General features: G+C 39.6%; 50 protein-coding genes, 4 pseudogenes and 2 riboswitches (1 of these 56 running past the window's edge). Of the genes and pseudogenes, 32 read left to right on the forward strand and 22 right to left on the reverse strand.

Annotated elements, in window-relative coordinates; genetic code table 11:
• On the forward strand, window positions 1-1,335 hold a 1,335-nt coding region (locus EV693_RS00005; RefSeq protein WP_132500355.1), incomplete at its 5' end, for a YadA family autotransporter adhesin.
• Window positions 1,336-1,421: 86 nt separating this feature from the next.
• On the opposite strand, the gene pflB is transcribed toward EV693_RS00005, so the two are convergent.
• Both pflB and focA read right to left on the reverse strand, forming a co-directional pair.
• Complete coding sequence (gene pflB / locus EV693_RS00010) at window positions 1,422-3,746, reverse strand: formate C-acetyltransferase (RefSeq protein WP_132500356.1); 2,325 nt, start codon at window positions 3,744-3,746, stop codon at window positions 1,422-1,424.
• Window positions 3,747-3,912: 166 nt separating this feature from the next.
• On the reverse strand, window positions 3,913-4,737 hold the full coding sequence (gene focA, locus EV693_RS00015; protein WP_132500357.1) for a formate transporter FocA: 825 nt from the start codon (window positions 4,735-4,737) through the stop codon (window positions 3,913-3,915).
• Between the two features lie 208 nt (window positions 4,738-4,945).
• Here focA and EV693_RS00020 point away from each other — a divergent pair, with 208 nt between their 5' ends.
• The 9 genes and pseudogenes from EV693_RS00020 (at window position 4,946) to EV693_RS00060 (ending at window position 12,215) form a co-directional block, all read left to right on the forward strand.
• The gene (locus EV693_RS00020) at window positions 4,946-5,434 is read left to right on the forward strand and encodes a YqaA family protein (protein WP_132500358.1); all 489 of its coding nucleotides are present in this window, start codon (window positions 4,946-4,948) and stop codon (window positions 5,432-5,434) included.
• A 48-nt stretch (window positions 5,435-5,482) separates the two neighbouring features.
• On the forward strand, window positions 5,483-6,127 hold the full coding sequence (gene nudE, locus EV693_RS00025; RefSeq protein WP_132500359.1) for an ADP compounds hydrolase NudE: 645 nt from the start codon (window positions 5,483-5,485) through the stop codon (window positions 6,125-6,127).
• The gene (gene cysQ / locus EV693_RS00030; protein WP_132500360.1) at window positions 6,115-6,927 is read left to right on the forward strand and encodes a 3'(2'),5'-bisphosphate nucleotidase CysQ; all 813 of its coding nucleotides are present in this window, start codon (window positions 6,115-6,117) and stop codon (window positions 6,925-6,927) included. Before nudE ends, cysQ begins: the two co-directional genes overlap by 13 nt.
• A 128-nt stretch (window positions 6,928-7,055) precedes the next feature.
• The gene (gene zwf / locus EV693_RS00035; RefSeq protein ID WP_132500361.1) at window positions 7,056-8,543 is read left to right on the forward strand and encodes a glucose-6-phosphate dehydrogenase; all 1,488 of its coding nucleotides are present in this window, start codon (window positions 7,056-7,058) and stop codon (window positions 8,541-8,543) included.
• 66 nt (window positions 8,544-8,609) lie between these two features.
• Complete coding sequence (gene pgl, locus EV693_RS00040) at window positions 8,610-9,311, forward strand: 6-phosphogluconolactonase (protein WP_132500362.1); 702 nt, start codon at window positions 8,610-8,612, stop codon at window positions 9,309-9,311.
• A gap of 79 nt (window positions 9,312-9,390) precedes the next feature.
• Window positions 9,391-9,651, forward strand: coding sequence for a hypothetical protein (locus tag EV693_RS00045; protein WP_132500363.1), 261 nt, complete (start codon window positions 9,391-9,393; stop codon window positions 9,649-9,651).
• Between the two features lie 3 nt (window positions 9,652-9,654).
• Window positions 9,655-10,103 (forward strand): annotated as a pseudogene (locus tag EV693_RS09700) (virulence factor).
• A gap of 61 nt (window positions 10,104-10,164) precedes the next feature.
• The gene (gene gnd, locus EV693_RS00055) at window positions 10,165-11,619 is read left to right on the forward strand and encodes a decarboxylating NADP(+)-dependent phosphogluconate dehydrogenase (protein WP_132500364.1); all 1,455 of its coding nucleotides are present in this window, start codon (window positions 10,165-10,167) and stop codon (window positions 11,617-11,619) included.
• Between the two features lie 86 nt (window positions 11,620-11,705).
• A complete protein-coding gene (locus tag EV693_RS00060) occupies window positions 11,706-12,215 on the forward strand; it encodes a peptidylprolyl isomerase (RefSeq protein ID WP_132500365.1) in 510 nt (169 codons plus the stop codon).
• Here the strand turns inward: EV693_RS00060 and EV693_RS09430 are convergent.
• Entirely contained in the window at window positions 12,202-12,345 is a 144-nt protein-coding gene (locus EV693_RS09430) for a hypothetical protein (protein ID WP_165904853.1), read from the reverse strand. The genes EV693_RS00060 and EV693_RS09430 overlap by 14 nt on opposite strands.
• A gap of 54 nt (window positions 12,346-12,399) precedes the next feature.
• Between EV693_RS09430 and EV693_RS09575 the strand changes: the two are divergent.
• Together EV693_RS09575 and rep are read left to right on the forward strand one after the other, a co-directional pair.
• Window positions 12,400-12,639, forward strand: a pseudogene (locus tag EV693_RS09575) (2',3'-cyclic-nucleotide 2'-phosphodiesterase); the annotation flags it as partial.
• A 139-nt stretch (window positions 12,640-12,778) separates the two neighbouring features.
• The gene (gene rep / locus EV693_RS00065; RefSeq protein WP_132500366.1) at window positions 12,779-14,800 is read left to right on the forward strand and encodes a DNA helicase Rep; all 2,022 of its coding nucleotides are present in this window, start codon (window positions 12,779-12,781) and stop codon (window positions 14,798-14,800) included.
• A 173-nt stretch (window positions 14,801-14,973) separates the two neighbouring features.
• Here rep and trxA read toward each other — a convergent pair whose 3' ends face one another.
• Window positions 14,974-15,288: a thioredoxin gene (gene trxA, locus EV693_RS00070; protein WP_132500367.1), complete on the reverse strand. Its 315-nt coding sequence runs from the start codon at window positions 15,286-15,288 to the stop codon at window positions 14,974-14,976.
• A gap of 214 nt (window positions 15,289-15,502) precedes the next feature.
• Here trxA and hflK point away from each other — a divergent pair, with 214 nt between their 5' ends.
• The 3 genes from hflK (at window position 15,503) to EV693_RS00085 (ending at window position 19,032) form a co-directional block, all read left to right on the forward strand.
• Window positions 15,503-16,720 (forward strand): FtsH protease activity modulator HflK, encoded by a 1,218-nt coding sequence (gene hflK / locus EV693_RS00075; protein WP_132500368.1) that lies wholly within the window; start codon window positions 15,503-15,505, stop codon window positions 16,718-16,720.
• 2 nt (window positions 16,721-16,722) lie between these two features.
• The gene (hflC, locus tag EV693_RS00080; protein ID WP_132500369.1) at window positions 16,723-17,607 is read left to right on the forward strand and encodes a protease modulator HflC; all 885 of its coding nucleotides are present in this window, start codon (window positions 16,723-16,725) and stop codon (window positions 17,605-17,607) included.
• A gap of 126 nt (window positions 17,608-17,733) precedes the next feature.
• The gene (locus EV693_RS00085; RefSeq protein ID WP_132500370.1) at window positions 17,734-19,032 is read left to right on the forward strand and encodes an adenylosuccinate synthase; all 1,299 of its coding nucleotides are present in this window, start codon (window positions 17,734-17,736) and stop codon (window positions 19,030-19,032) included.
• An 83-nt stretch (window positions 19,033-19,115) separates the two neighbouring features.
• On the opposite strand, the gene EV693_RS00090 is transcribed toward EV693_RS00085, so the two are convergent.
• Window positions 19,116-19,490: a cytochrome b562 gene (locus EV693_RS00090; protein WP_132500371.1), complete on the reverse strand. Its 375-nt coding sequence runs from the start codon at window positions 19,488-19,490 to the stop codon at window positions 19,116-19,118.
• A gap of 211 nt (window positions 19,491-19,701) precedes the next feature.
• Between EV693_RS00090 and trhP the strand changes: the two genes are divergently transcribed.
• Entirely contained in the window at window positions 19,702-21,102 is a 1,401-nt protein-coding gene (gene trhP, locus EV693_RS00095) for a prephenate-dependent tRNA uridine(34) hydroxylase TrhP (protein WP_132500372.1), read from the forward strand.
• Window positions 21,103-21,184: 82 nt separating this feature from the next.
• On the opposite strand, the gene paeA is transcribed toward trhP, so the two are convergent.
• From paeA to ptsH, 5 genes are all read right to left on the reverse strand, one after another.
• Window positions 21,185-22,471 carry a polyamine export protein PaeA gene (paeA, locus tag EV693_RS00100; RefSeq protein ID WP_132500373.1) on the reverse strand — a complete coding sequence of 429 codons (1,287 nt, stop codon included), beginning with the start codon at window positions 22,469-22,471 and terminating at the stop codon, window positions 21,185-21,187.
• Between the two features lie 76 nt (window positions 22,472-22,547).
• The gene (gene miaB, locus EV693_RS00105) at window positions 22,548-23,981 is read right to left on the reverse strand and encodes a tRNA (N6-isopentenyl adenosine(37)-C2)-methylthiotransferase MiaB (RefSeq protein WP_132500374.1); all 1,434 of its coding nucleotides are present in this window, start codon (window positions 23,979-23,981) and stop codon (window positions 22,548-22,550) included.
• Window positions 23,982-24,193: 212 nt separating this feature from the next.
• Window positions 24,194-24,697, reverse strand: coding sequence for a PTS glucose transporter subunit IIA (gene crr / locus EV693_RS00110; RefSeq protein WP_132500375.1), 504 nt, complete (start codon window positions 24,695-24,697; stop codon window positions 24,194-24,196).
• 104 nt (window positions 24,698-24,801) lie between these two features.
• Window positions 24,802-26,523 (reverse strand): phosphoenolpyruvate-protein phosphotransferase PtsI, encoded by a 1,722-nt coding sequence (gene ptsI, locus EV693_RS00115; protein WP_132500376.1) that lies wholly within the window; start codon window positions 26,521-26,523, stop codon window positions 24,802-24,804.
• Window positions 26,524-26,632: 109 nt separating this feature from the next.
• On the reverse strand, window positions 26,633-26,890 hold the full coding sequence (gene ptsH, locus EV693_RS00120; RefSeq protein ID WP_132500377.1) for a phosphocarrier protein Hpr: 258 nt from the start codon (window positions 26,888-26,890) through the stop codon (window positions 26,633-26,635).
• Between the two features lie 253 nt (window positions 26,891-27,143).
• On the opposite strand from ptsH, the gene thiP reads away from it, so the two are divergent.
• A complete protein-coding gene (gene thiP / locus EV693_RS00125; RefSeq protein WP_132500378.1) occupies window positions 27,144-28,724 on the forward strand; it encodes a thiamine/thiamine pyrophosphate ABC transporter permease ThiP in 1,581 nt (526 codons plus the stop codon).
• The gene (gene thiQ / locus EV693_RS00130; RefSeq protein ID WP_132500589.1) at window positions 28,724-29,353 is read left to right on the forward strand and encodes a thiamine ABC transporter ATP-binding protein; all 630 of its coding nucleotides are present in this window, start codon (window positions 28,724-28,726) and stop codon (window positions 29,351-29,353) included. The genes thiP and thiQ overlap by 1 nt, the downstream gene beginning before the upstream one ends.
• A gap of 59 nt (window positions 29,354-29,412) precedes the next feature.
• Here the strand turns inward: thiQ and trpD are convergent, their stop codons facing one another.
• The gene (gene trpD / locus EV693_RS00135; protein ID WP_132500379.1) at window positions 29,413-30,480 is read right to left on the reverse strand and encodes an anthranilate phosphoribosyltransferase; all 1,068 of its coding nucleotides are present in this window, start codon (window positions 30,478-30,480) and stop codon (window positions 29,413-29,415) included.
• A 108-nt stretch (window positions 30,481-30,588) separates the two neighbouring features.
• Between trpD and EV693_RS09435 the strand changes: the two genes are divergently transcribed.
• Window positions 30,589-30,747 (forward strand): hypothetical protein, encoded by a 159-nt coding sequence (locus EV693_RS09435; RefSeq protein WP_165904854.1) that lies wholly within the window; start codon window positions 30,589-30,591, stop codon window positions 30,745-30,747.
• A 55-nt stretch (window positions 30,748-30,802) separates the two neighbouring features.
• Here EV693_RS09435 and EV693_RS00140 read toward each other — a convergent pair whose 3' ends face one another.
• On the reverse strand, window positions 30,803-31,654 hold the full coding sequence (locus EV693_RS00140; protein ID WP_132500380.1) for a thymidylate synthase: 852 nt from the start codon (window positions 31,652-31,654) through the stop codon (window positions 30,803-30,805).
• A gap of 110 nt (window positions 31,655-31,764) precedes the next feature.
• Here EV693_RS00140 and EV693_RS00145 point away from each other — a divergent pair, with 110 nt between their 5' ends.
• The gene (locus EV693_RS00145; protein ID WP_132500381.1) at window positions 31,765-32,286 is read left to right on the forward strand and encodes a hypothetical protein; all 522 of its coding nucleotides are present in this window, start codon (window positions 31,765-31,767) and stop codon (window positions 32,284-32,286) included.
• Between the two features lie 135 nt (window positions 32,287-32,421).
• Entirely contained in the window at window positions 32,422-32,970 is a 549-nt protein-coding gene (pgsA, locus tag EV693_RS00150; RefSeq protein ID WP_132500382.1) for a CDP-diacylglycerol--glycerol-3-phosphate 3-phosphatidyltransferase, read from the forward strand.
• Between the two features lie 215 nt (window positions 32,971-33,185).
• On the opposite strand, the gene EV693_RS00155 is transcribed toward pgsA, so the two are convergent.
• Window positions 33,186-34,544: an alanine/glycine:cation symporter family protein gene (locus EV693_RS00155; protein WP_132500383.1), complete on the reverse strand. Its 1,359-nt coding sequence runs from the start codon at window positions 34,542-34,544 to the stop codon at window positions 33,186-33,188.
• 122 nt (window positions 34,545-34,666) lie between these two features.
• Window positions 34,667-34,832, reverse strand: a riboswitch (glycine riboswitch).
• Between the two features lie 2 nt (window positions 34,833-34,834).
• A riboswitch (glycine riboswitch) is annotated at window positions 34,835-34,915 on the reverse strand.
• Window positions 34,916-35,114: 199 nt separating this feature from the next.
• Entirely contained in the window at window positions 35,115-37,115 is a 2,001-nt protein-coding gene (gene tkt, locus EV693_RS00160) for a transketolase (protein ID WP_132500384.1), read from the reverse strand.
• Between the two features lie 190 nt (window positions 37,116-37,305).
• Here tkt and EV693_RS00165 point away from each other — a divergent pair, with 190 nt between their 5' ends.
• From EV693_RS00165 to EV693_RS00175, 3 genes are all read left to right on the forward strand, one after another.
• Window positions 37,306-38,481: a phosphoglycerate kinase gene (locus EV693_RS00165; protein WP_132500385.1), complete on the forward strand. Its 1,176-nt coding sequence runs from the start codon at window positions 37,306-37,308 to the stop codon at window positions 38,479-38,481.
• Window positions 38,482-38,619: 138 nt separating this feature from the next.
• Window positions 38,620-39,696: a class II fructose-bisphosphate aldolase gene (gene fbaA / locus EV693_RS00170; protein WP_132500386.1), complete on the forward strand. Its 1,077-nt coding sequence runs from the start codon at window positions 38,620-38,622 to the stop codon at window positions 39,694-39,696.
• Between the two features lie 122 nt (window positions 39,697-39,818).
• The gene (locus EV693_RS00175) at window positions 39,819-40,616 is read left to right on the forward strand and encodes a peptide ABC transporter ATP-binding protein (RefSeq protein ID WP_132500387.1); all 798 of its coding nucleotides are present in this window, start codon (window positions 39,819-39,821) and stop codon (window positions 40,614-40,616) included.
• Window positions 40,617-40,922: 306 nt separating this feature from the next.
• Here EV693_RS00175 and frr read toward each other — a convergent pair whose 3' ends face one another.
• Complete coding sequence (frr, locus tag EV693_RS00180; protein ID WP_132500388.1) at window positions 40,923-41,480, reverse strand: ribosome recycling factor; 558 nt, start codon at window positions 41,478-41,480, stop codon at window positions 40,923-40,925.
• A gap of 146 nt (window positions 41,481-41,626) precedes the next feature.
• Between frr and lpcA the strand changes: the two genes are divergently transcribed.
• Entirely contained in the window at window positions 41,627-42,208 is a 582-nt protein-coding gene (gene lpcA, locus EV693_RS00185; RefSeq protein ID WP_132500389.1) for a D-sedoheptulose 7-phosphate isomerase, read from the forward strand.
• 70 nt (window positions 42,209-42,278) lie between these two features.
• On the opposite strand, the gene EV693_RS00190 is transcribed toward lpcA, so the two are convergent.
• Together EV693_RS00190 and purR are read right to left on the reverse strand one after the other, a co-directional pair.
• Window positions 42,279-42,878, reverse strand: coding sequence for a DedA family protein (locus EV693_RS00190; RefSeq protein WP_132500390.1), 600 nt, complete (start codon window positions 42,876-42,878; stop codon window positions 42,279-42,281).
• A complete protein-coding gene (purR, locus tag EV693_RS00195) occupies window positions 42,878-43,906 on the reverse strand; it encodes an HTH-type transcriptional repressor PurR (protein ID WP_132500391.1) in 1,029 nt (342 codons plus the stop codon). The genes EV693_RS00190 and purR overlap by 1 nt, the downstream gene beginning before the upstream one ends.
• Window positions 43,907-44,226: 320 nt before the next feature.
• Between purR and mnmC the strand changes: the two genes are divergently transcribed.
• Window positions 44,227-46,248 (forward strand): bifunctional tRNA (5-methylaminomethyl-2-thiouridine)(34)-methyltransferase MnmC2/FAD-dependent 5-carboxymethylaminomethyl-2-thiouridine(34) oxidoreductase MnmC1, encoded by a 2,022-nt coding sequence (gene mnmC / locus EV693_RS00200; RefSeq protein WP_132500392.1) that lies wholly within the window; start codon window positions 44,227-44,229, stop codon window positions 46,246-46,248.
• Window positions 46,245-47,066 carry a PHP domain-containing protein gene (locus EV693_RS00205; protein WP_132500393.1) on the forward strand — a complete coding sequence of 274 codons (822 nt, stop codon included), beginning with the start codon at window positions 46,245-46,247 and terminating at the stop codon, window positions 47,064-47,066. Before mnmC ends, EV693_RS00205 begins: the two co-directional genes overlap by 4 nt.
• Window positions 47,067-47,132: 66 nt before the next feature.
• On the opposite strand, the pseudogene aspA reads toward EV693_RS00205, so the two are convergent.
• The 3 genes and pseudogenes from aspA to purM all read right to left on the reverse strand — a co-directional run.
• A pseudogene (gene aspA, locus EV693_RS00210) lies at window positions 47,133-47,293 on the reverse strand (aspartate ammonia-lyase); the annotation flags it as partial.
• Window positions 47,294-47,408: 115 nt separating this feature from the next.
• Window positions 47,409-48,050, reverse strand: a complete 642-nt coding sequence (gene purN / locus EV693_RS00215) for a phosphoribosylglycinamide formyltransferase (RefSeq protein WP_132500590.1) — start codon at window positions 48,048-48,050, stop codon at window positions 47,409-47,411.
• Between the two features lie 186 nt (window positions 48,051-48,236).
• The gene (gene purM, locus EV693_RS00220; protein ID WP_132500394.1) at window positions 48,237-49,271 is read right to left on the reverse strand and encodes a phosphoribosylformylglycinamidine cyclo-ligase; all 1,035 of its coding nucleotides are present in this window, start codon (window positions 49,269-49,271) and stop codon (window positions 48,237-48,239) included.
• Window positions 49,272-49,492: 221 nt separating this feature from the next.
• On the opposite strand from purM, the gene dksA reads away from it, so the two are divergent.
• From dksA to folK, 3 genes are all read left to right on the forward strand, one after another.
• A complete protein-coding gene (gene dksA / locus EV693_RS00225) occupies window positions 49,493-49,942 on the forward strand; it encodes an RNA polymerase-binding protein DksA (protein WP_132500395.1) in 450 nt (149 codons plus the stop codon).
• 189 nt (window positions 49,943-50,131) lie between these two features.
• Window positions 50,132-51,640, forward strand: a complete 1,509-nt coding sequence (gene pcnB / locus EV693_RS00230) for a polynucleotide adenylyltransferase PcnB (protein WP_132500396.1) — start codon at window positions 50,132-50,134, stop codon at window positions 51,638-51,640.
• A gap of 3 nt (window positions 51,641-51,643) precedes the next feature.
• Entirely contained in the window at window positions 51,644-52,159 is a 516-nt protein-coding gene (folK, locus tag EV693_RS00235) for a 2-amino-4-hydroxy-6-hydroxymethyldihydropteridine diphosphokinase (RefSeq protein WP_132500397.1), read from the forward strand.
• 85 nt (window positions 52,160-52,244) lie between these two features.
• On the opposite strand, the gene EV693_RS00240 is transcribed toward folK, so the two are convergent.
• On the reverse strand, window positions 52,245-53,699 hold the full coding sequence (locus EV693_RS00240; protein WP_132500398.1) for a catalase: 1,455 nt from the start codon (window positions 53,697-53,699) through the stop codon (window positions 52,245-52,247).
• 265 nt (window positions 53,700-53,964) lie between these two features.
• Here EV693_RS00240 and htpG point away from each other — a divergent pair, with 265 nt between their 5' ends.
• Entirely contained in the window at window positions 53,965-55,854 is a 1,890-nt protein-coding gene (gene htpG, locus EV693_RS00245) for a molecular chaperone HtpG (protein ID WP_132500399.1), read from the forward strand.
• A 211-nt stretch (window positions 55,855-56,065) separates the two neighbouring features.
• On the opposite strand, the pseudogene EV693_RS00250 reads toward htpG, so the two are convergent.
• Window positions 56,066-56,995: pseudogene (locus EV693_RS00250) on the reverse strand (bile acid:sodium symporter family protein); the annotation flags it as partial.
• 189 nt (window positions 56,996-57,184) lie between these two features.
• Here EV693_RS00250 and cysK point away from each other — a divergent pair.
• On the forward strand, window positions 57,185-57,671 hold the 5' portion of the coding sequence (gene cysK / locus EV693_RS00255; protein WP_132500401.1) for a cysteine synthase A. 464 nt of this gene lie beyond the right edge of the window; 487 of the gene's 951 nt are visible here — the first part of the coding sequence; the start codon lies at window positions 57,185-57,187; its stop codon lies beyond the right edge, outside the window.

Below are 57,671 nucleotides of genomic sequence, written 5' to 3' on the forward strand. Positions count from 1 at the left end.
GTTGCTAATAATGCCAACACCACCGCCACAGGACAAAATGCCCAAGCCACAGGCAATAATGCCACGGCAAGCGGTGCTGGTGCTAAAGCGACAGGCAAAGACAGCACAGCGACAGGGACCAATGCTCAAGCGACAGGCACACAATCTACCGCCAGTGGTCAAGGTGCAGTTGCTAATAATGCCAACACCACCGCCACAGGACAAAATGCCCAAGCCACAGGCAATAATGCCACGGCAAGCGGTGCTGGTGCTAAAGCGACAGGCAAAGACAGCACAGCGACAGGGACCAATGCTCAAGCAACAGGCACACAATCTACCGCCAGTGGTCAAGGTGCAGTTGCTAATAATGCTAATACCACCGCCACAGGACAAAATGCCCAAGCCACAGGCAATAATGCCACGGCAAGCGGTGCTGGTGCTAAAGCGACAGGCAAAGACAGCACAGCGACAGGGACCAATGCCCAAGCGACAGGTACACAATCTACCGCCAGTGGTCAAGGTGCAGTTGCTAATAATGCCAACACCACCGCCACAGGACAAAATGCCCAAGCCACAGGCAATAATGCCACGGCAAGCGGTGCTGGTGCTAAAGCGACAGGCAAAGACAGCACAGCGACAGGAACCAATGCCCAAGCGACAGGTACACAATCTACCGCTAGTGGTCAAGGTGCAGTTGCTTCAGGCAATGACAGTACTGCCACAGGACAAAATGCTCAAGCAACAGCTGACGGAGCAACGGCAAGTGGTGCTGATTCTCAAGCCACCGCTCAAAATGCTTCAGCATTTGGTCAAAGCACAAGAGCAGTTGGTGACAACGCTACTACAATGGGGTATCGAGCATATGTTGCTGGTAAAGACAGTACTGCTCTTGGTGCAAACACCGAAGTCACTCACAACAGCTCAGTGGCATTAGGTAGTCGTTCTATTACAACACGTGATAACGAAGTCTCCATCGGTTCACTCAATGCTCCACGTCTGCTTGCTAATGTCAAAGACGGTGTATTAGACACAGATGCAGTCAATGTGCGTCAGCTCAACAAAGTCAGTGGACAGCTAGGTCAGCGTATAAACGCACTCACTCAAATAATGGAGCGTAATAGCCTTGAGCATCGTGCTGCGATTGCAGGGGCAAATGCTGCTATTGGCTTGCCACAGGTTTATCTGCCTGGTAAGTCAATGATGGCGGTTGCATTTGGTACTCATAAAGGACAAAATGCTATCGCTGTGGGTTATTCTGCGAGTAGCGACAATGGTAAGCTTGTGTTTAAATTGCAAGGTAATGCTAACACTCAGAAAGATCTTTCAGGTTCAGTCGGTTTAGGCTACCAATGGTAATTTAGGCTATTCGTCAATAACAATAAAACCACCCTAAGGGGTGGTTTTTATTTGGTGTCTTGTCTGTGATCGTTTTTTATCTCTAGCTACATACTTTCAGTAAAGGTACGAGTGATCACATCTTGTTGCTGTTCTTTGGTTAGTGAGTTAAAACGCACGGCATAGCCTGAAACACGAATGGTAAGCTGTGGGTATTTCTCTGGATTTTCCATCGCATCAAGCAACATTTCACGATTTAGTACATTTACGTTAAGATGTTGTCCGCCTTCGACGCTGGATTCGTGATGAAAATAACCGTCCATTAAGCCTGCTAAGTTACGTTTTTGTGTATCAAGATCTTTACCTAAAGCGTTCGGTACAATTGAGAATGTGTAAGAAATCCCATCTTTTGCATAGGCAAATGGTAATTTCGCTACGGAAGTAAGAGAAGCTACCGCACCTTTTTGATCACGACCGTGCATTGGGTTTGCCCCAGGGCCAAATGGTGCACCACTGCGACGACCATCTGGAGTGTTCCCTGTTTTCTTACCATACACGACGTTTGAAGTGATAGTCAGTACGGATTGAGTAGGAACCGCATTGCGGTATGTTCCCAATTTTTGGATTTTCTTCATAAAGCGTTCAACTAAATCACACGCAATATCATCAACACGATTATCGTTGTTACCAAATTGTGGGTATTCACCTTCAATTTCAAAATCCAATGCCACATTTTTCGCAACCCCAACAACTTCGCCTGCTTTATTTTTGATTTCAATATCGCCACGAATAGGTTTAACTTTGGCATATTTGATTGCAGACAGTGAGTCCGCCGCCACTGAAAGCCCTGCAATACCACACGCCATCGTACGGAAGACATCACGATCGTGCAATGCCATTAATGCAGATTCATAAGCATACTTGTCATGCATAAAATGAATGATATTTAATGCGGTAACATATTGTTTGGCTAACCAATCCATAAAGCTATCAAGTCGAGCCATTACATCATCGTAATTTAGATATTCGTCAGTAATCGGTTCAGATTTTGGTCCAACTTGGTCGCCTGATTTCTCATCTATGCCACCATTGATTGCATATAATAAGGTTTTCGCCAAGTTTGCTCTTGCCCCAAAGAATTGCATCATTTTGCCAACAATCATCGGACTTACGCAACAGGCAATCGCATAGTCATCACTTTGGAAATCTGGACGCATTAGGTCGTCATTTTCATATTGTACAGACGAGGTTTCAATGGAGACTTTTGCCGCATAGCGTTTAAAACCATCAGGCAGTTGTTCAGACCAAAGAATCGTCAAGTTTGGCTCTGGTGAAGGTCCCATTGTGTAAAGCGTATGTAATAAGCGGAAACTGTTTTTGGTCACTAAAGTGCGTCCGTCTAACCCCATACCTGCAAAAGTTTCCGTTGCCCACATTGGGTCGCCTGAGAATAGTTGATCATATTCAGGTGTACGCAAGAAACGTACCATACGCAATTTCATTACCAAATGATCCATCAATTCTTGGGCTTGCGTTTCGGTAATCAATCCTTTTTTTAAATCACGTTCAATATACACATCAAGGAAAGTAGAGACACGACCAAACGACATCGCTGCCCCATTTTGTGATTTCACGGCGGCTAAATAAGCAAAATAGGTCCATTGTACCGCTTCTTGAGCATTGGTTGCAGGGTGAGAAATATCATAACCATAACTTGCTGCCATCTCTTTCATTTTGCCTAAGGCACGGTGTTGCTCTGCAATTTCTTCACGCAATTGAATAGTCGCTTGAATATCTTCGCCACGCTCTAGTTTTTCTTGTAATGAAGTAAATTGTTTAATTTTATCCTTCATCAAGAAATCTGCACCGTAAAGTGCCATACGGCGATAATCGCCAATAATACGACCACGACCATAAGCATCAGGCAACCCCGTAATCACACCTGATTTACGACAACGTAAAATATCAGGGGTATACACATCAAACACACCTTGGTTGTGCGTTTTACGGTATTCGGTAAAAATATGCTCCACTTCGGGTTTTAATTCTCGCCCATATACTTTGCACGAACCTTTCACCATATTGATGCCACCAAATGGCATAATCGCACGCTTAAGTGGTGCATCAGTTTGAAGCCCAACGATTTTCTCAAGTGATTTATCAATATACCCTGGTGCGTGAGAGGTGATGGTAGACGGTGTATCACAATCAATGTCATAAGGTTCGTGGGTTTTATTTTCCACTTTAATTTTTTCCATCACCTCTGCCCACAGCTTTGTGGTTGCTGGTGTAGCGTCTGCTAAGAAAGACTCATCGCCCTCATACGGCGTGTAGTTCTTTTGGATAAAATCACGCACGTTTACGTCGGTCTGCCATTCACCTGCGGCAAATCCTTCCCACGCTTTTTGTTGTGCTGGTGTTAATTGAGTCATTTTTTTATATCCTCTTGAAGTTGATAAATTCAGTAACAGCGGTGAGATTTTCGCAAAAATCTGCAAGGTCCTCACAAAAACATATTTCGATTATACTCCTGTAGGGACACAGCACCTGCGTCCATAGGCGGACAGGTTCAGCGTGTCTACCATAACCTTTAAATTATTAATGTTTTCTTAAATGCAATACCCACTGCATCATTCCGATAAATAATGCTCCGCCTACAATATTGCCTAAGGTCGCAGGGAGTAGATTTTTACTCAAAAAATTTGCCATCGTTAAATCTGCAAATTGAGAAGCATCAATGCCAATGGCTACCCAAAATTCTGGACTAGCAAAAGAGTGGATTAATACCCCCATCGGGATCATAAACATATTTGCCACGCAATGTTCAAAACCTGAGGCAACAAACATTGCAATTGGTAATACCGTTACAAATGCCTTGTCAGTTAAACTTTTTCCTGCGTATGTTAGCCAAACTGCAATACAAACCATTATGTTGCAAAAAATCCCCAAGGTGAAAGTTTCTATCCAAGTGTGATGGATTTTATGTTGTGCTGTTTTTAAAATCGTCAATCCCCACTGCCCATTTGCTGCCATTATCTCGCCGCTAAACCAAACTAATCCTACGATAACAAATGCACCAATAAAATTACCACCATACACGACAAGCCAATTCTTAGCTAATTGTGTCCAGCTAATCCGCTTGCTAGCTTTAGCAATCACCGTCAGCGTTGAGGAAGTAAATAGTTCCGCCCCAAAAATAACGCACATCGTAATGCCCAACGAAAAAACAATACCGCCAATTAATTTTGCCACTCCCCAAGGGAGTTCAGATGCCCCAACCTGCGAGGTTGCATAAAAAACAAAAGCAATGGAAATATACGCTCCTGCGGTAATCGCAGAAAGGAAGGAGTAAAATTGATTTTTAGTGGCTTTATAGACTGCACTATCTTCGGCAATTTTTGCCATTTCAGCAGGAGAAAACATCAACGATCCTTAAATTAAAATTTGAATCTTTATGAAATTTTTTGAAGATTATAGACCGCTTGTGCTATTCATCAATCATTTTTAGCGATAAAATAGACAAATGGAACTTGTTTTTTGACTTATATCAATATTTAATAAAAACGTTAAATGAATACACGACAAAATAAAACACTTTGTTCACATTACGATTACAACCGTTACAATTTTTATGCTTGATTGCCTGAGTTCCACGATTAATTTGTTTTTTACAATAGAGCAACAACTACTTTTTATGTTCTTGAGTGCTTTTATCAGTGCCACAATTTTCCCTGCAAATTCTGAAATTATCTTTACTTCATTCGCCTCAGCGAATTTATTAAACCCATTATCCCATTTTTCTGATCTGTTCTTCCTAGTTATCATCGCCACATTAGGTAATACTCTCGGTAGCTTAACCGTTTATTGGCTTGGAAAATTTATTCCTTCGGTTAAATTTAAACAAAATTCCTCTTATCCAATACACCTCGCATTAGGTTATAGCCAAAAATATGGGATATGGTGTTTATTGTTCAGTTGGCTGCCAATTATTGGTGATTTATTTTGTGGGATTGCAGGCTGGCTGGGTTTTCATTTTTGGAAAAGTGCATTATTTATCGCAATGGGTAAAGCCGCTCGATATAGCCTTTTGCTTTGGGGAATTTACGCCGTGGTTGGCTAATTCGTACAAAAATGGTATGGTAGTACCGTTAGAATAAGGATATCTTCTATGACTCAACAATGCACAGAAAAACCATTCCCTGAAAAACCATATTCTCAAAAAACACGCCCTGAAATTTTATCGGTGAGTACTATTGCTAAAACGCATATTTTTGAAGTGCAATCTGTGGATTTACGTTTTTCCAATGGCGAAAAACGTACCTATGAACGCCTAACACCAGCACGGAAGTCTTCTGTGATGGTGATCCCAATACAAGGTGAAAATATGATTTTGGTTAAAGAGTATGCTGTCGGTCCAGAGCGTTATGAATTGGGCTTTCCAAAAGGAATGATTGACTTGTGCGAAGAACCTGTTGTCAGTGCCAACCGTGAGTTACAAGAAGAAATTGGCTTTGCGGCAAAAAAACTTGAATTCATTCGTTCGTTATATCACTCACCGAGCCATATGTATGGTTTAATGCACGTTTTTATCGCACAAGATCTTTATCCCTCACAACTCACAGGCGATGAACCTGAGCCGCTTGAAATCGTGTATTTTCCATTAAGAAAGATAGATAAATTACTATCGGATCCTACATTCTCAGAAGCTCGCAATCTTTCTGCCCTATTTTTATTGCGAGATTACCTAAATGCAAATGGATTAAATGCCAGCGGCTTAAAACACAGCGTTGAGGCAGATCTATGCAGTCGCTAAATTCTGCTCTGCTGACAAGCATTCTTCATATTGCAGATGAAGCGGGAAAACACCTCGCTGATTTTTATGCCAAATCAGTCAAGATAAGCATGAAAGCAGATAATACGCCTGTTACCGAAGCTGATCTGTTTATTAGTCAATTTTTAACTGAAAAGCTACAACAATTAACCCCCTCTATTCCTGTGCTATCAGAAGAAAAATGTAATATTCCGCTATTAAAACGGCAACATTGGCAAGAATATTGGATAATCGATCCGCTTGATGGCACGCAACAATTCATTGATCGTACCGATCAATTTTCGATTGTCATTGGGCTAGTACAACAAAATTGCCCTGTCCTTGGCGTTATCCACGCTCCCATTCTAGATAAAACCTATTTTGCCTTCCAAAATGGTGGGGCATATTTACGAGAAAAAGAAAAATATCATTTGCTAACTAACTCTCGTTTATCTATGGATAATAAAATGGCTCGTCTTCGAATAACAATGGGGAGTATCAACCCCAAAGTACTGTCTTGTGTTCGACCTCCCTATGAAGCTGAACTTTTCCAGTACGGCTCAAGTAGCCTTAAAGCAGGCTTGGTTGCAGAAGGTAAAGCAGATTGTTATTTACGCTTGGGCGATACGGGAGAGTGGGATACTGCAGCAGCTGAGATTTTATTATCAGAAATAGGCGGTGCCATTTTTGATCTGCAATTTCAACCCTTGGTATATAATCAACGTGAAACCTTTATCAATCCGCATTTTGTGATGGTGGCAAATAAGCGGTTAGCTTGGAAAACTATTTTGCAATTTAATTAATTCAATCTTGATTTTTTCTTTTTATCTATTTTTTTATTTAACGAATAGCATTTTTGATAAAAATATTGCATAGTACACAAATTTTTAACATACCATTTAACATGGCCCCAAATTGTAGGAAAATCATTATGAATGCAGATAACACTTGTATTGTAATATTCGGTGCGTCAGGCGATTTAACCCACCGAAAATTAATTCCAGCACTGTATAATCTTTATAAAATCGGTAAACTTTCGGAGAATTTCTCGGTACTTGGCGTCTCCCGTACGGAACTCAGCGATGAGGAATTTCAAGAAAAAATGCGTAAAGCATTAGTGAAACACGAAAAAGCAAGCGGTGAGATTTTGGATAAATTTTGCACTCACCTTTACTACCAAGCTGTTAATACCTCTGATGCTGTTGATTATAGCAAACTCGTTCCTCGCCTTGATGAATTACACGATAAATACAATTCAGCGGGCAATACACTTTACTACCTTTCTACGCCACCTAGCCTTTACGGCGTCATTCCAGAATGCCTTGCAGCTAATGGTTTAACCACCGAAGAATTTGGCTGGAAACGTATCATTGTTGAAAAGCCGTTCGGCTATGATATGAAAACGGCTAAAGAATTAGACATTCAAATTCACAACTATTTTGAAGAGCATCAAATTTATCGTATCGATCACTATCTAGGTAAAGAAACTGTACAAAACTTGCTCGTATTACGTTTTTCCAATGGTTTATTTGAACCGCTTTGGAATCGTAATTTTATTGATTACGTTGAGATTACTGGTGCAGAATCCATTGGTGTTGAAGACCGTGGTGGTTATTATGATGGTTCTGGTGCAATGCGTGATATGTTCCAGAATCATTTATTGCAAGTGCTAGCAATGGTGGCAATGGAACCACCTGCGATTATAAATGCAAATTCAATGCGTGATGAAGTTGCAAAAGTACTCCATTGTTTACACCCACTCACGAGTGAAGATGTGAAAAATAATCTTGTGTTAGGACAATACACTAAAGGCAATGTTAATGGTGAAACAGTCAATGGCTATTTGGAAGAAAAAGGTGTGCCTGCCGATTCAAATACTGAAACCTTTATAGCATTGCGTTGTGAAATTGACAACTGGCGTTGGGCTGGCGTGCCATTTTATGTTCGCACAGGTAAACGTTTACCTGTGAGAGTTACGGAAGTTGTAATTCATTTTAAAACCACACCACACCCTGTCTTTAGCCAAAATGCACCAGATAACAAATTAATTATTCGTATTCAGCCTGATGAGGGTATTTCGATGCGATTTGGTTTGAAAAAACCAGGGGCAGGTTTTGAGGCTAAAGAAGTGTCAATGGATTTCCGCTACTCTGATTTAAGCTCTAATTCGAGCTTGCTCACCGCCTACGAGCGTTTATTGTTAGATGCTTTAAAAGGCGATGCCACACTGTTCGCTCGCACCGATGCGGTTCATGCCTGCTGGCAATTTGTTCAACCAATACTTGATTATAAAGCACAACGAGGCAGAGTCTATGAATATGAGTCAGGCACTTGGGGACCAAAGGAAGCGGACAAACTTATCGCTAAACACGGAAAGGTATGGCGTAAACCCAGCGGTTTAATGAAGAAAAAAGTGTAAATTAGCAAACCAATCTCCTCCTCTCTATTCAAGGGGGAGTTTGAGTATCAATAAAAGGAAATATTAATGAATTACATTACCTTCCCAACGGCTCAATCTGCGGTGGAAAAAATTGCTCAAGAATTTGAACTATACAGCCAATTAAATCGCCCAGTGCATATTTCACTTTCAGGTGGTTCAACGCCAAAATTACTGTTTAAAACGCTTGCTCAAGCACCCTTTAATACATCAATTAAGTGGGAAAATTTGCATTTTTGGTGGGGCGATGATCGTATGGTGGAACCGCAAGATCCTGAAAGTAATTTTGGTGAAGTTCAAAAGCTATTGTTTGATCACATTGTCATTCCAGCAAAAAATATTCACCGAATTCGTGGTGAAGCCGATATTAAACAAGAACTTGCAAGATTTTCACAAGAATTGACCGCTTGTGTGCCAGCGTTATCTTTTGATTGGATCATTCTAGGAATGGGAACAGATGGGCATACTGCTTCACTCTTTCCACACCAAACAGATTTTACAGATGAAAATGTTGCGACCATTGCAAAGCACCCCGAAACAGGACAAACTCGCATTTCTAAAACAGCCTCATTAATTGAGCGAGCAAAACGCATTACTTATTTAGTAACAGGTGCGGCAAAAGCGGAAATTCTGCAAGAAATTCAGACTGTGCCAGCGAGTGAGTTACCCTATCCAGCCGCTCGTATTAAAGCTAAACAGGGCGTAACGGAATGGTATTTAGATAAAGAGGCTGGGGCGTTGTTGAGATAATTTGGTCAAGTGCTTTTAACACAGTTACATTGTATAGCAAAATGACCGTAGCTTTATTTTAGAGAAATAGGAGAATTCAATGAAACCCATCGTTTACTTCGCACCATGGTGTCCCGACACTACCCCATTTTTTGTAGAATTAGAACGTTTAAATATTGATGTGGAAAAAGTGGATATGGTTGGCAATCCAGCAGGCTTAAAAGCATTCTTAAAACTACGGGACAACCACCCAGCCTTTGATAATGTGAAGAAAAATGGCTATATCGGCATTCCAGCGTTAGTGTTGGAGAATGGGAATGTGGTGTTGGATAAAGATCAATTAGTAAGTATTTTAGGTTAAATTATGGGTCGTACATTGATTGTTTTTGATCTGGATACTCATTGCTTGGAAAGAAATTATCATAATCCAAGTTGGCGTAATGCATATTCTGATGTAGAGCCTATCCTTAAAAAAACACGGTTTTACTAATATTCAAGGTACGGTGTATTTAAGCGATGTAGGAATAAAACAAGCACATGGAACGTTTGCATTACAAGAGATTGCAGCTCGTTTTGAATGGTTTGCTAGTTGTGCATCAAATATTCAGTTTTATGAATTAAAAGATGATTTTAATGCTCAATTTATTGTCGATGGTGTACAAAATGCTTGAATGGCGTTTAATCGTTCCTTAGAAAATTTACGCAAGGAATTAAGACGCTGGTTTACCAGACAGTAAAGTTGATGAAATCGTGCATAAATGTGAATTTTCTTTGCAATTTTTGCAGGAAAATTTGTTAGAGATTAAAAATTAAAAAGTGCGGGCAAAATTCCACGGATTTTCCGCAAATAGATTAACTAAAACAGGAGAATACAATGTCAGTAAAAGGCGACATCGGCGTGATTGGACTCGCCGTAATGGGTCAAAACTTGATTTTAAATATGAACGACAATGGCTTTAAAGTGGTGGCGTATAACCGCACTACATCAAAAGTCGATGAGTTCTTGGAAGGTGCTGCAAAGGGAACAAATATCATCGGTGCCTATTCATTAGAGGATCTTGCGTCGAAGTTAGAAAAACCTCGTAAGGTGATGCTAATGGTGCGTGCAGGCGAAGTGGTAGATCAATTTATTGATGCCCTTCTTCCACACTTAGAAGAAGGCGACATTATCATTGATGGCGGTAACTCAAACTATCCAGATTCCAACCGCCGTGTGAAAGATTTAGCAGCGAAAGGTATTCGTTTTATCGGCACGGGTGTGTCGGGTGGTGAAGAAGGTGCTCGCCACGGACCGTCCATTATGCCTGGTGGTAACGTTGAAGCTTGGGAACACGTTAAACCGATTTTACAAGCAATTGCAGCAAAAACTGATGAAGGCGAACCTTGCTGCGACTGGGTGGGTAAAGAAGGTTCTGGTCATTTCGTAAAAATGGTTCACAATGGTATCGAGTATGGTGATATGCAATTAATTTGTGAAGCCTATCAATTCTTAAAAGACGGCTTAGGCTTAAATTACGATGAAATGCAAGCCATCTTTAAAGAGTGGCAAAAAACCGAATTAGATAGCTATCTCATCGACATCACCACCGATATTTTGGGATATAACGATGAAGATGGCACGCCATTAGTTGAGAAAATCTTAGATACCGCAGGGCAAAAGGGAACAGGTAAATGGACAGGTATCAATGCCTTAGATTTCGGTATTCCATTAACGCTAATCACCGAATCCGTATTCGCTCGTTGCGTATCTGCATTTAAAGAGCAACGTGTAGCAGCATCAAAACTGTTCAACAAAACTATCAGCCCAGTAGAAGGCGATAAAAAAGTTTGGATTGAAGCGGTTCGTAAAGCATTATTAGCATCAAAAATCATTTCATACGCTCAAGGTTTTATGTTGATTCGTGAAGCCTCTGAAAACTTTGGTTGGGACATCAATTACGGCGGCACTGCACTACTATGGCGTGAAGGCTGTATTATCCGTAGTCGTTTCTTAGGTAATATCCGTGATGCTTATGAAGCAAATCCTGATCTGATTTTCTTAGGTTCAGATGACTACTTCAAAAACATTTTAGAAAATGCAATGGCTGACTGGCGTAAAGTGGTGGCAAAATCTATCGAAGTGGGTATTCCAATGCCGTGTATGGCATCTGCAATTACATTCTTAGATGGTTACACATCAGCACGTTTACCAGCAAATCTTTTACAAGCACAACGTGATTATTTCGGTGCTCACACCTATGAACGCACTGATAAACCTCGTGGCGAATTCTTCCACACCAACTGGACAGGACGCGGCGGAAATACCGCATCAACAACTTACGATGTCTAATTCACAAGCGGGCAAATTTGCCCGTTTTTTGCAATCTCACATAAATTTTGAGAAATTTATATTCTTATTATTGATAAGGAATCTTTATGATCACTCTACATACTAACTTAGGCGATATTAAACTAAAACTCGATTTTGATAAGGCACCAATCACAGCCAAAAACTTTGAAGACTATGCAAAATCAGGGTTCTATAATCAAACTCTATTTCACCGTGTTATTGATGGCTTTATGATTCAAGGTGGCGGAATGAATGTAGATTTTTCTGAAAAGCCAACAAATGCCCCAATTCAAAATGAAGCGAATAATCGTTTAAGCAATAAACGAGGTACGATTGCGATGGCACGCACGTCTGATCCTCATTCTGCTAGTTCACAATTTTTTATCAACACCGTAGATAACACTTTTTTAGATTACCGTTCAAAAGAGATGCACGGGCGTGAAGTTGTGCAAGAATGGGGCTATACTGTATTTGGTGAAGTCGTGGAAGGCATGGACGTGGTTGATCGCATTCAGTCTGTCAAAACTGGCAATCATAGTTTTCACCAAGATGTACCAAAAGACGCAGTGATTATTGAATCCGTTAGCGTTGAATAAGGAGCAAGAAAACGTTAAATAGACGCCGTTTTATCCAACTTGGAGCTGGCACATTAATCGCATTAAGTGCTTCGCCATTCTCTTTGGCTGCAATCAAAAATTCTGCTGCATTACGAATCGTGGCAACCACTGATGTCCACGGTTTTTTAACTGATTTTGACTACTACAAAGATGAGCCGACACTCAAATTTTAGCCAATTACATCAAAGCAGAGAGTGAAGCAAACGGTGCGGTCAATCCAAATGCTGATCAGAACTGGCGTTTTGCCCCAATTCAATCAAAACATCAGTTAGATATTCGTTTTGAAACCTCACCAAGCGAAAAAGCCAAACAATTTATTCAAGAAAAATCACGTTATGCAACAAAATTCCTTGAATTAGATTCTGCAGGGTTTGCTGTTTATCAGATTGATTTGAGTAAATAAATCTAGCTGCGATTTCAGTTGATTGAATAAATATATCAAGGGCAGTTCGCCATAGTGAATACTGCCCTTGATTGCTAATTCGCAAAAAATCCTTACAATCTGACCGCTTATTTCATTTGGAAAAGAGATAAATCATAGAATGAAGCTCAATACACAACAACAACAAGCTGTGGAGTATGTACAGGGGGCATGTCTTGTATTAGCAGGGGCGGGTTCTGGGAAAACTCGTGTGATTATCAATAAAATTGCACATTTGATCGGAGATTGTGGCTATTTACCAAGACAAATTACTGCGGTAACTTTTACCAATAAAGCGGCACGAGAAATGCGAGAAAGGGTGGCGCATTCGATTGGTCGAGAAAAAACCAAAGGACTGACTATTTCCACTTTTCATACTCTCGGCTTTGATATTCTCAAACGTGAGCATAAATTGCTTGGTTATAAATCGAATATGACACTGTTTGACGAACACGATCAGCTAGCCCTATTAAAACATTTGCTGCCTGATCAGGTTACTGAAGATAAAGAGTTAGTTAAACAGCTTATTGCTACCATATCTAACTGGAAAAATGACCTGCTGTTGCCTGAACAAGTCATTAGCCAAACAAAAACTGACAGAGAACGCATTTTTTCTCATTTTTATCAGCAATACCAAACGCAACTTACAGCCTATAATGCATTAGATTTTGATGATCTCATTATGCAGCCTACTCTACTTTTCAAAAATTTTCCTGAAGCAAGAGAACGCTGGCAGCAAAAAATCCGCTACCTATTAGTCGATGAGTATCAAGATACCAATACCAGCCAGTATGAATTAATTAAATTATTGATGGGGCAACAAGGGCATTTCACCGTCGTGGGCGATGATGATCAGTCTATCTATTCGTGGCGAGGAGCAAGACCTGAAAATATGGCACGCCTGCAACAGGATTTTCCTGATCTAAAGGTGCTAAAACTAGAACAAAATTACCGCTCTAGCCAGCGAATTCTACATTGTGCCAACATTCTTATTGATAACAACGATCACTTATTTAGTAAACGGTTATTTTCTCAGCTTGGAGAAGGGGAAAAACTCAATGTGATTGAAGCTAAAAACGAGGAACACGAGGCTGAACGAATTGTGGGTGAAATCATTGTGCATCGCTACTCTCACAAAACAAAATATAAGGACTATGCTATCCTCTATCGAAGTAATCATCAGTCTCGTTTGCTGGAGAAGTTGCTGATTCAAAACCGCATTCCTTACAAAATTTCGGGCGGTACGTCTTTTTTTGCCAAAGCAGAAATTAAAGATATGCTGGCTTACCTTCGTTTACTTGTAAACCAAGATGACGATGCCGCTTTTTTACGCATCGTCAATACGCCTAAACGTGAAATTGGTGCAGCCACATTAGAAAAATTAGGCGAACTCGCTAATCAAAAACAGTGCAGCTTATTTGAAGCCATTTTTGATTTTGAGCTTATTCAACGGATTACGCCTAAACCTTATCAAGCCTTGCAAAATTTTGCTCGCTGGGTAGTTGAACTGTCAGATCAAGCGGTGCGTTCTGAGCCAAAAAATGCAATCAAAGCAATGCTTGCTCATATTCAATATGAAGCTTACCTCTATGAAGCTGCCAACTCGCCTAAAGTGGCGGAAATGCAAAGTCGTAATGTGCAAACATTATTTGGTTGGGTAGAAAAAATGCTAGAGGGCGATGCACTCAATCCTGCAATGAATTTGAATCAAGTTGTTACCAATCTCACGCTTCGAGATATGCTAGAACGCAGCGAAGATGACGACAGCAGCGATCAAGTACAATTGATGACATTACACGTTTCAAAAGGATTAGAATTTCCGCACGTTTTCCTGATTGGTATGGAGGAAGGCATTTTGCCTCATCAAACCAGCATGGATGAAGATAATATTGAAGAAGAACGCCGTCTTGCTTATGTTGGGATTACACGAGCACAGAAAACGCTCACCTTTTCGCTATGTAAAGAACGTAGACAATATGGTGAAACCATCAAGCCCGAAGTCAGCCGTTTTCTACTTGAACTTCCTCAAGATGATCTATTATGGGAAAAAGACAAACCTGCACTGACAGTCGAACAGAAACAAGAAAAAGTAAGTAACAATATTGCTAGCTTGAAAGCAATGTTAGCAGCAAATAAAAAGTAGTTGATATTATTATTTTCTAATTAAGTTTTGCTTGGTTTATAATTTGGGGGGGATAGCGTCATAAAAAAATAGAGACTAATTGTTTAAACAATTAGTCTCTATTTTTATTTGATAACGTATCCAATAACTACTGGAATTGATTTTTTCTTTATCACTATTAAAACTTAAATAACTTAAACCAATTTTGCTAGAAATTCAGGGAGGTTTTGAGCACCAACTTGTTGAGCAACAACTTCGCCATTTTTAATAATCGCTAAAAATGGAATGCTGCGTACACCAAATTGAGCAGGCACCTGTTGGTTTTCATCAACATTCATTTTAACGATGCGAGCTTTATCGCCGACTTCTACAGCCAAGTCGTCTAACACTGGTCCAATTGCACGACAAGGACCGCACCAAGGTGCCCAAAAATCAAGTAATACTGGGACATCTGATTTTAAAACGTCTTGTTCAAAAGTTGCGTCTGTTGTGTGAATAACTCTACTCATAAGATTTCCTTATTTATTTTTGATGAATAACGCACAAAAATATTGGGCGTTGCGACTGGGGCAAGATAGGGATAAATTACAAAAATTTCAAGTCTCATTTACCAATTTATTTAATTGTTAAAATTTTCTCGTAAATAATTAAGCTTTCAACCTAGCCAAAAAGCGTTCAAATAGGTAGAATTCGTAGCTTGAATTTATTTATTCGGAGAATGTTATGTCGTGGAACGAATCTGGCAATCAAGATCCTTGGGGTAAGCCAGGACAGAAAAAGCCTGAACAGCCTAAACCACAGGGGGGAGAGCAAGAATCGAAACGTTCGGAACAGCAACCACCTGATTTGGAAGAAATGTTTAATAATTTATTGAAAAAAGTAGGTGGTAATAAGAGAAATGGTTCGGGTCAATCCCCATCTCCATCACAGTTGCCTGCTTTAGGAAAATTATGGCCATTTGCATTGGTTATTGGTGTGATTGTGTGGGGATTATCGGGTTTTTATACGGTAAAAGAGGCAGAGCGAGGCGTTGTAACTCGTTTTGGTAAATTACATAATATTGAGCTTCCAGGGCTAAACTGGAAACCAAGCCTGATTGATAATGTAACGCCTGTCAATATTGAGCGAGTAATGGAGCTGAAAACTAATGGTTCAATGCTCACTCAAGATGAAAATATGGTCTTAGTTGAAATGACTGTCCAATACCGTATTGAGGATCCCGCTAAATATTTATTCAGTGTAAGCAATCCTGACGATAGTTTAAAGCAAGCCACTGATAGTGCTTTGCGTTATGTCGTTGGGCATATGACGATGGACGATATTCTTACAACAGGTCGTGCCGTTGTGCGTGAAAATACTTGGAACGCTTTGCGTGATATTATTAAAACTTACGATATGGGGCTGTTGATCACAGACGTGAATTTCCAATATGCTCGTCCACCTGAAGAAGTAAAGGCCGCATTTGATGATGCGATTAAAGCACAGGAAGATGAACAGCGTCTAATCCGTGAAGCAGAAGCTTATGCTCGAGGTCAAGAGCCGATTGCTCGAGGTCAAGCACAACGTATTTTAGAGCAAGCCAATGCGTATAAGGAACAGGTTGTGTTGAATGCACAAGGTGAGGTGCAACGTTTTGTTCAGCTATTACAAGAATATAAACTTGCACCAGAAATTACTCGTGAACGTCTTTATATTCAGACAATGGAAAAAGTCATGAGAAATACGCCGAAAGTGATGATGGATAATGCTCAAGGAAATAATCTTACTGTATTACCAATTGAAAAATTAATCACAAAACCGACCGCTTCAGAGGCAGTGGCACAACCTGCTTCTCCAACACAAACAACCGTGGTACCTGCATACCCATCGCCATCGTTCCCAGTTCAAGCGGAAATAGGGCAATCAGAGAAAGTAGAGCCTGTGCGTAGAGGGAGATTTTAATAATGCGTAAATTATTACCTGTGCTAGCAGTCGTTGTTTTTATATTATTACAATCAATTATTGTAGTAAAAGAGGGGCAACGTGGCATTATGTTGCGTTTTAACAAGGTGCAACGTGATGACAACAATAAAGTCGTTATTTATAACCCAGGGCTGCATTTCAAGCTGCCGTTCCTTGATCAACTCAAAACATTAGATGCAAGAATTCAGACACTTGATGGACAAGAAGATCGCTTTGTTACCGTTGAGAAAAAAGATTTATTAGTCGATTCTTATGTGAAATGGCGTATCAGCGATTTTGGGCAATTTTACACCGCAACAGGTGGAGATTACCAAAAAGCAGCAGATCTCCTACGCCGCAAAGTCAATGACCGCTTACGTTCTGAAATTGGTTCTCGAACCATAAAAGATATTGTATCTGGTTCACGAGGAGAGCTAATGGCTGGGGCTCAAAAGGCGTTGAATACAGGCGATGATGGAGCAGAAAAGTTAGGTATTGAAGTGGTTGACGTTCGTGTTAAGCAAATAAATTTACCGAATGAAGTTTCATCATCAATTTATCAAAGAATGCAAGCCGAACGTGCAGCTGTTGCTCGAGAACACCGTTCTCAAGGCGAAGAAAAAGCTGAATTTATTCGAGCAGAAGTCGATAAAAAAGTTGTTCTCATTCTAGCCAATGCGAACAAAACTGCTGAAGAACTTAAAGGTACTGGCGATGCACAAGCAGCGAAAATTTATGCCCAAGCATTTAATCAAGCCCCTGAATTTTATAGTTTTGTCCGCAGTCTAAAAGCCTATGAGGAAAGTTTTGCACAAGGTAAAAATAACATTATGTTACTCAAACCAAATAGCGATTTCTTCCGCTTTATGCAAGCACCAATAAAATAGTTATAGCTGTCTAGGACCCGAGAAATCGGGTCTTTTTCTGTTTTTTATCATTCGCAAGCGGTTTATTGATAGCCAATTTTTGCAATGAAATATTATTCATTTCACTGACTTTAAGAGGAATTTATTATGGGGAAAAGTGTTGCTATCCTTGGAGCACAATGGGGGGACGAAGGAAAAGGCAAAATCGTTGATTTGCTCACAGATAGAGTGAAGTATGTTGTTCGCTATCAGGGTGGACATAATGCAGGACATACATTAATTATCAACGGTGAGAAAACTGTCCTGCGTCTGATTCCATCAGGTATTTTGCGTGATAATGTAACCTGCCTTATTGGCAACGGTGTCGTACTTTCACCATCAGCATTATTACAAGAAATGGGTGAGTTGGAATCCCGTGGTATTAATGTTCGTGAACGCCTTAAAATTTCTGAGGCCTGCCCGCTTATTTTACCCTACCACGTTGCAATGGATCACGCTCGTGAAGCGGCATTAGGCAAAAATAAAATTGGCACAACTGGGCGAGGTATTGGTCCAGCTTATGAAGATAAGGTCGCACGCCGTGGATTAAGAATTAGCGACTTATTCAACCGAGAAGCTTTTGCAGAAAAACTCAAAGTAATCCTTGAATATTACAATTTTCAACTCGTTCACTATTATAAAACCGAGCCTGTTGATTACCAGAAAACCTTAGATGATGTATTTGCTGTAGCAGACATTATCACAGGAATGGTTGCAGACATTACAACACTACTACACACAGCACGAGAGAACGGTGACAACATTCTATTTGAAGGGGCACAAGGTACAATGCTTGACATCGATCACGGTACTTACCCTTTCGTAACCAGCTCAAATACTACCGCAGGTGGCATTGCAACAGGTTCAGGTTTTGGTCCTCGCCATTTAGATTATGTACTTGGCATTATCAAAGCTTACTGCACTCGTGTGGGTAGCGGTCCATTTACAACCGAATTATTTGATGATGTTGGAGCGGAAATCGCACGCAAAGGCAACGAATTTGGTGCAGTAACAGGTCGTCCTCGCCGCTGTGGTTGGTTTGATGCAGTTGCAGTACGTCGAGCGATTCAAATTAACTCAATTTCAGGCTTTTGTATGACAAAACTTGACGTGCTTGATGGTCTCCAAGAAATTAAAATTTGTACAGCTTATAAAATGCCAAATGGCGATATTGTACAATATGCACCACTTGCCGCTGCTGATTGGGAAGGCATTGAGCCAATTTACGAAACCTTACCAGGCTGGAGTGAAAATACATTTGGCGTAACAAAAATCGAAGACTTACCAACAAATGCAATCAATTACATCAAAAAAATAGAAGAGCTGCTCAATGTTCCTATTGATATTCTTTCAACAGGTCCAGACCGCATCGAAACTATGATTTTGCAAGATCCATTTGTGGCATAGTTTTGCTATAATTCTAAACAAAAAGCTCGCCCTTAAATTAAATATTCATTTAAGGTCGAGCTTTTTTATCAAGCTAGAATAGTCTATTTGTACTGCTTATGGTACTGTCTTTTTAAGGCATCAAGTTTACTGACAACGGTTTTTGCTTCGTCAAGTTTTCCTTCTCTAGCAAGCTCTTGGGCTTCTTGAACGGTATTAATTACCTCTTGGATACCTGCCTGATAACCTTTAAAACGATCTTGCTCATTATCTAAACTTGCTGGCATTGTGTTTTTTGCATTTTGAGCGGCTTTCAAAAAATTATTAGCAGCAATTTGAAACTCTTCACTATCGTTTGCTCCAATCAATGTCACCATCTGTTTTTGCATAGCATACATATCGACTCTAACGCCTTTTGCTATGGTCTGTGTTGAATACACTAATGTTGCTGCCACTAAAAAAAGTTTAAATTTGTTCATTAAAACGTCCCACATAAAAGAAAAAATAGGTAAGCGGTTTGTTTTAAATTACTTTTGCAAAAAATAGTAGAAATCAAACCGCTTACGATTGATAAGTTGTGTATTCTATGTGATCTATCTCTTGCGAGAAAGTAATAATTACTAGAAAATACCTCCCTTTTATACCTCCTATCTTGGAGGTGCTGACTTGTTATCAGAATGAGATTATTCTATGTTATTAACCAAACCCGAATTACTTTCACCAGCAGGCTCACTAAAAAATATGCGTTATGCCTTTGCTTATGGGGCAGATGCTGTTTATGCTGGACAACCTCGATATAGCTTGCGTGTACGCAATAATGAATTTAATCACGCCAATCTTAAAATTGGTATTGATGAAGCCCACGCACAAGGTAAAAAATTCTATGTCGTAGTCAATATTGCACCGCATAATTCTAAATTAAAAACCTTTATTAAAGATTTGGCGACTGTGGTTGAAATGAAGCCTGATGCATTGATTATGTCTGACCCTGGCTTGATTATGTTGGTGCGTGAGCATTTCCCTGAAATGGATATTCATCTTTCAGTACAAGCAAATGCTGTCAACTGGGCTACCGTCAAATTCTGGCAGCAAATGGGGCTAACAAGAGTCATTCTTTCTCGAGAATTATCCATTGATGAAATTGCTGAAATTCGTGAAAAAGTTCCTGAAATGGAATTGGAGATTTTCGTTCACGGTGCGTTATGTATGGCGTATTCTGGGCGTTGCTTATTGTCTGGTTATATTAATAAACGAGATCCTAATCAAGGCACTTGTACCAATGCTTGTCGTTGGGAATATAAAATGGAAGAAGGCACGACAGATGAGGTGGGTAATATTGTACCTGTAGGAAATATAGCCTCAAAAGAGGGTGTGCAAACATACCAGCCTGAAATTGATATAAAAACCGTTGAACCAACTCTTGGCGAAGGGCAAACTACAGATAAAGTCTTTCTTTATACAGAACCCAACCGTCCAAATGAACAAATGAGTGCTTTTGAAGATGAACACGGCACCTATTTTATGAATTCAAAAGATTTACGAGCGGTTCAGCACGTTGAAAAATTAGCACAAATTGGTGTGCATTCTTTGAAAATTGAAGGACGAACTAAGTCATTCTATTATTGTGCAAGAACCGCTCAAGTTTACCGTAAAGCGATAGATGATGCCGCTGCTGGTAAACCTTTTGATGAAAGCCTACTGGACACTCTCGAAAGCCTTGCTCATAGAGGCTATACGGAAGGATTTTTACGTCGTCATACACACGATGAATACCAAAATTATGATTATGGATACTCTATCTCCGAGCGCCAACAGTTTGTTGGTGAATTTACAGGCAAACGTAATTCACAAGGAATGGCAGAGGTGGCGGTAAAAAATAAATTTTTGGTGGGAGATTCCGTTGAAATGATGACCCCAAAGGGAAATATTGTGTTCAAAATTGAACGTATGTTAAATCGGAAAAATGAATTGATTGAAGCTGGTTTGGGCGATGGACATTTTGTCTTCCTTGATGTGCCAAATGATATTAATTTGGACTATGCCTTATTAATGCGTAATCTATCGGCTGCAACGACTCGCAATCCGCATTAATAATTATTGAAAAAAGAAAAATTTAATATGCATACAATAAAGCCTTATAATATAAGGCTTTATTGTAATTTATAGCATAGCACTAAACCAAGTACAATGAGACCATTAGCTGATCTATCTTAAAATTTTCGGTGTCGATGATTTCAAATTTGTACTTGTCATAGAGAACGAAATCCGTTTTTTTGGGGATTTTTCTTAACATATACATCATAAACCCGCTGATAGTTTCATAATTTTCTTGGTTTGGGAATGCTTGAATATCCAATGCTCGCATTACATCTTCAAGGGGAGTTGTACCGTCAATTAACCAAGAGTTTTCATCTCTGCGTACGATTTGTTCTTCTTCATTAGAAACAAGTTCGCCCATTACGATACTCATTACATCATTGAGGGTAACAATGCCAACTACTAAGGCGTATTCATTAATAATAACAGCAAAATCTTCTCCTGATGATTTGAATAATTCGAGTACTTCGTAGAGTGAGAGAGTGTCTGGAATATATAATGCTTTGCGTAATACTCGGCTGTCAGTGAGAGAAACTTGTTGAGTTTGCAAATACAAGGTAAGTAAAGTATGTGATTCTACATAACCGATAATTTTGTCAATTCCGCCATCTGCAATCACAACTTTTGAGTGCGAGTTTTGACTAAGAGTGTCTAATACTTGTTGTCGGGAAAATGATTTATCTAAAAAGACAATATTCTCACGAGTAGTCATTGTTGATGTGACAGTGCGTTGTTGCATATCAAAAATATTCTCAATGAGATACTGTTCTTGGGTTTTAAGTACACCTGCCTCTGCACCTGCATCTACCATTGCAATAATATCTTCAGAGGTCATATTATCTTGACGAACAGTAGAAATGCCTAATAAACGAAAAAGCAAGTTGGCAATAACATCAAATAATACGACCAGTGGTTTAAATAAAAAGATATTGAATACAATGATATTGACCATTCTAATTGCAATTTTTTCAGGGTTTGCTATTGCTAAACGTTTGGGCATTAAATCGGCAAATAAAATAAAAGATATAGTAACAAAAGCAAAAGAGAGCCAAGAGGATAAGCTAGCAAGCCATTGAGCTTCGCTATATTGACTTAAAAAATTAAATACATAGGGGGTAAGTGAGCCTTCACCAATCATTCCTCCTAAAATAGCCACCATATTTAAGCCAATTTGTACGACAGTGATAAATTGCCCTGGTTGCTCTTGTAATTCAAGCACTTTTTTCGCTTTTAAATTACCTTCACTGGCAAGACTTTGTAATTTTAACTTTCTAGCTCCAGCAAGGGAAATTTCGCCTGAGGAGATAATAGCACTGATGATAATCAGTAAAATAATAATTAGGATTGATTCAATAAGCCCCATAATATCCAATCTTTTTCATTAAAAAACCGCTTGTGTGATGAGAGATAACAGCAAGCGGTCTAATTAGGTGGAATTTTTACAAATTCACCACAAATTTTCCGACGCCAAGTTCATCTTCTTTGCGAGTGCGTTCAATAACACTTTGTGCAGATTCAATCGTACGCAATCCCATTTCATCTTCAGTTCGCACAACTTCACCACGCAAAGAATTTGTCCAGACATCAGTAATTTTTATATCGACAAACTTGCCAATCATATCAGGCGAGCCTTTAAAATTAACGATACGGTTATTTTCCGTTCGTCCTGTTAGCTCCATTAAATCCCGTTTAGAAGGACCTTCCACTAATACTCGCTGCTCTGTGCCTAACATTGCTCGACTGAATTGCATTGCTTGATGGTTAATTCGCTGCTGTAGTCGGTATAAACGCTCTTTTTTCTCGTCTTCGCTTACATCATCAGGCAGATCAGCTGCAGGCGTACCTGGACGAGCTGAATAAATAAAACTAAAGCTCATATCAAAATTGACTTGTTCAATAACTTTCATCGTTTGTTCAAAATCAGCCGCCGTTTCCCCAGGGAAACCTACAATAAAGTCCGAACTGATTTGAATATCTGGACGCACAGCTCGCAATTTACGGATAATCGCTTTATACTCTAAGGCGGTATGGCTACGTTTCATCATAGTTAGCACCCTATCTGAACCGCTTTGAATCGGTAAATGCAGAAAACTAACCAGCTCAGGCGTATCTCGATAAACCTCAATAATATCATCGGTAAATTCGATAGGGTGGCTTGTGGTATAACGTAGACGGTCAATACCATCAATCGCTGCGACAAGACGAAGTAATTCTGCAAAAGTACAAATATCACCATCAAATGTTGCACCACGGTAGGCATTCACATTTTGTCCAAGTAAATTAACTTCACGCACACCTTGTGCCGCAAGTTGAGCAATTTCAAACAATACATCATCAACTGGACGGCTAACTTCTTCACCTCGAGTGTACGGCACAACGCAAAATGAACAATATTTGTTACACCCTTCCATAATTGATACGAATGCGGTTGGCCCTTCTGCTTTTGGCTCTGGCAGGCGATCAAACTTCTCAATTTCAGGAAAACTAATATCTACAATGGGGGAGTTACGGTCGCCTCGAATACGATTAATCATTTCGGGCAAACGGTGTAAAGTTTGCGGTCCGAATACAATATCAACAAAGGGTGCACGATCACGGATATGCTCACCTTCTTGTGAAGCCACGCAGCCCCCCACGCCAATAATTAAATTTGGGTTCTCTTTTTTCCAATTTTTCCAACGCCCAAGTTGGGAAAATACTTTTTCTTGTGCCTTCTCACGAATGGAGCAAGTGTTAAGCAATAACACATCAGCCTCTTCTGGCGTTTCTGTCAATTCAAAACCGTGTGTAGCATTGAGCAAATCTGCCATTTTTGATGAGTCATACTCATTCATTTGGCAGCCCCACGTCGTAATATGTAATTTCTGTGTCATAAAAATAATTTTCAGTGCTAATTAGAAAGGGTATAACGTGTTGTTTTCACGCAAAATTGGCGATATTTTACCTGTTTGAGGACAATCTGGCTATGATAAATTAGCCCCTCTGACAAAATATTGAACGAGACAAACCGCTCAAATCTTACGAAGATAAAATACAAAAATCCGCATTGAGAGCATCAAATGCGGATTCATAGGATAAAAAATAATTATTTTGTAACGGTTAAAATAACGCTTTCACCTTGAATTACTTCGCCTGTTAATTTTTGTAGGGTGCTAATCTCGTCCATATTAGAAATAACAACAGGTGTTAATACTGATTTTGCTTTGCCTTCTAATAGAGGCAAGTCAAATTGAATAATGGGATCACCCACTTTGACGCTCTGTCCTTCTTCTGCTAAGCGAGAGAAACCTTCCCCTTTCAGTTCTACAGTATCGATACCAAAGTGGACGAATAACTCAACACCTTCATCAGATTCAATAGAAAATGCGTGGTTAGTTTCAAAAATTTTACCAATAACACCATCAACTGGTGAAACAATTGTGTTACCTGCTGGACGAATTGCGATACCATCACCAACAATTTTTTCTGAAAATACAACATCTGGTACATCTTCAATATTAACTAATTCGCCAGAAAGCGGTGCATAAATTTTAATTTCTTTAATTGACGAATCTTTCTTACCGCCAAAAAGTTTACCAAAAATTCCCATATTTAATCTCCATTAATATAACTATGTTAACATAACTAAGTAAACAAAATTCTCGTATATATTCTATACGAGAATTCTTACTTTGTATGTAACTAATTGTATAACTAGTCTAATTTTTGATAGAAAGCTTCAACTAATTTCTCAATATCTGCTGCGGTTGGCTGTGCAAGAGCTTCGTCTGCCAATGCTTTTGCTTCTGAATAATGAATATTGCGTACTAGCTTTTTAACGTGCGGCACAGAAATCGCACTCATACTAAATTCATCAAGCCCCATACCGAGCAACAAGGCTGTTGCTCTAACATCACCCGCTAACTCACCACACATTCCCGTCCATTTACCTTCAGCGTGCGATGCATCAATGACTTGCTTAATTAAATTTAGCACTGATGGCGTAAGTGGGTTGTACAGATGAGCAATAATTTCATTACCTCTATCCACGGCTAAGGTATATTGAGTTAAATCGTTCGTACCAATACTGAAGAAATCCACTTCCTTAGCAAGATGATAAGCATTAACCGCTGCAGATGGCGTTTCAACCATGACTCCTACTTGAATATTTTCATCAAATGCTTTACCTTCCTGACGAAGTTGCTCTTTTAATTCAGCGATAATGGCTTTAAGTTCACGAATTTCCTCAACAGAAATAATCATTGGGAACATCACTGCGAGTTTACCAAACGACGAAGCACGCAACACAGCACGCAATTGAGTGTCTAAAATTTCACGGCGAACGAGTCCGATACGCACCGCACGCCAACCTAGGAATGGGTTCATCTCTTTTGGCAAATCAAGGTAAGGTAGTTCTTTATCACCGCCAATGTCCATTGTACGAAGTATCACAAGTTTACCGTTCATTGCTTCTACAACTTCTTTATAGGCTTGGAACTGCTCTTCTTCTGTTGGCAAGCGATCTCTATCCATAAACAGGAATTCTGTACGGTATAAACCAACACCTTCGCCACCATTACGATGTACCCCCTCCACATCACGGATAGTACCGATATTGCCAACAACTTCAATACGATGCCCATCTAATGTTTCTGCTGGAAGATCTTTTAACTTCGCAAGCTCGGCTTTTTCTGCGGCCTCTTTTTCTTGCTGAGTCTTGAATTTTTCGATCTGCTCTGACGATGGGTTAAGATGTATTTCATTATTTGTTGCATCTAGAATCAACAAATCGCCACTATTGACTAATTTGGTAATATTATTTGTTCCGACAATCGCAGGTAACTCAAGTGAACGAGCCATAATTGATGTATGAGACGTACGACCACCAATATCTGTAATAAAACCGAGCACTTTATTGAGATTCAGTTGGGCAGTTTCTGATGGAGTAAGGTCATAGGCGATCAAAATTGATTCTTCTTGAATATCACCTAAATCAATAATGTTCATACCCAAAATATTGCGTAAAAGACGATTACCAATATCTAATAAATCGCCTGCACGTTCTCTCAGATATTCATCATCAATCTCTGCCAGCATTGACGCTTGCATATTGATTACCTTGCTTGTTGCTACGTCTGCAGTTACAAGGTTTTCTTCAATGTAACTAAAAATTTCTTCTTCTAATTCTTCATCTTCAAGGATCATCAAATGTCCTTCAAAAATGGCTTCTTTTTCTTCTCCGAGAGTACGTCTCGCTTTCTCTTTGATTGCAGTTAATTGTGCGGCAGCTTTGGTTCGACCTGCAAAAAATTTGTCTTTTTCAGTTTGAATTTGGTCTTTTGTAATTTTTTGCTCGTTAAGAACGATAGGTTCTTCTTTTAACACGAGGGCTTTACCAAAAACAACACCGGGAGAGGCTGCAATACCAGTAATCATAATGACTCCTTGGTTTAAAATTGTATAGATTATGCTAAATACTAGACTAATAACACAAAACGACTTTACCGTTTTAGTTTGCGGTAAAGTCGTTACAAGAATGGAGAGGTTATTCTAAAGTAGGGATTAAATCTACTAAGAAATCAACTGCTTTTTGCTCATCTTCACCTTCAGCGGAGATAGTAATAACAGTACCTTGTGTTAAACCGAGGGTTTGTAGTTTAAATAAACTTTTTGCACTGGCACTTTTACCGCCTGAAGTAACTGTAACATCAGATGCAAAGCCTTTTGCTGCTTTTACAAATTCAGCAGCTGGGCGAGTATGTAAACCATTTGGGGCAGTAATTGTAACATCTTTCGAATACATAATGATTCCTCTTTAAAATCAAATAGTTAAAAAAATCTTTGAACTAAACGTCATTAAAAATAACAAAACGGGGCGTACTTTACTACAAAATTGACAGAAATACACCATAAAAACAAATCGGATTTCTTGATATTTCACATAAATTGTCAAAAAACAGGTAATTTTCTTTGTTTAATCAACGAGTGTTTAAATTGTAATATTCTGCTAATATCCTACCGCTTGTTATCCAAAATCATTTACGAATCCTGCAAAAATGTATAATAAATTAACAAAATATACCGCTTGGACGCTTTATTTTTTGATCATTGCTCTTTATGGGTTTAGCTTTTGGGCATTATTTAATCAAAATAGCGAACCAACCTTTTGGTCTTGGCTTGATATTTTCCCCATTCTTGGTTACAGCCTTTTACAAGCAGGACTTTCCGCTCTCTTATCTGTTATTTTAGGCATTTTACTCGCTCGCAGCTTCTTCTATTTGCATTTTAAAGGAAAGCATTTTCTATACAAAATTATCTCTTTTATGTGGGCATTGCCTTCTTTGGTAGTAATTTTTGCCATTATTGGCGTATTTGGGTATTCGGGCTGGCTTGCTCAACTTTTAACTTATGTTGAAATATCGTGGCAGCCATCAATTTATGGTTTACAAGGTATTTTACTTGCCCATCTCTTTTTTAATATGCCACTCGTTACCAAATACTGTTTAGAAGGACTAACACTTATTCCAGCCAGCCACCACAAATTAGCCGCTCAACTGAACTTGCAAGGCTGGCATTATTTTCGTGTGGTTGAATTACCCAGTTTAAAACGTGTTCTACCATACAGCTTTTTAAATGTGTTTCTGATCTGCTTCACCAGTTTTCCGATTGTGCTAATGCTAGGAGGCGGACCGAAATACAGCACATTGGAAGTTGCGATTTATCAAGCGGTCAGTTTTGAGTTTGATTTTGCAAAAGCAGTGATATTGATTATGGTACAACTCGCAGTCGGCTTATTATTACAATTCTGCTTTGATCTCTCCACGCATCACGCATTTTCAGTCAGCACCTCAATAACTAACCTTTCCACTACTTGGAAGCCATTACCACAAAAATATGCTAAAAGAGGGCTACTCGCCATTCTGCTTTTACTCAGCACCTTTATTCTTGCTCCATTGTTGAACATTATTTGGCAAGGTATCAGCGTGCCAAACTTAAGCGAAAAAATTTTAAGTCCAACCCTATGGTCTGCCACTTTTTACTCAATTATTTTAAGCTTAATCGCCTCTGTGAGCGTCATCATCCTTGCTTATTTCATAGCCTTAGAGACACGCAAATTAGCCTACCGCCAACACAAAATTCGCCAATATATTTTGGCAGGCGTTACAACCTACCCTCTCATTTTGCCAATTTTCCTACTTGCTGTTGGGTTATTTTTGTTATTTATTGATATTCATTTAACTCACTTTCACCTGTTACTACTTGTAGGCATTTGCAACGGATTAACCTTGCTTCCTTATATTTATCGATTGATCTTTAGTGCAATGTGGCAAGCCTTTGTAGCACACGATAAATTAGCCCAAAGCCTCGGTTTAAATGGTATACGACGATGGTGGATTGTAGAACGACCTTATTTATGGCGACCGCTACGAAATGCATTTGCCTTGGCAATGTCTGCTAGCCTCGGCAGCTTTGCTGTCATCGCCTTTTTCGGCAGCCCTGATTTCAGCACCTTGCCCTACTTACTTTACCAACAACTTGGTAGTTACCGAATGGACGAAGCAGCAGTGAGTGCATTATGGCTAATGCTGCTGGCTTTACTCCCTTTTCTCTTTATTGAACAGCAGGAGAATAAATGATGATTACACTTGATCTTGAGTTTAACTACCCTGAAATGCCGATGCACTTTGCTCTTGATATTCAGCAAGGTGAGCGAATTGCGATACTAGGTGAAAGCGGTGCAGGAAAAAGCACATTACTCAACTTAATTGCAGGCTTTGAACGTGTTAATCGTGGTAAGTTGATCTTAAATGGCGAAAATCATCTTCACAGCGACCCCGCTAGTCGCCCTGTCTCAATGTTATTTCAGGACAACAATTTATTCCCTCATTTAACAGTTGCTCAAAATATTGGATTAGCCCTGACCCCCTCGCTGCGACTATCTCAAACACAGCAACAAACCGTAAAAGAAATCGCAGAGCAAATGGGGCTTGGTTCATTCTTAGCTCGTCGTTCAGACTTATTATCTGGCGGACAAAAACAACGTGTTGCACTCGCTCGTACGCTTTTGCGAGACAAGCCTATCTTATTGCTGGACGAACCTTTTTCTGCACTCGACCCACAACGCCGCCAAGAATTACAACAACTCGTTGCAGGACTGTGTCTAAGCAAAAAGCTGACACTATTAATGGTTACTCACCAATTTACTGAAACACAATCACTCTTTACCCGCTCAATAAAAATAAAACAAGGTAAAATTTTGGAGTAGTTGGAGTAAATGAAAGCTCCCTCTCCACCCAATAGAGGAAAGGAAGAGTATAAATAAAATTATCGGTTGAAACGTGATAATTGTACTAAAGTTTGAAATGCTTTATCGGTAGTAAGCAATGCTTTTACTCTCTTTGCATTTGCTTTTAAATCCGATTCTCCAAAGATTCGCATTAGCATTGCAACATTCGCTGCCACAGCGTCAATATGTGCCATCTCGCCTTTACCTTGTAATAAAGCGGTCAGTTTTGCAGCATTTTCTGCAGGTTCTCCGCCTTTTAGTGCATCAAGAGAATGTGTTTCAATCCCAAAATCTGCAGGCGTTACCGTAAAGTAATCAATGTTGCCATTTTTGATCTCTGCAACTTTGGTTTCACCATGTACAGCAACCTCATCAAGCCCTGCACCGTGTACCACAATAGTATGTTCAAAATGTAATGCTTTCACAGTTTCGGCATAAACACGGATTAATTCAGGCGAATAAACTCCCAATAATTGACGCTTAGCATTCGCAGGATTGACAAGCGGACCTAAGATATTAAATAGCGTGCGAGTTTTAAGTGCTTGACGGACAGGGGCGGCATATTTGAAACCTTGGTGATAATTGGGCGCAAACAGGAAACAAAGATTGATCGCATCTAATGCTTGGCGAGCCACTTCAGCAGGCATATTAACATTAATGTTAAGGGCAGACAGTACATCACTTGCCCCTGTTTTACTTGATACGCTACGACTGCCGTGCTTTGCAATTTTATAACCCAAAGTTGCAGCAACAATAGCACTAGCGGTAGAAATATTAATAGTATGATGACCATCGCCCCCAGTCCCTACAATGTCTGCAAACGCATAACTTGGGGTTGGAAAGGGCTGGGCATTTTTTAATGCGGCCGTTACTGCCCCTGATATCTCTTCAACCGTTTCACCACGCAATTTTAAAGCAATAAGTGCTGCGGCTAATTGTTCATTAGAGAGTTTACCTTGCACAATTTTCTCAAAGAAAAAATGGCTTTCCGCAACATTTAATATCTGCTTATTAAAGAGCTTTTCCAAAATGTCATCAAGCTGAAAAGTATCGTGCTGCGTATTATTAGAAAGCGTATTGCTAAACTGTGGAGTATTGGTTTGCATAGTGTTTCCTTCAATTGATGTGATTGCAAAATTTCTAGCGAATTCCACCGCTTGTTAAGCATAGGTTATCCGATGTAAAATACCCCATCTTATAATCTAGGAACACAAATGTCTATTATCCTTCTTGATGGCGGTATGAGTCGATGGGGCTTGGTGTGCCGTTTTAGATTATGGCAACGGATTAATGTTGGTTGGCTGATCATGGGCGTGTGGATTTTGTATTCAAACAAGCAATACCACCAAAAAAATCATCTTAACTTTGGCTGAAAAGGTGATTTTGGTGCTGTTTGTTGGGGGGGCCTGAGGCAAGCTCATACTCCCCCTAAACTGAAAAAGGATACTGAATACTTGGGTGATATTGGTAGTTTTCCACTTCGAAATCAGCTAATGTTACCCAAGTTTCTAAATCATTGAGTGTCTTAATATCTGGGTTTATTTTTAGTGTTGGTGCTGGAAACGGCTCACGAGTGAGCTGTATATCTCTCATAGGTTCCAGCTGGTCTTCATAAATGTGTGCATTCACTATCTTGTGAAACGCTATACCTGCTTGGTGTCCTGTAATTTGTGCCATTAGTGCTAAAAAGGTATAGCATTGAACCATATTCCAATTTAATCCTAATGGTACGTCAGCCGATCGTTGCGTGCTGTTTAAATACAACACACCATCAAGCAATGAAAAATGGTGGCTATGCAAACAAGGACGCAAACACCCCATATCAAATGCTCCAGGGTGATAAAACGTATAAATCTCGCCACGATTATCAATTCCTTGAGTTAGATCTTCCACAATTTGATGGAGCAAATCGATACTCCCCCCATTTGGCTTCGGAAAACGACGACCAATTGCACCATAAACCAATCCCATATCATCTTTGCCTTTACGATATGGGTTTTTTAGCCAAATTTCATTTTCATTTGCGTTAGCGTCCCAAGATTTAGTGCCAAGTTGACGAAAATCAGCGGCATTATCATAGCCTCGAATATAGCCTAAAAGTTCTGCAATAGCCGCTTTCCAAAAGCTTTTTCGTGTCGTTACTAGCGGAAACTCGCCTTGTTCTACGTTGTAGGCTAAATCAGCATTAATAACAGTTAAGCAACGCTTTCCCGTTCGTTTATTCTCAACCCATTTGCCTTGTTCTACGATACGCTGACATAGTGCTAAATACTGCTTCATTGTTGCTCCTCTCAATTTGCTTCTATATATTTTCCTTAAAAAGGGTAGGGTAAATGCGTAATTTATTTGTTAGAATTGTACTCTATTTTCTGCCTAAAAAAGGAGTAGTTATGAAGTCTTTATTTAACACTACCGTGGTTGCGTTTATCTTTTTCATACTGACAGGTTGTGTAAATGATTCTTCAGGCTGGAAACGTTTACCAGATTCGCAAGTTGATCAAAAATCTTACGCAATTGGTTATAGTACAACAGCTCAGACCTATTTAGAGCGTGTCAATGAAACTTATGATATTCAAGCCTTTATCCGTGGCAGCAACGATTGGCTTAATCAAAAAATAGCTCTTCCAGTTGAACAAATTCGAGCAAGTTTGCTTAACCGAATGTTGGATCACCCTGTTTATGCCTATTACAGCGGTGTGCTGTATGCAGCAGAGCTGCAAAATAATTTTAACCGCCTTAGCCAGAATTGTTGGCATTTTGTTCAATCTGCCAGTTTGATACAAGGTATTTGGGACGCTATGTATGATATTAGGAAAAACAGTGTGCGTGATGATCAATATATTCAGCAAGGTGCAGATCAATTTTTACATCTTTGCGTATTACAACTTGAGTCAGAGCAAAAGGCGAAATAGAGAATCACCTTAATATTGAACCCACTCAAAGCGGTGAGTTTTGCAAAAATTTTTCCAAAACTCACCGCTATTCTCTTTCTTCTTGATTTGGCTTCTACTAGAATAGAGGTAATCTTACTTGTTAATCAATCAACTATGAAACTCAATATTCCTACCTACTTAACCCTTTTTCGAGTTGGACTGATCCCTCTTTTTATTATAGCCTTTTATTTACCAATAACCTATTCTGCCGAAATTACCACACTAATTTTCTTCATTGCCTCTATCACTGATCTCTTTGATGGCTACCTAGCACGCCGCTGGGATCAAATTACTCGATTAGGAGCATTTTTAGATCCTGTTGCAGATAAGGTTCTTGTCGCAGTTGCCCTTGCTTGTATTATTGAATATTACCACTCTTGGTGGATAACGATGCCTTCAGCCATTATGATTGGACGGGAAATTATCATTTCTGCGTTGCGTGAATGGATGGCAGAAATTGGCGAGCGAGCGAGTGTCGCAGTATCTGTGTGGGGAAAAGTGAAAACCACTGCTCAAATGCTTGCTTTAGGCGGAATGCTTTGGCGGTTTAATTTTGTGATGGAAGTGATTGCTTGGGTTCTTCTATATATCGCTGCAGGTCTTACCATTTGGTCAATGTTTCAATATCTCAATGCTTCTAAAACAAGTTTGATGAGGTCTTGATAAATATTGATAAGCTATCCTAAAAACAATGTTATCTACGCTATATTCTCAGCATCTTTTAAACAAAGTACGTTCTGAAAATGTAGATAACATTTGTTTGCAGTTGAGTAATGTCAATTAAAAAATATATTACATTAGCCTTTTCCTATTCTCTTGATTAACATTTAGACCAATAGATAAATTAAAACTCTTTTACGTTCATTAATTCGTAACCATCAATTACTTATAAATCTCGCAAAATAGTGTTTGGTTTCATCAATGACAATATGACGTAATGCGATGAGTGCGACTAAGTTGGGGAATGCCATAAGCCCATTCATAATATCGGCTAATGTCCAAATTGTGTTGAGTTCGACAAAAGGGGCAAGTGCGATAAAAATGATGAATGTGATGCGGTAGAGCTTGATTTTTTTCGTTTTTCCGCCCATTAAATAAACAAAACAACGTTCTCCATAGTAGCACCAGCCTAAAATGGTGGTGAAAGCAAAAAAGACTAGCCCAATAGAGACTATGACAGCACCGCTTGAGTGATGTAAGCCTTGTGTGAAGGCTAAATTAGTCAGTGCTGCACCTTCGTTTGAACCTTGCCATACTCCTGTTAGTACGATAACAAGCCCTGTCATTGTACAAACAATGAGCGTATCAAGGAATGTTCCTGTCATTGAAATTAACCCTTGGCGTACAGGCTCTTTTGTTTGAGCCGCTGCCGCTGCAATGGGTGCACTACCTAAACCTGCTTCATTGGAAAAAATACCTCGGGAAACCCCTGCTTGAATGGCTTGCATAACAGTAAAACCAAATACGCCACCCATTGCAGACTGTGGATTAAATGCAGAATGGATAATAAATTTGATGACTGAGGGAATTTGTTCTGCATTGAGTGCTAGAATGACAATTGAAACGAAGACGTAACCTATCGCCATAAAAGGGACGATGAAGCTTGCAATTTTTGAAATTCGCTTTACACCACCTAGAATAATCGCTGCCGCAAGAAGTGTGATGACTGCACCAGTCAGCCAAATAGGCAATGAAAAACTATCGTTGAGTGCAACGGTAATGCCATTGACCTGTGGAAATGTGCCAACGCCAACTAAGGCAACTAAGACCCCAAAAAAGGCAAATAATTTTGCCAGCCATTTCCAGCGTGTTCCCATACCAAGTTCAATATAGTACATTGGACCGCCTGCAATATAGCCATCTTTATCCTTGCCACGAAATTTAATCGCAAGTAAGCATTCTGCATATTTGGTTGCCATACCAAAAAAAGCAATGAGCCACATCCAAAAAATTGCCCCTGGTCCGCCTGCTTGAATGGCTGTTGCGACACCAACAATATTGCCTGTTCCAATCGTTGCGGCAAGAGCGGTAGAGAGTGCGGCAAAGGCAGAGATATCACCCGTTTGATTTTGTCCTTTTTCAGGTTTGAACAAATAAATAAAGGCTTTTGGCAAATGAATGAGTTGGAGTAATTTAAGCTTAATGGTAAGGTAAATCCCCACGCCAGAAAGCAAAATAAGAAGTGGAGCTCCCCAAATAATTTGGTTGATTTGTGCTAGAAGTGTGTCAAATGACATATGATTTTCCTCGTAAAAACTGCTTACAAGGAAAGAAAAGAGTACACAAGTGGCTATTTTCGATTGCATTGAGTGCAATGCAAAATTTTTGCCAAATCTGACCGCTTGTTTATTTCTTTTCTCCCCTGTCCTTTTGCCTGAGCGTTTCATACATTTTTACGCAATACGACCTTTATCTTGCCAATTTAATTTTTTGACGTGCCTTAAATAGGTATAGTTTCGTTTGCGGTACTTTCGCCTTCGGCGTCCATTTTCTACTTTCCTAAGTAGAGTGGCTCTCTCCAAGGGTTCGTCCAATAGCTGTCCTCGCTTACGCACCTGAAAGATTTTTCCTCTTCGGTGTGGAAATTCCACTCTCCAGCTATCTTCATCCGAACATTCTTTTACATTCTCTATCTATATTTTTAACTATTGCGACAGCATAAAAAAACAAGACAGAGTAAAAGAGTGGCGAATTCTAACAACTCTTCTATTGCTGTCAATAATTTCATTTACATTACCATTGTACCAATAAAAAACTCCCTTATCATAAGGGAGTTTTGGGTTTTATTGAGTGTTATAAAACAGCGATTACAAAATTTCTTTCGCTTTGGCAACAACGTTTTCAATGGTAAAGCCAAACAGTTTAAAGAGCTGATCCGCTGGAGCAGATTCACCAAAACCGTGCATACCCACAATGCGTCCGCCGAAACCAACATATTTATACCAAAAATCAGCAATGCCTGCTTCAATTGCTACTCGCTTGGTAATATGACTTGGTAAAACACTATCACGATAAGCCTCATCTTGCTTATCAAATACGTTCGTACTTGGCATAGATACGACTCTGACTTTCTTACCTTCTGCAGCAATCACTTCAGCGGCTTTCATTGCTAAATCTACTTCAGAGCCCGTTGCAATTAAAATTAAATCTGGATTATTGCAACCACAATCACGCAGGATATAACCGCCACGAGCCACATTAGCCAATTGCTCAGGTGTGCGTGCTTGTTGAACTAAATTTTGACGAGTGAAAATTAATGCACTTGGTCCATCTTTGCGTTCTACCGCAGCTTTCCACGCAACTGCTGATTCTACTTGATCGGCTGGACGCCACGTTTCCAAATTTGGAATGAGACGTAAAGCGGCTGTCTGTTCTACAGGTTGGTGAGTTGGACCATCTTCGCCTAAGCCAATAGAATCGTGGGTATAAACAAATAACGCACGCTGCTTCATTAATGCTGCCATACGCACAGCATTGTGGGCATATTCCATAAACATCAAGAAGGTTGCACCATAAGGGATAAAGCCGCCGTGTAAAGCAATTCCGTTCATTATTGCCGACATACCAAATTCACGCACACCGTAATTGATGTAGTTTCCATCGGTATTTTGGTTTGCTCTAATTGGTTTAGAACCTGACCACAATGTGAGGTTAGAACTTGCTAAATCCGCTGAACCGCCTAAGAATTCAGGTAACAATTTAGCATAAGCCTCAATGGCATTTTGTGAGGCTTTACGACTTGCAATGGTTGCAGGATTGGCTTGTAGTTGCTCAATAAATGCTTGTGAGTCCTTCGCCCAATTTTCAGGTAATTCGCCATTAGTACGGCGTTTAAACTCTGCGGCAAGCTCAGGATAAGCGGTCTCATAAGCGGCAAATTTTGCATTCCACTCTTTTTCTGCAAGTGAACCTTTTGCTTTTGCGTCCCAAGCATTATAGATATCTGCTGGAATCTCAAATGGAGCATATTCCCAATTGAGTGCCTTGCGTGTCTCTGCGATTTCAGCCTCGCCTAATGGTGCTCCGTGGCTATCGTGTGAATTCGATTTATTTGGCGAGCCGTAACCAATAATCGTTTTACAGATAATTAATGTTGGGCGGAAGCTTTCTGCTTTTGCATTCTCAATAGCAATTTGAATTTGATCAGCGTCGTGTCCGTCCACGTTACGAATAACTTGCCAGCCGTAAGCTTCAAAGCGTTGCGCCGTATCGTCGGTAAACCAGCCATCAACGTGTCCGTCAATAGAAATATTATTATCGTCATAAAATGCAATTAATTTTCCCAGTCCTAAGGTACCAGCAAGGGAGCAAGCTTCGTGAGAAATCCCTTCCATTAAGCAGCCATCACCTAAAAATGCGTAGGTGTAATGATTAACAATTTCGTGATCTTCACGGTTGAATTGTGCAGCTAAAGTTTTCTCTGCAATTGCCATACCCACTGCATTGGTAATCCCTTGACCTAGGGGACCTGTTGTGGTTTCAACCCCAGGAGCATAACCATACTCAGGGTGCCCAGGAGTTTTAGAGTGTAATTGACGGAACTGTTTAAGATCTTCGATTGAAAGATCGTAGCCTGTTAGGTGTAACAAGCTATAAATCAACATTGAGCCGTGCCCATTTGACAGTACAAAACGATCACGATTTGCCCAAGCAGGATTGGTTGGACTATGATTCAGAAAATCACGCCATAACACCTCAGCAATATCTGCCATGCCCATTGGAGCTCCAGGGTGTCCTGAATTTGCTTTTTGCACAGCGTCCATACTCAAAAAACGGATCGCATTGGCCAATACTCTACGTTCTGCCATTTTCTTTCTCCTAGATTAAAGAATAAAATAAATAAGAATAACAACCGATTCACTAATTCTACACCAAATTTTTGAAACACCGTTCAAAAACATGAAATAATTTATATAAGAATTTAATCTGTATACGCACAAAATTATCTTGAGCTGTTATAATCAACTGATTTTTTAACATTATCAAAAGGAACTCACTATGTCCGTAATCAAAATGGTAGACTTAGACCTTCAGGGTAAACGTCTCTTTATTCGAGCTGATCTCAATGTGCCTGTTAAAGATGGCAAAGTAACCTCTGATGCTCGTATTCGTGCCACCATTCCAACACTAAAATTAGCCCTACAAAAAGGAGCAAAAGTGATGGTAACATCTCACTTAGGTCGCCCAACTGAAGGTGTATTTGAAGAAGCAAATTCACTTCAACCAGTGGTAGATTACTTAAATGCGTCAGATTTAGGTGTACCTGTTCGCTTAGTTCGAGACTATTTAGATGGCGTAGAGGTAAACGACAATGAAGTTGTTGTGCTTGAAAACGTGCGTATTAATAAAGGCGAGAAGAAAAATGATCCTGAGCTTGCCCAAAAATATGCTGCACTTTGTGATGTATTCGTAATGGACGCTTTTGGTACCGCTCACCGTGCAGAAGGCTCAACTTATGGTGTGGCACAATTTGCATCGGTTGCTTGTGCAGGTCCATTGTTAGCAGCAGAATTAGAAGCATTAGGCAAAGCATTAAAAGAACCACAACGCCCAATGTTGGCAATTGTTGGTGGCTCAAAAGTTTCAACAAAATTAACTGTATTAGATAGCCTTTCAAAAATTGCTGACCAATTGATTGTTGGTGGCGGTATTGCCAATACTTTCATTGCTGCACAAGGGCATAATGTTGGTAAATCTTTATATGAAGAAGATTTAATCCCTGAAGCAAAACGTTTAGCGGCAACTACACAAATTCCTGTACCTGTGGACGTGCGTGTAGGAACAGAATTCTCTGAATCAGCACCCGCAACGCACAAGCCAGTCAATGAAGTACAGGCAGATGAATCCATTTTTGACATCGGAGATAAGTCTGCAGAAGAATTGGCAAATATCATCAAATCAGCGAAAACCATTCTCTGGAATGGTCCTGTTGGCGTATTCGAGTTCCCCAACTTCCGCAAAGGAACCGAAGTCATTTCAAATGCCATTGCTGAAGCAACCGCAAACGGAGCGTTCTCGATCGCTGGTGGCGGTGATACTTTAGCGGCTATTGATTTATTCGGTATTGCCGATAAAATCTCTTACATCTCAACAGGTGGTGGTGCATTCTTAGAATTCGTGGAAGGTAAAGTACTGCCTGCAGTTGAAATTTTAGAGCAACGTGCGAACGGTTAATTCATAAGCGGTTCAAAAATGTAAAAATTTTGCAAAATTTGACCACTTGTAGGGACGTACTGCGTACGTCCAATTTCGATATCTACGGACGCACTCAATGCGTTCCCACCGATTTTTATACAATATAGGAAAACAAAAATGTCATTATTAAACATTGTAAAACCAGGTGTCGTAACAGGCGATGACGTACAAAAAGTCTTTGCGTATGCAAAAGCAAATAATTTCGCAATCCCAGCGGTAAATTGTGTTGGAACGGACTCTGTTAATGCAGTATTAGAGACTGCCGCTCGTGTGAAATCGCCAGTCATCGTACAATTCTCAAACGGCGGAGCTCAATTCTATGCAGGTAAAGGTATCAAACCTGCCTCAGGTGCTCGTCCAGATGTATTGGGTGCTGTTGCTGGAGCAAAACACGTTCACGCATTAGCGGAAGAATACGGTATTCCTGTCATCTTACACACGGACCACGCTGCAAAAAATTTACTACCGTGGATTGATGGTTTACTTGAGGCTGGTGAAAAACATTTCGCAGAAACAGGTAAACCACTTTTCTCATCGCATATGATCGATTTGTCAGAAGAGTCTATCGAAGAAAATATGGAAATCTGTCGTGAGTACCTTGCTCGTATGGACAAAATGGGTATGACACTTGAAATCGAAATTGGTGTAACTGGTGGAGAAGAAGATGGTGTGGATAATTCCGATGTTGATGAATCAAAACTTTATACCCAACCTTCGGAAGTACTTTATGTTTACGACCAATTAAGCCCTGTCAGCAAACGCTTTACGATTGCTGCTGCATTTGGCAACGTACACGGTGTGTATAAACCAGGCAACGTAAAATTAAAACCATCAATTTTAGGTGCATCACAGGAATTTGTTTCCAAAGAGCGTAATCTTCCAGCGAAATCATTAGACTTTGTCTTCCACGGAGGATCAGGTTCAAGCCGTGAAGAAATCCGTGAAGCGATCGGCTACGGAGCAATTAAAATGAATATCGATACGGATACACAATGGGCATCTTGGGAAGGAATCTTAAACTTCTACAAAGCAAACGAAGCCTATTTACAAGGTCAGTTAGGTAATCCAACAGGTCCTGATGCACCAAATAAAAAATATTACGATCCTCGTGTATGGTTGCGTAAAATGGAAGAATCAATGTCTAAACGTTTAGAACAATCGTTTGAAGATCTAAACTGTGTGAACGTACTTTAATTTATTCAAACTAAATTAAAGAATTTTGTCATCGCAAAAAAGATAGATTTGCAAAAATTGAATAAAATGAGACCGCTTATAAAGCGGTCTTTTGCTAGAAATACAAAGAGGGAAAAAATCTTATGTCAGTATTATTAGACGTGCAAAATTTAAGCAAGATTTTTACCAATCGTTTAGGATTATTTCGTAAACAAACTTTTTACGCCGTGAAAAATGTTTCATTCAAACTAAATCACCAAGAAACCTTAGCGGTTATTGGAGCAAATGGGGCAGGAAAATCTACATTGGCTAAAATGCTAGTGGGCATTATTCCCCCTAGCGAAGGAGAAATATTTTTTAAAAATCAAAAGCTTACATTTGGTGATCATCATATCAGAACGAAAAAAATAAGAATGATGTTTCAAGATCCAAATGAAGCATTTAATCCCAATTTGAATATTGGACAAATTTTAGATTCATCTCTGAAACTGGCAACAGAAATGTCTGAAGAGGCACGCAACGAACGTATTTTCAGCATTCTTAAATTAGTCGGAATGTATCCTGAACACGCACTCATTCCTATTCACGACACTTCGACCAGCCAAAAACAGCGAATTGCGCTTGCAAGAGCATTAATTTTAAACCCAGACATGATCATTATTGATGATACATTAAATACTCTAGATTTTTCACTCAAAAGCCAATTGACTAATTTAATGTTAAATTTACAAGCTAGATTAGGCTTGTCTTATCTATATATCGGTCAGAATTTAGGACTAATTAAGCATATTGCAGACCAGTTAATCGTAATGGATCAAGGTGAGATTGTGGAATATGGTCGAACAAAAGAGATCCTACTCAATCCACAACACCCCATCACTATTCGACTAATTAACAGCCACTTTGGTAAAAAATTAACTACTGAAGCGTGGGCGAGCTAACTTAAAAATTAATTTATCCTCAATCCTATAGACAGTTTATTTTTTGTAAATGAAAAACAAAGAAGTGTTCTAGTATAGCACATTGGAATTTTTGCGTATAAGGAGGGGCATTATTGTATGTTTTAAATTATATAAAATTCTATTTAAATATTGTTCGCCCACTAACTATTGATGATAAATCTACTTAATAGTTAATTTATTACTCTGCTTTTTTTACCGAATTTTTATCAATATAAAACCCACCTAGTCTTTTGTTATGAATAAAGTGGGTTTATCATTATTTAGAAATTAAGAATATACAGCTATTTAGAAATCCATTAATTCTTTTTCTTTATCAGCTAATACTTCATCAACTTTTTTGATATAGAGATCCGTTAGTTTTTGAATCTCATCTTGTGCTTTACGCTCATCATTTTCGCTGATTTGTTTGTCTTTTTCTAACGCTTTAACCTTATCATTAGCATCACGGCGAACATTACGAATCGCTACTTTACCTTGTTCACCCTCAGCTTTAACAATTTTAATTAAATCACGGCGACGTTCTTCTGTAAGCGGAGGAAGTGGAACTCGAATCGTGGTGCCTGCTGAAGAGGGGTTTAAACCGAGATCAGAGGTTAAAATCGCTTTTTCAATTGCACCAATCAATGAGCGGTCAAATACACTCACTGCAAGTGTTCTTGCATCTTCTGCTACAACATTCGCAAGCTGGCGTAGTGGCGTAGCAGAACCGTAATAATCTACTTGAATGCCATCTAACAAACTAGGTTGTGCTCGCCCTGTACGGATTTTTGAAATATGCCCTTTTAGTGATTCAAGGCTTTTCTCCATTCTTTCTTGAGCGTCTTTTTTAATATCATTAATCATTATGTTATCCTTTTTAAACAATTTTTAAGCAATAAAACAGAGAGAATTCTACCTAATTTCTGCTATTTTTCCTAGTGTTAAGTGTGATAGACTTTCGCCACAAAGAGCGGTCTATTTGACCTAATTTTTTGCAAAAGGAGCAAAATATGTATCAACAACAAATTTTAGCAGAATTAACTGAAGCAGCGGATGTACTAAATGCTTTTATCAAAGACGAAAAAAATTTAGCCCTCATTCAACAAGCGGCTATCTTAATTGCAGACAGTTTTAAGCAAGGTCGCAAAGTTTTATCCTGTGGTAATGGCGGTTCACATTGCGATGCGATGCACTTTGCTGAAGAACTCACTGGACGTTATCGTGAAAATCGCCCAGCCTACCCCGCTATTGCAATTTCAGATGTCAGCCATTTAAGCTGCGTGAGTAACGATTTTGGCTACGACTATGTTTTCTCTCGCTATATTGAAGGCGTTGGACAAAAAGGTGATGTACTATTTGGGATTTCAACCTCAGGTAATTCTAAAAATGTGTTGAATGCGATTGAAGCAGCAAAGAAAAAAGGAATGAGAGTTATTGCTCTCACAGGAAAAGACGGTGGACAAATGGCAGGTTTAGCCGATGTTGAAATTCGAGTACCGCATTTTCGCTATGCGGATAGAATTCAAGAAGTGCATATTAAAATCATTCATATTTTGATGATGTTAATTGAATTTGAAATGGCAAATGTATAATACCGATTTTAAAAGGCGTTTATAAAAACGCCTTTTCATTATTAATTTCACTCTCTATCTCGGTAGCTTACTATACTTTTTTCTTTTTACTCTGTTTCCATTTCCAAAATAATACCAGTCCAACCACCAGTAGAATGACCCAAACAATAATTTGCCCTTTTTGTACTTGCTGTTGCAACCAATCAAGATTTTTTGCACCATAGTAGCCCAAATAAACCCAAATTGGCACAGAAATAATGGCTGCAAAAAGATCAACCAACACAAATTGAGTAAATTTCACTCTCCGTGTAATGCCAGAAACTAAATAAACCGCAGCACGCAACCCAGGTAAAAAACGGGCAATGAATAATAAACGATTGCCTTGTTTCTCAAATCTATCTTGGACAGCAGCAAGACGCTGTGGCGTGATGAGTTTACGAATAAGCGGAAATTGCAGAATTCTTTCCCCATAAATTCGACCAAGCCAGTACATTGTGCTATCGCCAACTAATACGCCAATCATACTCACCACAAACATCGAATGTACATTGGTATAGCCTAATCCTGAAATCACGCCTCCCGAGACTAGCGTAATATCTTCAGGGATAGGTAACCCAAAACCACACGCCAGTAATACAAGAAACACAGCCCAATAGCCATAACTACTGAAAAAATTGATTAAAAGTTCCATTAACGTTGATTTTCCTTTTCTTGATTTAAATTTCGCACAGAATGACGCACAACCAGCTCTGGGTAAAACTCAAGAATTTTAGGTTTGTGTAGTACATCACGATGAATAATTCGATCAAACAATACGCCCATTGCCATTTGTCCCAGTCTGATCTTAGATTGGTGTACTGTTGTCAGTGGCGGAGCATAAAAACGAGAACTGTGGATATTGTCGTAGCCAATCACTGAAATATCGTGTGGAACAGAAAGCCCCTTTTCCGTAATGGCTGAAATTACCCCTAACGCAATCGCATCACAGGCACAAACAATCGCAGTAGGATAAGGTTTAGAACGAAGTAAGTCATTGGTACTTTCATACCCTCCTTCTGGCTCAAAATCATTTTCTTTAACCCATTCATCACGAACAGCAAGATTGGCGTCATTCATCGCTTTTACAAAGCCATCAAAACGAGCTTTCGCCGTTGTTTTAAACAAATCGCCCGCAATAATAGCGATATCTTGATGACCATTATCAATTAAATAACGAGTAGCGAGATACCCCCCCTCAAAACTATGATCAATAATCCGATCATTTTTACTATCATTAGGTCCCCAATCCATCACTACCATCGGAATATTCGTGCCATTAAAAAGTGCCAGAGAATTTTCAGTATATTCCGAACACATTACCAAAATACCATCAACTCGTTTTTTAACGAGCATATCCAGGTGATTTTGAATTTTCTCACACTCATTTTGCGTATTACATAAAAACAATGAATAGCCGTAGCGATAACAATATTCTTCAACTGCCAAGACAATTTCAGCAAAATAGGGGGCTTCACTCGTGGTAATAATCATACCGATGGATTTGGTCGTATTGACTTTCAAACTTCGTGCCACGGCACTTGGGGAATAATTTAGAGTAGACACAGCGTCCCATACCGCTTTCCTTGTCTCTTCGGCAACAAAACGAGTTTTATTGATAACGTGTGAAACCGTTGTTGTAGAGACACCTGCTAATTTAGCAACATCTTTTATCGTAGCCATCAAGTTTCCTCACCATAAGAACCTGCCACATTATAGCCAGTTTTACAAAATATCTAAACAAAATAACCGCTTGCATTGCATTTTTAGCCAATAGGCTTAGAATAGCCATATCTTTATGTTTAATATTTATTACTATTTTAATTTCAACAAGGAGTAAAATATGGGTACATTTGGTTATGCAATGATAACTGTGGTTGCCTCACTCGGAATGATTGTACTTTTTGCATACAATATTTTCTAATTTATTTTTATGTTATTAAGGCACATTTTTGTGCCTTTCTTTTTTCACTTTTTATTGTTTTCTGCCAACACCTAAAGCTATGTCTAAACTTACTTTCGCCTCACTGGATTTTAATGCAACACAAACGCCAGTTTCCACAGCCTTTGATGACATTTATTTTTCTACTCAAGATGGCTTAGCGGAAAGCGAATATGTCTTTTTACAAGGCAATAATCTTTGGCAAAAATGGCAACATCATTCCACTTCACATTTTGTCATCGCTGAAACAGGATTTGGTACGGGACTCAACTTTTTTACCGTCGCACAACATTTTCAGCAGTTTCGCCAAGAGAACCCCAACCATACATTAAAACGACTTTATTTTATCTCTTTTGAAAAATATCCTCTCAATACTGAGCAGCTAAAGCAAGTTCATACTTATTTTCCGCAATTTGCAAAATTTGTCGAAAAACTCACCGCTCACTGGCGTCCATTGCAAACAGGTTGTCAGCGTTATCATTTTGATCAAATTTACCTTGATGTGTGGTTTGGCGATTTAAGCGAAAATTTACCGCAATTAGGCGATCATTATCGAAATAGCATAGATTGCTGGTTCTTAGATGGTTTCTCGCCTGACAAAAATCCTGAAATGTGGCAAGACAATCTTTATCGGCAAATGTTTCGCCTCTCCAAATCTGGAGGTAGCTTTGCGACATTTACTGCTGCAAGCCGTGTACGAAAAGGGTTACAAGCGGTCGGATTTACGGTTAAAAAATGCAAAGGTTTTGGTAAAAAACGAGAAATGCTACAGGGCGAAAAACCTGTTGATGCACGAATAGCCGAAGCAAATGCCCCTTATTTTTTGCCCGATTGTGCTTACAAGCACCATCACAAACATGACGATATTGCGATTGTTGGCGGTGGCGTGGCTAGCGTTTATGTAGCGTGGTCATTATTGATGCGAGGCAAGAAAGTAACCCTTTATTGCCAAGATGGGCAGCTTGCACAAAATGCCTCTGGCAATGCACAAGGTGCAATTTATCCACAACTGAGCGATGATGATGAGCGAAATATACGCTTTTATGTACACGCCGCAGATTATGCTCTACAACGCATAACAGACCTTACACAAGCGGTCGATATTGAGCATAATTTTGCAGGTGTTGCTCTCTCTGCCTACAATGAAAAAACGGCAAAGAAGTTGGATAAAATCGCTCAACAAAGCTGGCACCCTAATTTATTTCAACGCTGCAATGCAACAGAGCTAAGTCAAAAAATTGGACTGCCTGTTGAAAAAGGTGGCGCATTTATCGGATTAGGCGGCTGGCTATCTCCTAAACAGTTGGTAGAAAATGGATTAACCTACCTTGAAACATTAGGCTTAACGATCGTTAAAAATCACCAAGTCGCTGATATCCATTTCCGCAATCATCAATGGCAGTGGCAACACAAAGGAAAAACATTTGCACACGACATACTCATTTTAGCCAATGGGTATCAACTTAAGGCATTCCCACAAGCTGAAGGTATTCCACTTTATCCTGTGCGAGGACAAGTCAGCCAAATCACCACAACAGAACAGTTACAACACCTACGCTGTGTTGTTTGTTATGACGGCTATATCACGCCTGTTTCTGCTTCAAATACACACTGTATAGGAGCAAGCCACATTCGAGATAATACCGAAACGGATATTCGCCTTGAAGAACATCAGCAAAATATTGCAAAATTACAGCAAAATATCACTGCTTGTCCGATGGATAAAAGCTGGACGGCAGAATTAGAACAGCAGCATTTTCAGTCAAAAGTCGGTATTCGTGCAGCCTTGCGTGATCGCCTGCCAATGGTCGGAGTAATGCCAAATTCTACAGCACAAAAACAACAATATGCGAATCTTTACAACCAACGCCGCCGACAAGAACCCATCGCTCAAGCACACTCCTTTGAGCAGCTCTATTTAATTGCAGGACTAGGCTCTAGAGGGCTGACAACTGCACCATTATTAGGCGAAATACTGGCTGCTCAGATCTGTGGTGAACCCATTCCACTTAGCGAAGATATTTTGCACGCACTTAGCCCAAACCGTACTTGGATTCGCCAATTATTAAAAGGACGACAATGATTTACGATTTACACAGCCACAGCACTGCCTCTGATGGTATTCTCACACCTACTGAATTAGTACAGCGTGCCGTTGAACACAATGTGTCAATGTTAGCGATTACCGATCACGACACAATTGCAGGCGTTGCAGAAGCAAAATTTGCTGCCAACCGCTTACCTATTGAGCTAATTTCAGGGGTAGAAATTTCCATTTTGTGGCAAGGGAAAAGTATTCATTTGGCCGCATTAAATGTGAATGAGCAAAGTGAGCCACTGCTTGAATTATTAGCACATCAAGCCAACCTTCGCCAAGATAGAGCGGTAAAAATTGGAGAAAAATTAGCAAAAGCAGGCATACCTAACGCCTACGAAGGTGCAAAAAATCTTGCGAGTGGCGAAGTTACTCGAGCTCATTACGGACGTTTTTTGGTTGCCAATGGCTATGTTCGTAATGATGAACACGCATTTAAACGTTATTTGGGCGTGGGCAAAACGGCCTATGTGAAACCGATTTGGTGTAACCTTGAGCAGGCAATTCGAGCAACACATTTAGCGGGTGGGCTAATTTGCATTGCTCACCCTCTACGTTATAAATTAACTGCTAAATGGGTTCGTCGTTTAATTGTTGATTTTAAACAAGCAGGAGGTGATGGCATTGAAGTTTCAGGTTGCACGCAAACGCTTGACCAACGTCAGCTATTGGCTCGCTGGGCGACTGAATTCGATCTGCTCGCCTCTGTGGGATCAGATTTTCATTATCCCTCTGGCTGGATTGAACTGGGCAAAAATTTACAATTGCCCACAACCTGCAAGCCAATTTGGGAAAAATTTAAATAATAAAGCAATATCGCTTTGTTTCCTCAATAAAGAAAGAGGCGTATACAACGTCCTCTTAAATGTTCTCTATAATTTATCGTCAAAGCACTTTGCTTTATAAGTTGGGTGCATTAAATTTTCAACCGATAAAATATCCTCAAGTTGTGCGTTTGTGAGTAACCCTTTTTCTAGTACCACTTCACGCACTTACCTGTTTCTACATAAATTTTGCTGATTATATCACCATTACCCGCTGAGTTAGTTACTGCACTGAAAGCTAGCAAAAACAGATGCAGACATTGCTAAGGCGGATATGTTAGTGTAGACTTTCTCATAAAAAATGAAATTTCTATAACATTTATTCTACTCTTCTACAGCGTATCCTTGTGGCGGTAACAATTGATTATCCAAGTACGCCTTTCCTTGATTTAAACACAAACGATCATCGCAAAACCACTGAATCACCAGTGGATAACAGCGATGTTCCTGCTCATAGACTCGCTCAATAACATCATCAATTTGATCATCAGGGTAAATTGGTACTTTAGCTTGTAGCACAATTGCCCCACCATCAACCTGCTCATTAACAAAATGAATGCTCATTCCGTGTTCACGCTCACCTGCTGCCATAGCTCGTGCGTGCGTATTAAGCCCAGCATACTTTGGAAGCAACGAAGGGTGAATATTGAGAATTTTCCCATCAAAGCGTTGAGTGAAGGCTGTCGTGAGAACTTTCATATAGCCTGCAAGCACAATTAAATCTGCATTTAATGCTTCAATTTGATTGACTATCGCCTTATCCATATCCGCATTGCTGTTAAAATTTTCACGCTCAAAAACAAAAGTCGGAATCCCTGCTTGCTCTGCACGAACCAGTCCATAAGCTGCCTTTTTATTCGAAATTACGCCACACACTTTACCTCTAATGTAACCTGCTTGCTGTGCGTCTAGAATTTTCTGTAAATTACTGCCATTCCCTGAAATCATTACGACAATATTTTTCACACCGTTACTTTTCACACGACTTCTCCAAGATTATTTGCTCCCTCAAGATTATTACGCCTAAGGTAATTTAAATGTAGCAAGAATAATTAACATCACCGTAAAAAATCGGCGAGCTTTCGCTCGCCATTATTCATCTAACACTTGGCTTGATTTTAGCCTTACAAGCGGTCAATTTTTGTTAAAAATTTACATAATTTCAACTTGCTCGTCTTGTTCATCACGATGTGCAATTTTACCAATTACCCACGCATTTTCCCCCATTTGTTTCAACAATGCCAAAGCAGTTTCCACATCATTTTCAGGCAAAGCAATCACCATACCCACACCACAGTTAAAGGTACGATACATTTCATAACGGCTAATATTCCCTTTTTCTTGTAACCACTTAAATATCGGCGCCCACGCCCAACTAGCTTCATCAATCACCGCTTTAACATTTTTGGGCAACACTCTTGGAATATTTTCCCAAAAACCACCGCCTGTTAGATGTGAAATAGCGTGTACATCAACCTGCTTAATCAGCTGCAGCACCGATTTTACATAAATCTTTGTTGGTGCTAATAAATGTTCACTTAGAGGCTTTCCTTCAAGAAGATCATCAGGATTTGCCCCACTTACCTCTAATACTTTACGAATTAGTGAATAGCCATTTGAATGTGCACCACTTGAACCTAATGCAATCAAGGTATCGCCTACTTTTACGCTTGAGCCATCAATAATATCTGCTTTTTCCACAACACCCACACAAAAACCAGCTAAGTCGTAATCACCAGCGTGATACATACCTGGCATTTCAGCGGTTTCCCCTCCAACTAATGCACAGCCTGATTGCTCACAACCATTTGCAATCCCTTTAATCACGGAACTGGCGACATCAACATCTAATTTACCTGTTGCATAATAATCAAGAAAAAATAGCGGTTCAGCACCTTGAACAACCAAATCGTTTACACACATCGCTACCAAGTCAATGCCAATGGTATCGTGTTTATTTAAATCAATCGCTAAACGTAATTTAGTACCAACGCCATCAGTACCTGATACTAGAACTGGCTCTCTATACTTAGTTGGTAAAGCACACAATGCCCCAAATCCGCCTAATCCTCCCATCACTTCTGGACGGCGAGTACGCTTAACATCGCCTTTAATACGTTCAACTAACTCATTACCTGCGTGAATATCCACGCCTGCATCTTTATAACTTAACTGTGTACTCACAATAAATCCCCAATTAATAAGATAATTTCGCCCAATTATAGCACTAGAGCAATCGTTTGCGGTAAAAAATTAAAAACCAATCTTATAAATCCCAAACTGTAAAAATTTATCTAAAACTTAGAAAATCTATTTGCCAAATAGAAGCACATCTGCTATTTATACGCCCTTTTGATGTTTAGAAAGACACCTTAAATTTATTAGGGAACAACAAATAGGAGTGATTTATGACTCAAGTGGTAAATACTACTTCACTTAGCTTGCTTACGCTTGCAGGCGTAACCCCATACCAATTAGGCAAAGATGAAGATTATATGAGCGATGCACAAATTGAGCATTTCCGTTGTATTTTAAAAGCGTGGCATGCTCAAATTATGGAAGAAGCAGAACGCACAAAAAACCAAATGCAAGATGATATTACTAATTTTGCAGATCCTGCTGATCGTGCAACACAGGAAGAAGAATTTAGTTTAGAACTTCGTAATCGTGATCGAGAACGTAAGTTACTTAAGAAAATTGAACAAACGTTACTCACATTAGATAGTGGCGATTATGGTTATTGTAATGCGTGTGGTATTGAAATTGGCTTAAAACGCCTTGAAGCACGTCCAACAGCCGATCTCTGTATTGATTGCAAAACCCTTGCTGAAATTCGAGAAAAGCAAATGGGTGGCTAATTCATTTGGTTAAATGAATAACGGACAATCGATTTCCATTTTGATTTTCAACATTTGGGGTGGACTATTTTTAATTATATTAAATCTCTTTTCTCAAAGAAAAATACTCTAAAGAAGAATACGCTGCAAAAAAAAGGACAAAACCAACCGCTTGAGCAAACAACTTCCGTTCGCTCAAGCCGTCCTGCTATGCGATCGTCCATTGCTTCAAACACTAAAACATCAACTTCCTCCTCCTCTGCAGCAAATTTTGTACAAAAAACAACGAAAAACTGCCTAACGACGATCGAAAACACCAATACGCTTAAGAAAAAGCAGCCCAAGACGCCTTCAGCTCCCTCACACATTCTGCATAAACAGTTTACTGTACCTGCTGGACAATATCAGATTAGCCCAAAAAATTTCCCTCAACAGTCCGTTTCTATTGTTAATAAATTACAGCAACACGGCTTTGAAGCTTACCTTGTAGGAGGGTGTATTCGTGATTTATTACTTGGGCATAAAGCGAAAGATGTGGATATTGCAACCAACGCACGCCCAGAAGAAATCCAAAAGATTTTTGGTCGTCAATGCCGTTTAATTGGTCGCCGATTCCGTCTTGCTCATATTGTGTATGGGCGTGAAATTTTTGAGGTTGCCACTTTCCGAGCAGAGCGTCATACCAGTAGCAATGAAAAAATATCCAAAACCAGCGAAACGGGTATGTTACTTCGAGACAATGTATACGGCACATTGCGTGAAGATGCACAACGACGAGATTTTACTGTGAATGCACTCTATTACGATGTTCATCGCAATTTGATTTTTGATTTCTTTGGTGGTATTCGTGATCTTCAAGCAGGCTGTTTACGCTTAATTGGCGATCCTGTCCTTCGTTACCAAGAGGATCCCGTCAGAATGCTACGAGCGTTACGCTTTATGGCAAAACTGGATATGTTTCTTGATAAAGCGAGCGAAGAGCCTATCCAGAAAATGGGCATTTTGCTTAAGCATATTCCTGCTGCACGTCTGTTTGAAGAAACACTCAAATTATTACAATCAGGCAAAGGCTTTATTACCTACGAACTACTGCACAAATATGGGCTATTTGCTCAATTGTTCCCAATCCTTGTGCCATTCTTAACGGAACATCAAGATTCCGAGACGGAAAAAATGTTAGCTAAAGCATTAAAGTCTACTGACGATCGCATACGAGATAATTTGCGTATCAATCCAGCGTTTCTATTTGCTGCTTTATTATGGTATCCATTACGAGAGAAAATCGAACAACTAAAAAATGAGGGCGGATTAAACAATCACGATGCATTAATGCTCGCAGCAAATGAAATTTTAGCTCAAACCTGTCGCACTGTTGCTCTGCATCGTCGCCATACCGCTGTTATTAGAGATATTTGGTCGCTACAATTTCAATTTCCCAAACGAAGCAGCAAGCAAGTAACACAAATTATTGAGCATATCAAATTCCGTGCTGGCTTTGATTTATTAGTGATGCGAGCCGAAATTGAAAGGGGTGATCTAATTGAGTTGAGTGCTTGGTGGCACGAATACCAATTTAGCAACGCTGAACAGCGTACAGAAATGCTCAAATATGTTCCCTCTTTTCATCAAGAAAAGCGGAAGAAAAAATGTCCCTCTCATCGTCGGACTTATCGTAAACGAAAATCTTCAGAGAAAAAAGAACAAAAGAGCGGAGAGTAGAAAATGAGTGCATCAGAATGGGTAACAGTCTATGTTGCTCTAGGATCTAATTTAGCTAATCCACAGAGACAACTACAACAAGCGGTCATTTCGTTGCAAAAATTTGCAAAAAATCTCTCTGTCAGTCCATTTTATACTAGTAAGCCACTTGGTCCACAGGATCAACCAGACTACGTTAATGCGGTTGCAAAATTTGAAACACATTTAACCGCTATCGATCTACTTGATGAGTTACAGGCTATTGAACAATCCCAAGGAAGGGTGCGTTCACGCCGTTGGGGTGAGCGTACCCTTGATCTAGATATTTTGCTCTACGGTTTAGTACAAATCCAAACTGAACGTCTAACCGTGCCGCATTATGATATGCACAATCGAGAGTTTGTTATTATTCCATTATTCGATTTATCGCCTGATTTAATCTTCCCAAATGGACAACCTTTATCTATTCTAAGAGCGAAATTTGCCCAACATCAAATGCAGAGATTAAGTAATACTCAACACAATATCGCAGCAATTTAGTATGTGATAAAAAATCCCCCTAAGGATTTACCTTTGGGGGATCAAGTACTAGCAAGTAGACTAATGAAATAAAATCATATCTAAACTATCTTGCCAACTTTTGGCGAATTGCATTGGCGAGTTCGGCACTCACTTTTTCAAAGTGAGCCATTTGGCGTTCTACAATTTCAGGTACAGTAACACCAGATAAACCTGCTGCAAAATTAGCAGCCAAACGCTCTTTTTGCTCTACAGTAAATAAATTATAAAGTGCGGCTGGCTGTGAATAATAATCTTCATCATATTCACGGAAATCAAAGTGTGCCGCTTCACGTTCAATTTGTAATGGCAACTGATCGTGAGTAGGTACATAAGTCTCGAAACGGTTCGGTGCATAGTTTGGGTGTTCACCGCCATTATGATCGACTCGCATTGCCCCATCACGGTGCGTAGTGTGATATGGACATTTTGGTGCATTCACTGGAATTTGGTGATGATTTACCCCTAAACGGTAACGCTGTGCATCTTGGTATGAGAACAATCGTCCTTGTAACATACGGTCTGGCGAAAAACCAATACCAGGGACGATATTGCTCGGTGCAAACGCTGCCTGCTCGACTTCAGCAAAATAGTTCGCAGGATTACGATTTAACTCCAATACCCCTACCTCAATACAAGGATAGTCAGAATGTGGCCAAACTTTGGTTAAATCAAATGCATAATTATGTTTGTGGGCATCTGCTTCTGGCATAATTTGCACTTGTACAGTCCAGCGTGGGAAATCGCCGTTTGCAATAGAAGTATATAAATCTTCTTGGCTATATTCACGGTTTTCACCGACAATTTTGGCCGCCTCTTCATTGGTAAAATGCTTATGACCTTGTTGTGTTTTAAAGTGAAATTTCACCCAAAAACGTTCATTTTGTGCATTCACAAAACTGTAAGTATGGCTACCGTAACCGTTCATATTACGCAGCGTTTGCGGAATACCTCGGTCAGAGAACAATGTCATAATTTGGTGCATTGACTCAGGGTGACGAGACCAAAAATCCCAAGCGGCATTCGCATCACGCAAGTTAGTTTGCGGATTACGTTTTTGGGTGTGAATAAAATCAGGGAATTTAAGCGGATCACGGATAAAGAAGACTGGCGTGTTATTGCCAACTAAGTCCCAGTTTCCTTGATCTGTATAAAATTTTAATGAAAAACCACGCACATCACGTTCCGTATCTGCTGCCCCACGTTCGCCTGCGACCGTTGAGAAACGTAATAAAACCTCGGTTTGTTTACCAATTTGGCTAAACACTGAAGCCTTAGTATATTGAGTAATGTCGTGAGTAACGGTAAATGTACCAAATGCTGCCGAACCTTTGGCGTGAACAACGCGCTCTGGGATACGCTCACGAGCAAAATGGGCGAGCTTTTCTTGAAACCAAACATCTTGTAAAAGTAATGGACCACGAGGACCTGCTGACATCGTATTATCGTTATCCACAACAGGACTTCCTGCTGCACTAGTTAAAGTTTTTGAATTGTGATCAAATGGACATTTTTGAGACATAGTTAACTTCCTTCTATCGTAGGTAATCGAATTCTCGGTTATTCTATTGATAGAAAAAAACTTTTCAATCTATCAAATTAATCATAAAAAACTATTAGAAATAAAGTCTTCATTACTGTCGCAAAAATTTCCCTCTCCAACCAAAAAAGTTATCACGACACTAATAATATTAGTTATTTCCCCTTGAAATTTTCTACTCTCGTCTTATATATGCTCCATTCACAAGCGGTAACAATCCGTTATTTTTTTGCAAAAAGAGGAAAATATGAGCAATCAAGATACTCAAAAAGAAACACGAGGCTTTCAATCAGAAGTCAAACAGCTACTCCAATTAATGATTCACTCTCTCTATTCCAATAAAGAGATCTTCTTGCGTGAGCTGATTTCAAATGCGTCAGATGCCGCAGATAAACTCCGTTTTAAAGCACTTTCTAATCCAGCATTATATGAAAACGATGGTGAATTGCGTGTGCGTGTCAGTGTTGATGAAACGCTCGGTACATTAACAATTAGCGACAATGGCATTGGTATGAACCGTGAGCAAATCATCGATCATCTTGGTACTATTGCGAAATCAGGTACTAGAGAATTTCTCAATGCTCTTGGTACAGATCAAGCCAAAGATAGCCAATTAATCGGGCAATTCGGCGTAGGTTTCTATTCTGCATTTATCGTGGCGGACAAAGTAACGGTAAAAAGCCGTGCAGCAGGCGACACACAAGGTGTTATCTGGGAATCAGCTGGCGAAGGCGAATACACGGTTGCTGATTTCGACAAAGCAGAACGAGGCACAGAGGTAATTTTACATCTACGCGAAGAAGAAAAAGCCTTTTTAAGTGAGTGGAAAGTCCGTGAAATTATCGGTAAATACTCTGATCATATTAGCTTGCCCGTTGAAATATTAACGAAAGAATATGATGATGAAGGCAAGGAAAGCGGTCAAAAATGGGAAAAAATTAACAAAGCCCAGGCACTTTGGACACGTTCGAAAAACGAGATCTCTGATGACGAATATAAAGAATTCTATAAACATCTAAGCCACGATTTTGCTGATCCATTAACGTGGTCTCACAATAAAGTCGAAGGTAAACAAGATTACACCAGTCTACTCTATGTGCCAGCCAAAGCACCTTGGGATATGTTTAATCGTGATCAAAAACACGGCTTAAAGCTGTATGTGCAACGTGTATTTATTATGGACGATGCCGAAGTCTTTATGCCGAATTATCTTCGTTTTATGCGTGGTTTGTTAGATACCAACGATCTGCCGCTAAACGTTTCTCGTGAAATTCTACAAGAAAACAAAACGACAGCAGCGTTACGTTCAGCCTTAACCAAACGCTCTTTGCAAATTCTTGAGAAACTTGCTAAAGACAGTACACAAGATTACCAAACTTTCTGGAAAGAATTTGGTTTAGTGTTGAAAGAAGGGGTTGGCGAAGATTTTGCGAACAAACAACAAGTCGCAGGGCTACTACGTTTTGCTTCAACACATCAAGACAGCAGTGAGCAAGCGGTCAGTTTTAGCGATTATATTGCAAGAATGAAAGAAGGGCAGAAAGCCATTTATTTCCTCACGGCAGACAGTTATTTAGCCGCAAAAAATAGCCCTCATTTAGAATTGTTCCGTAAAAAAGAGATCGAAGTTCTACTCTTATCTGATCGCATTGATGAGTGGTTAATCGGACATTTGACTGAATTTGACGGTAAACCATTACAATCGATCACCAAGTCTGATTTAGATCTCGGCGATTTGGCAGATAAAACCGAAGAGGAAAGCCAAAAAGCCCAAGAGGCAGAGTTCGGCTCATTCCTTGAACGTGCGAAGAATTATTTGGGAGAACGTGTCAAAAAAGTGGTCTTAACTCACCGCTTGACGGATACCCCTGCTGTTGTTTCAACTGATGGCGATGAAATGACCACTCAAATGGCAAAACTCTTTGCTGCTATGGGACAGCAAGCACCAGAAGTGAAATATACCTTTGAATTGAATCCTGACCATACGATGATCAAGCGTGTTGCGGATATTGCAGATGAAGCTGAATTTAATGATTGGATTGACATCTTGTTCGATCAAGCCTTGCTTGCCGAACGAGGCACATTAGAAAATCCGACTGCTTTTATTCAGCGAGTCAATAAATTACTAGTCAAATAAGGTTGGAAATACTATAGCAAACAAATGGCGTAATCCCTGTATGTTACGCCATTTTTATACCCAGATTAAATATCTATCAACTTCCGCCGGTTCCACCGTCCCCTGAATTTCTAGAGTGATCAAAGCCTTCACCAATATTTTCCAAACTGTCTCTACGGAGTAGGTTATCAGTCGTACGTAAAATGTGATTGCCTGAACTCATGTAGCTACTATTTCCTATTCGGCTGAATATCATTGCTAATATAGGACCAGATATATTGTGCCAGAAGCTAAATACGGCACTTGGTACTGCTATGATTGGATTTGCCTTAAAATGTAACGCAGCCAGTGCAGCTCCTAATCCTGAATTTTGCATGCCCACTTCGATAGCAATGGCTTTGCTATCGGGTAAATTAAGCTTTAACAGGCGTGAAACTAAGTAGCCAATGAGATAACCTAGGCTATTATGTAAGGCGACAACCATGAAAATTAATGGACCTGATTCGATAATACGATCTTTGCTAACCGATACGACGGCTGTAACGATTAATACGATGGCAATGACAGAGAGGAGTGGCATTGTTTGGCTAAATTGTTCGATCTTCTGTTTGAAAATAGTTCGGATAATTAACCCCACAAAGATAGGTAAAAGGACAATCTGTAACACAGAAATAAACATTGCAGTGGCGTTAATTTCTAGCCACTGACTTGCGAAAAGGTAGAAAACTAATGGAGTGAGGAAGGGAGCAAGTAATGTAGAAATTGTTGTGCAAGCAACAGATAGGGCAGTGTTACCTCGTGCAAGGAATGTGATGACATTCGACGATGTTCCGCCAGGACAAGCTCCAACAAGGATAACACCAATAGCTAGATCAGGTGGTAGTTGAAATAAGGTTGCTAACAAAAAAGCTATACTTGGCATAACAACAAATTGTGCAATCACGCCAATGATGACTGCTTTTGGATTGCGAGACACTTCAGCAAAATCTTTAAACGTGAGAGTTAATCCCATTCCAAGCATAACAATGCCTAATAAATAGGGAATCCAAGGTAGAAATAATTTAAAGGTTTCGGGAAATTGAGCTGCAATAAAGGCAAATATGATTACCCAAATCGCAAAAGTTTTACTAATAAATTGAGTTAGCTTTAAAAGAGCATTCATCTTTTTTGATCCTTGTTAAAATATTGTAGAGACGGTAAGCCTACTTGAAAGTTAATAATAAGTGAATAGATTTCAAGATACTTAACTTATTATTTCTTTTAGTTATAACACATAAATTTCTAGACTAACTTATTTCTCCTAGAAGCAGTATGCTTTTACCTACTATATCAATATTCGGAGGGATTTTTTATGACAATTTATCAAGATAATTCAGAGACTATTGGCAATACACCGCTTGTGCGTTTGAGAAATTTTGGACATAACGGCAATCTATTAGTGAAAATTGAATCACGCAATCCAAGTTTTAGTGTGAAATGTCGGATTGGAGCAAATATGATCTGGCAAGCAGAGAAAGAGGGTATTTTAACTTCGGAGAAAGAAATTGTTGATGCAACAAGCGGAAATACAGGGATTGCACTAGCTTATGTGGCCGCTGCTCGAGGTTATCGATTAACTTTGACTATGCCAGAGACAATGAGCATTGAACGCCGCCGATTATTACGGAGCTTAGGTGCAAAATTAATATTGACGGAAGGAGCAAAGGGAATGAAGGGTGCGATTGCTAAAGCTGAGGAAATCGTATCAAGCGATCCAAGTCGTTACATTATGCTCAAGCAATTCGAAAACCCAGCCAACCCAGCCATTCATCAACAAACAACGGGGCCTGAGATTTGGG

The sequence above is a fragment of the Nicoletella semolina genome (assembly GCF_004345745.1).
GTDB classification, from domain to species: domain Bacteria; phylum Pseudomonadota; class Gammaproteobacteria; order Enterobacterales; family Pasteurellaceae; genus Nicoletella; species Nicoletella semolina.

What these genes read in the sequence shown, in the direction of transcription:
- pflB (WP_132500356.1), bottom strand. Translation starts at nt 3,746, where the DNA reads ATGACTCAATTAACACCAGCACAACAAAAAGCGTGGGAAGGATTTGCC.
- focA (WP_132500357.1), bottom strand. Translation starts at nt 4,737, where the DNA reads ATGTTTTCTCCTGCTGAAATGGCAAAAATTGCCGAAGATAGTGCAGTC.
- EV693_RS00020 (WP_132500358.1), top strand. Translation starts at nt 4,946, where the DNA reads ATGCTTGATTGCCTGAGTTCCACGATTAATTTGTTTTTTACAATAGAG.
- nudE (WP_132500359.1), top strand. Translation starts at nt 5,483, where the DNA reads ATGACTCAACAATGCACAGAAAAACCATTCCCTGAAAAACCATATTCT.
- cysQ (WP_132500360.1), top strand. Translation starts at nt 6,115, where the DNA reads ATGCAGTCGCTAAATTCTGCTCTGCTGACAAGCATTCTTCATATTGCA.
- zwf (WP_132500361.1), top strand. Translation starts at nt 7,056, where the DNA reads ATGAATGCAGATAACACTTGTATTGTAATATTCGGTGCGTCAGGCGAT.
- pgl (WP_132500362.1), top strand. Translation starts at nt 8,610, where the DNA reads ATGAATTACATTACCTTCCCAACGGCTCAATCTGCGGTGGAAAAAATT.
- EV693_RS00045 (WP_132500363.1), top strand. Translation starts at nt 9,391, where the DNA reads ATGAAACCCATCGTTTACTTCGCACCATGGTGTCCCGACACTACCCCA.
- gnd (WP_132500364.1), top strand. Translation starts at nt 10,165, where the DNA reads ATGTCAGTAAAAGGCGACATCGGCGTGATTGGACTCGCCGTAATGGGT.
- EV693_RS00060 (WP_132500365.1), top strand. Translation starts at nt 11,706, where the DNA reads ATGATCACTCTACATACTAACTTAGGCGATATTAAACTAAAACTCGAT.
- rep (WP_132500366.1), top strand. Translation starts at nt 12,779, where the DNA reads ATGAAGCTCAATACACAACAACAACAAGCTGTGGAGTATGTACAGGGG.
- trxA (WP_132500367.1), bottom strand. Translation starts at nt 15,288, where the DNA reads ATGAGTAGAGTTATTCACACAACAGACGCAACTTTTGAACAAGACGTT.
- hflK (WP_132500368.1), top strand. Translation starts at nt 15,503, where the DNA reads ATGTCGTGGAACGAATCTGGCAATCAAGATCCTTGGGGTAAGCCAGGA.
- hflC (WP_132500369.1), top strand. Translation starts at nt 16,723, where the DNA reads ATGCGTAAATTATTACCTGTGCTAGCAGTCGTTGTTTTTATATTATTA.
- EV693_RS00085 (WP_132500370.1), top strand. Translation starts at nt 17,734, where the DNA reads ATGGGGAAAAGTGTTGCTATCCTTGGAGCACAATGGGGGGACGAAGGA.
- EV693_RS00090 (WP_132500371.1), bottom strand. Translation starts at nt 19,490, where the DNA reads ATGAACAAATTTAAACTTTTTTTAGTGGCAGCAACATTAGTGTATTCA.
- trhP (WP_132500372.1), top strand. Translation starts at nt 19,702, where the DNA reads ATGTTATTAACCAAACCCGAATTACTTTCACCAGCAGGCTCACTAAAA.
- paeA (WP_132500373.1), bottom strand. Translation starts at nt 22,471, where the DNA reads ATGGGGCTTATTGAATCAATCCTAATTATTATTTTACTGATTATCATC.
- miaB (WP_132500374.1), bottom strand. Translation starts at nt 23,981, where the DNA reads ATGACACAGAAATTACATATTACGACGTGGGGCTGCCAAATGAATGAG.
- crr (WP_132500375.1), bottom strand. Translation starts at nt 24,697, where the DNA reads ATGGGAATTTTTGGTAAACTTTTTGGCGGTAAGAAAGATTCGTCAATT.
- ptsI (WP_132500376.1), bottom strand. Translation starts at nt 26,523, where the DNA reads ATGATTACTGGTATTGCAGCCTCTCCCGGTGTTGTTTTTGGTAAAGCC.
- ptsH (WP_132500377.1), bottom strand. Translation starts at nt 26,890, where the DNA reads ATGTATTCGAAAGATGTTACAATTACTGCCCCAAATGGTTTACATACT.
- thiP (WP_132500378.1), top strand. Translation starts at nt 27,144, where the DNA reads ATGTATAATAAATTAACAAAATATACCGCTTGGACGCTTTATTTTTTG.
- thiQ (WP_132500589.1), top strand. Translation starts at nt 28,724, where the DNA reads ATGATTACACTTGATCTTGAGTTTAACTACCCTGAAATGCCGATGCAC.
- trpD (WP_132500379.1), bottom strand. Translation starts at nt 30,480, where the DNA reads ATGCAAACCAATACTCCACAGTTTAGCAATACGCTTTCTAATAATACG.
- EV693_RS09435 (WP_165904854.1), top strand. Translation starts at nt 30,589, where the DNA reads ATGTCTATTATCCTTCTTGATGGCGGTATGAGTCGATGGGGCTTGGTG.
- EV693_RS00140 (WP_132500380.1), bottom strand. Translation starts at nt 31,654, where the DNA reads ATGAAGCAGTATTTAGCACTATGTCAGCGTATCGTAGAACAAGGCAAA.
- EV693_RS00145 (WP_132500381.1), top strand. Translation starts at nt 31,765, where the DNA reads ATGAAGTCTTTATTTAACACTACCGTGGTTGCGTTTATCTTTTTCATA.
- pgsA (WP_132500382.1), top strand. Translation starts at nt 32,422, where the DNA reads ATGAAACTCAATATTCCTACCTACTTAACCCTTTTTCGAGTTGGACTG.
- EV693_RS00155 (WP_132500383.1), bottom strand. Translation starts at nt 34,544, where the DNA reads ATGTCATTTGACACACTTCTAGCACAAATCAACCAAATTATTTGGGGA.
- tkt (WP_132500384.1), bottom strand. Translation starts at nt 37,115, where the DNA reads ATGGCAGAACGTAGAGTATTGGCCAATGCGATCCGTTTTTTGAGTATG.
- EV693_RS00165 (WP_132500385.1), top strand. Translation starts at nt 37,306, where the DNA reads ATGTCCGTAATCAAAATGGTAGACTTAGACCTTCAGGGTAAACGTCTC.
- fbaA (WP_132500386.1), top strand. Translation starts at nt 38,620, where the DNA reads ATGTCATTATTAAACATTGTAAAACCAGGTGTCGTAACAGGCGATGAC.
- EV693_RS00175 (WP_132500387.1), top strand. Translation starts at nt 39,819, where the DNA reads ATGTCAGTATTATTAGACGTGCAAAATTTAAGCAAGATTTTTACCAAT.
- frr (WP_132500388.1), bottom strand. Translation starts at nt 41,480, where the DNA reads ATGATTAATGATATTAAAAAAGACGCTCAAGAAAGAATGGAGAAAAGC.
- lpcA (WP_132500389.1), top strand. Translation starts at nt 41,627, where the DNA reads ATGTATCAACAACAAATTTTAGCAGAATTAACTGAAGCAGCGGATGTA.
- EV693_RS00190 (WP_132500390.1), bottom strand. Translation starts at nt 42,878, where the DNA reads ATGGAACTTTTAATCAATTTTTTCAGTAGTTATGGCTATTGGGCTGTG.
- purR (WP_132500391.1), bottom strand. Translation starts at nt 43,906, where the DNA reads ATGGCTACGATAAAAGATGTTGCTAAATTAGCAGGTGTCTCTACAACA.
- mnmC (WP_132500392.1), top strand. Translation starts at nt 44,227, where the DNA reads ATGTCTAAACTTACTTTCGCCTCACTGGATTTTAATGCAACACAAACG.
- EV693_RS00205 (WP_132500393.1), top strand. Translation starts at nt 46,245, where the DNA reads ATGATTTACGATTTACACAGCCACAGCACTGCCTCTGATGGTATTCTC.
- dksA (WP_132500395.1), top strand. Translation starts at nt 49,493, where the DNA reads ATGACTCAAGTGGTAAATACTACTTCACTTAGCTTGCTTACGCTTGCA.
- pcnB (WP_132500396.1), top strand. Translation starts at nt 50,132, where the DNA reads ATGCGATCGTCCATTGCTTCAAACACTAAAACATCAACTTCCTCCTCC.
- folK (WP_132500397.1), top strand. Translation starts at nt 51,644, where the DNA reads ATGAGTGCATCAGAATGGGTAACAGTCTATGTTGCTCTAGGATCTAAT.
- EV693_RS00240 (WP_132500398.1), bottom strand. Translation starts at nt 53,699, where the DNA reads ATGTCTCAAAAATGTCCATTTGATCACAATTCAAAAACTTTAACTAGT.
- htpG (WP_132500399.1), top strand. Translation starts at nt 53,965, where the DNA reads ATGAGCAATCAAGATACTCAAAAAGAAACACGAGGCTTTCAATCAGAA.